This window comes from Aliagarivorans taiwanensis DSM 22990 (assembly GCF_000429505.1).
GTDB classification, from domain to species: domain Bacteria; phylum Pseudomonadota; class Gammaproteobacteria; order Enterobacterales; family Celerinatantimonadaceae; genus Aliagarivorans; species Aliagarivorans taiwanensis.
The window spans coordinates 1-57,671 of record NZ_AUBZ01000023.1 but is presented as its reverse complement, the minus strand read 5'-3'; the positions used below and the strand labels follow the sequence as shown (position 1 = coordinate 57,671).

46 protein-coding genes (1 of these 46 running past the window's edge) are annotated in these 57,671 nt (G+C 54.2%); 30 read left to right on the top strand and 16 right to left on the bottom strand.

The window, feature by feature from the left end; all coding sequences use genetic code 11:
- The 9 genes from G462_RS0112235 to lacZ all read left to right on the top strand — a co-directional run.
- Window positions 1-1,214 carry the 3' portion of an NADH:ubiquinone reductase (Na(+)-transporting) subunit B gene (locus G462_RS0112235; protein ID WP_026959245.1) on the top strand. 1 nt of this gene lie to the left of the window's left edge, so only the last 1,214 of its 1,215 coding nucleotides appear in the window; only part of the start codon is in view: it crosses the left edge, with 2 bases visible at window positions 1-2; it ends in the stop codon at window positions 1,212-1,214.
- Window positions 1,204-1,983, top strand: coding sequence for a Na(+)-translocating NADH-quinone reductase subunit C (locus G462_RS0112230; RefSeq protein WP_026959244.1), 780 nt, complete (start codon window positions 1,204-1,206; stop codon window positions 1,981-1,983). The genes G462_RS0112235 and G462_RS0112230 overlap by 11 nt, the downstream gene beginning before the upstream one ends.
- The gene (locus tag G462_RS0112225; protein WP_026959243.1) at window positions 1,983-2,615 is read left to right on the top strand and encodes an NADH:ubiquinone reductase (Na(+)-transporting) subunit D; all 633 of its coding nucleotides are present in this window, start codon (window positions 1,983-1,985) and stop codon (window positions 2,613-2,615) included. The genes G462_RS0112230 and G462_RS0112225 overlap by 1 nt, the downstream gene beginning before the upstream one ends.
- Before the next feature lie 4 nt (window positions 2,616-2,619).
- Window positions 2,620-3,228: an NADH:ubiquinone reductase (Na(+)-transporting) subunit E gene (gene nqrE, locus G462_RS0112220; RefSeq protein ID WP_026959242.1), complete on the top strand. Its 609-nt coding sequence runs from the start codon at window positions 2,620-2,622 to the stop codon at window positions 3,226-3,228.
- 29 nt (window positions 3,229-3,257) lie between these two features.
- Entirely contained in the window at window positions 3,258-4,481 is a 1,224-nt protein-coding gene (nqrF, locus tag G462_RS0112215) for an NADH:ubiquinone reductase (Na(+)-transporting) subunit F (protein WP_026959241.1), read from the top strand.
- A 3-nt stretch (window positions 4,482-4,484) separates the two neighbouring features.
- Window positions 4,485-5,513 (top strand): FAD:protein FMN transferase, encoded by a 1,029-nt coding sequence (locus G462_RS0112210; protein ID WP_026959240.1) that lies wholly within the window; start codon window positions 4,485-4,487, stop codon window positions 5,511-5,513.
- A 42-nt stretch (window positions 5,514-5,555) separates the two neighbouring features.
- A complete protein-coding gene (nqrM, locus tag G462_RS0112205; RefSeq protein ID WP_026959239.1) occupies window positions 5,556-5,792 on the top strand; it encodes a (Na+)-NQR maturation NqrM in 237 nt (78 codons plus the stop codon).
- Between the two features lie 418 nt (window positions 5,793-6,210).
- A complete protein-coding gene (gene melB, locus G462_RS0112200; RefSeq protein ID WP_026959238.1) occupies window positions 6,211-7,578 on the top strand; it encodes a melibiose:sodium transporter MelB in 1,368 nt (455 codons plus the stop codon).
- A gap of 45 nt (window positions 7,579-7,623) precedes the next feature.
- Entirely contained in the window at window positions 7,624-10,698 is a 3,075-nt protein-coding gene (gene lacZ / locus G462_RS0112195) for a beta-galactosidase, LacZ type (protein WP_026959237.1), read from the top strand.
- A gap of 75 nt (window positions 10,699-10,773) precedes the next feature.
- Here the strand turns inward: lacZ and G462_RS0112190 are convergent, their stop codons facing one another.
- Complete coding sequence (locus G462_RS0112190; RefSeq protein ID WP_026959236.1) at window positions 10,774-11,778, bottom strand: substrate-binding domain-containing protein; 1,005 nt, start codon at window positions 11,776-11,778, stop codon at window positions 10,774-10,776.
- Between the two features lie 358 nt (window positions 11,779-12,136).
- On the opposite strand from G462_RS0112190, the gene G462_RS0112185 reads away from it, so the two are divergent.
- Complete coding sequence (locus G462_RS0112185) at window positions 12,137-14,254, top strand: alpha-galactosidase (RefSeq protein ID WP_026959235.1); 2,118 nt, start codon at window positions 12,137-12,139, stop codon at window positions 14,252-14,254.
- Between the two features lie 210 nt (window positions 14,255-14,464).
- Window positions 14,465-15,712, top strand: coding sequence for a carbohydrate porin (locus tag G462_RS0112180; RefSeq protein ID WP_026959234.1), 1,248 nt, complete (start codon window positions 14,465-14,467; stop codon window positions 15,710-15,712).
- Window positions 15,713-15,814: 102 nt separating this feature from the next.
- On the opposite strand, the gene G462_RS0112175 is transcribed toward G462_RS0112180, so the two are convergent.
- The 5 genes from G462_RS0112175 to cysK form a co-directional block, all read right to left on the bottom strand.
- Window positions 15,815-16,300 (bottom strand): GNAT family N-acetyltransferase, encoded by a 486-nt coding sequence (locus G462_RS0112175; RefSeq protein ID WP_026959233.1) that lies wholly within the window; start codon window positions 16,298-16,300, stop codon window positions 15,815-15,817.
- A gap of 129 nt (window positions 16,301-16,429) precedes the next feature.
- The gene (crr, locus tag G462_RS0112170) at window positions 16,430-16,939 is read right to left on the bottom strand and encodes a PTS glucose transporter subunit IIA (RefSeq protein ID WP_026959232.1); all 510 of its coding nucleotides are present in this window, start codon (window positions 16,937-16,939) and stop codon (window positions 16,430-16,432) included.
- Window positions 16,940-16,984: 45 nt separating this feature from the next.
- Window positions 16,985-18,712, bottom strand: a complete 1,728-nt coding sequence (gene ptsI / locus G462_RS0112165; protein ID WP_026959231.1) for a phosphoenolpyruvate-protein phosphotransferase PtsI — start codon at window positions 18,710-18,712, stop codon at window positions 16,985-16,987.
- Between the two features lie 49 nt (window positions 18,713-18,761).
- Window positions 18,762-19,019: an HPr family phosphocarrier protein gene (locus G462_RS0112160; protein ID WP_026959230.1), complete on the bottom strand. Its 258-nt coding sequence runs from the start codon at window positions 19,017-19,019 to the stop codon at window positions 18,762-18,764.
- Window positions 19,020-19,417: 398 nt separating this feature from the next.
- The gene (gene cysK, locus G462_RS0112155; RefSeq protein ID WP_026959229.1) at window positions 19,418-20,386 is read right to left on the bottom strand and encodes a cysteine synthase A; all 969 of its coding nucleotides are present in this window, start codon (window positions 20,384-20,386) and stop codon (window positions 19,418-19,420) included.
- 267 nt (window positions 20,387-20,653) lie between these two features.
- Here cysK and G462_RS0112150 point away from each other — a divergent pair, with 267 nt between their 5' ends.
- Window positions 20,654-22,111 (top strand): HD-GYP domain-containing protein, encoded by a 1,458-nt coding sequence (locus G462_RS0112150; RefSeq protein WP_026959228.1) that lies wholly within the window; start codon window positions 20,654-20,656, stop codon window positions 22,109-22,111.
- A 19-nt stretch (window positions 22,112-22,130) separates the two neighbouring features.
- Here the strand turns inward: G462_RS0112150 and G462_RS0112145 are convergent, their stop codons facing one another.
- Both G462_RS0112145 and cysZ read right to left on the bottom strand, forming a co-directional pair.
- Window positions 22,131-22,442: a hypothetical protein gene (locus tag G462_RS0112145; RefSeq protein ID WP_157378612.1), complete on the bottom strand. Its 312-nt coding sequence runs from the start codon at window positions 22,440-22,442 to the stop codon at window positions 22,131-22,133.
- A gap of 25 nt (window positions 22,443-22,467) precedes the next feature.
- Window positions 22,468-23,250 carry a sulfate transporter CysZ gene (gene cysZ, locus G462_RS0112140; RefSeq protein WP_026959226.1) on the bottom strand — a complete coding sequence of 261 codons (783 nt, stop codon included), beginning with the start codon at window positions 23,248-23,250 and terminating at the stop codon, window positions 22,468-22,470.
- Window positions 23,251-23,345: 95 nt separating this feature from the next.
- On the opposite strand from cysZ, the gene smc reads away from it, so the two are divergent.
- The 4 genes from smc (at window position 23,346) to G462_RS0112120 (ending at window position 30,668) form a co-directional block, all read left to right on the top strand.
- Window positions 23,346-26,771, top strand: a complete 3,426-nt coding sequence (smc, locus tag G462_RS0112135; protein WP_026959225.1) for a chromosome segregation protein SMC — start codon at window positions 23,346-23,348, stop codon at window positions 26,769-26,771.
- Window positions 26,772-26,791: 20 nt separating this feature from the next.
- Window positions 26,792-28,030: a cell division protein ZipA gene (gene zipA, locus G462_RS0112130; RefSeq protein ID WP_026959224.1), complete on the top strand. Its 1,239-nt coding sequence runs from the start codon at window positions 26,792-26,794 to the stop codon at window positions 28,028-28,030.
- Between the two features lie 63 nt (window positions 28,031-28,093).
- Window positions 28,094-30,109 carry an NAD-dependent DNA ligase LigA gene (ligA, locus tag G462_RS0112125; RefSeq protein ID WP_026959223.1) on the top strand — a complete coding sequence of 672 codons (2,016 nt, stop codon included), beginning with the start codon at window positions 28,094-28,096 and terminating at the stop codon, window positions 30,107-30,109.
- A 169-nt stretch (window positions 30,110-30,278) separates the two neighbouring features.
- The gene (locus tag G462_RS0112120) at window positions 30,279-30,668 is read left to right on the top strand and encodes a hypothetical protein (protein WP_035477617.1); all 390 of its coding nucleotides are present in this window, start codon (window positions 30,279-30,281) and stop codon (window positions 30,666-30,668) included.
- A gap of 142 nt (window positions 30,669-30,810) precedes the next feature.
- Here the strand turns inward: G462_RS0112120 and G462_RS22685 are convergent, their stop codons facing one another.
- Both G462_RS22685 and G462_RS22680 read right to left on the bottom strand, forming a co-directional pair.
- Complete coding sequence (locus G462_RS22685; RefSeq protein ID WP_051326720.1) at window positions 30,811-32,259, bottom strand: class-II fumarase/aspartase family protein; 1,449 nt, start codon at window positions 32,257-32,259, stop codon at window positions 30,811-30,813.
- Between the two features lie 106 nt (window positions 32,260-32,365).
- A complete protein-coding gene (locus G462_RS22680) occupies window positions 32,366-33,847 on the bottom strand; it encodes a DASS family sodium-coupled anion symporter (protein WP_051326719.1) in 1,482 nt (493 codons plus the stop codon).
- 140 nt (window positions 33,848-33,987) lie between these two features.
- On the opposite strand from G462_RS22680, the gene G462_RS0112090 reads away from it, so the two are divergent.
- Together G462_RS0112090 and G462_RS0112085 are read left to right on the top strand one after the other, a co-directional pair.
- Entirely contained in the window at window positions 33,988-34,920 is a 933-nt protein-coding gene (locus G462_RS0112090; protein ID WP_084405049.1) for a LysR family transcriptional regulator, read from the top strand.
- Between the two features lie 184 nt (window positions 34,921-35,104).
- On the top strand, window positions 35,105-35,812 hold the full coding sequence (locus G462_RS0112085; RefSeq protein WP_026959217.1) for a lipopolysaccharide kinase InaA family protein: 708 nt from the start codon (window positions 35,105-35,107) through the stop codon (window positions 35,810-35,812).
- 103 nt (window positions 35,813-35,915) lie between these two features.
- On the opposite strand, the gene G462_RS22675 is transcribed toward G462_RS0112085, so the two are convergent.
- From G462_RS22675 to G462_RS0112070, 3 genes are read right to left on the bottom strand one after another with little or no spacing between them, the layout of a single operon-like run.
- The gene (locus G462_RS22675) at window positions 35,916-37,997 is read right to left on the bottom strand and encodes a 2Fe-2S iron-sulfur cluster-binding protein (RefSeq protein WP_035477615.1); all 2,082 of its coding nucleotides are present in this window, start codon (window positions 37,995-37,997) and stop codon (window positions 35,916-35,918) included.
- Window positions 37,998-38,012: 15 nt separating this feature from the next.
- On the bottom strand, window positions 38,013-38,666 hold the full coding sequence (locus tag G462_RS0112075; protein ID WP_026959216.1) for a glutathione S-transferase family protein: 654 nt from the start codon (window positions 38,664-38,666) through the stop codon (window positions 38,013-38,015).
- Between the two features lie 32 nt (window positions 38,667-38,698).
- Window positions 38,699-39,163, bottom strand: coding sequence for a nuclear transport factor 2 family protein (locus tag G462_RS0112070; protein WP_026959215.1), 465 nt, complete (start codon window positions 39,161-39,163; stop codon window positions 38,699-38,701).
- Window positions 39,164-39,331: 168 nt separating this feature from the next.
- Here G462_RS0112070 and G462_RS0112065 point away from each other — a divergent pair, with 168 nt between their 5' ends.
- The 3 genes from G462_RS0112065 (at window position 39,332) to gatZ (ending at window position 44,803) form a co-directional block, all read left to right on the top strand.
- Window positions 39,332-40,240: a LysR family transcriptional regulator gene (locus tag G462_RS0112065; protein ID WP_026959214.1), complete on the top strand. Its 909-nt coding sequence runs from the start codon at window positions 39,332-39,334 to the stop codon at window positions 40,238-40,240.
- Between the two features lie 296 nt (window positions 40,241-40,536).
- A complete protein-coding gene (locus G462_RS22670) occupies window positions 40,537-43,089 on the top strand; it encodes an ExeM/NucH family extracellular endonuclease (protein WP_051326718.1) in 2,553 nt (850 codons plus the stop codon).
- Between the two features lie 421 nt (window positions 43,090-43,510).
- Window positions 43,511-44,803, top strand: a complete 1,293-nt coding sequence (gene gatZ, locus G462_RS0112050) for a tagatose-bisphosphate aldolase subunit GatZ (RefSeq protein ID WP_026959212.1) — start codon at window positions 43,511-43,513, stop codon at window positions 44,801-44,803.
- A 106-nt stretch (window positions 44,804-44,909) separates the two neighbouring features.
- Here gatZ and xylB read toward each other — a convergent pair whose 3' ends face one another.
- Window positions 44,910-46,397: a xylulokinase gene (xylB, locus tag G462_RS0112045; protein WP_026959211.1), complete on the bottom strand. Its 1,488-nt coding sequence runs from the start codon at window positions 46,395-46,397 to the stop codon at window positions 44,910-44,912.
- A 181-nt stretch (window positions 46,398-46,578) separates the two neighbouring features.
- Here xylB and G462_RS0112040 point away from each other — a divergent pair, with 181 nt between their 5' ends.
- The 9 genes from G462_RS0112040 to G462_RS0111995 all read left to right on the top strand — a co-directional run bounded on the left by G462_RS0112040 (window position 46,579) and on the right by G462_RS0111995 (window position 56,601).
- Complete coding sequence (locus G462_RS0112040; RefSeq protein WP_026959210.1) at window positions 46,579-47,622, top strand: alcohol dehydrogenase catalytic domain-containing protein; 1,044 nt, start codon at window positions 46,579-46,581, stop codon at window positions 47,620-47,622.
- On the top strand, window positions 47,619-48,473 hold the full coding sequence (gatY, locus tag G462_RS0112035) for a tagatose-bisphosphate aldolase subunit GatY (RefSeq protein ID WP_026959209.1): 855 nt from the start codon (window positions 47,619-47,621) through the stop codon (window positions 48,471-48,473). The genes G462_RS0112040 and gatY overlap by 4 nt, the downstream gene beginning before the upstream one ends.
- 8 nt (window positions 48,474-48,481) lie before the next feature.
- On the top strand, window positions 48,482-48,904 hold the full coding sequence (gene fucU / locus G462_RS0112030) for an L-fucose mutarotase (RefSeq protein WP_026959208.1): 423 nt from the start codon (window positions 48,482-48,484) through the stop codon (window positions 48,902-48,904).
- Window positions 48,905-48,929: 25 nt separating this feature from the next.
- The gene (locus tag G462_RS0112025; RefSeq protein WP_026959207.1) at window positions 48,930-50,453 is read left to right on the top strand and encodes a sugar ABC transporter ATP-binding protein; all 1,524 of its coding nucleotides are present in this window, start codon (window positions 48,930-48,932) and stop codon (window positions 50,451-50,453) included.
- Complete coding sequence (locus G462_RS24775) at window positions 50,453-52,441, top strand: substrate-binding domain-containing protein (protein WP_211234219.1); 1,989 nt, start codon at window positions 50,453-50,455, stop codon at window positions 52,439-52,441. Before G462_RS0112025 ends, G462_RS24775 begins: the two co-directional genes overlap by 1 nt.
- A 56-nt stretch (window positions 52,442-52,497) precedes the next feature.
- Window positions 52,498-53,517, top strand: coding sequence for an aldo/keto reductase (locus tag G462_RS0112010; RefSeq protein ID WP_211234218.1), 1,020 nt, complete (start codon window positions 52,498-52,500; stop codon window positions 53,515-53,517).
- Window positions 53,518-53,715: 198 nt separating this feature from the next.
- A complete protein-coding gene (locus G462_RS0112005; RefSeq protein WP_026959205.1) occupies window positions 53,716-54,489 on the top strand; it encodes a DeoR/GlpR family DNA-binding transcription regulator in 774 nt (257 codons plus the stop codon).
- Between the two features lie 13 nt (window positions 54,490-54,502).
- Window positions 54,503-55,429 carry an AEC family transporter gene (locus G462_RS0112000; RefSeq protein WP_026959204.1) on the top strand — a complete coding sequence of 309 codons (927 nt, stop codon included), beginning with the start codon at window positions 54,503-54,505 and terminating at the stop codon, window positions 55,427-55,429.
- Window positions 55,430-55,581: 152 nt separating this feature from the next.
- Window positions 55,582-56,601, top strand: coding sequence for a magnesium transporter MgtE N-terminal domain-containing protein (locus G462_RS0111995; protein WP_157378611.1), 1,020 nt, complete (start codon window positions 55,582-55,584; stop codon window positions 56,599-56,601).
- Window positions 56,602-56,743: 142 nt separating this feature from the next.
- On the opposite strand, the gene G462_RS0111990 is transcribed toward G462_RS0111995, so the two are convergent.
- Together G462_RS0111990 and G462_RS0111985 are read right to left on the bottom strand one after the other, a co-directional pair.
- On the bottom strand, window positions 56,744-57,085 hold the full coding sequence (locus G462_RS0111990; protein ID WP_026959202.1) for a YajD family HNH nuclease: 342 nt from the start codon (window positions 57,083-57,085) through the stop codon (window positions 56,744-56,746).
- A gap of 242 nt (window positions 57,086-57,327) precedes the next feature.
- A partial coding sequence (locus tag G462_RS0111985) for an integrase core domain-containing protein (RefSeq protein ID WP_026959201.1) occupies window positions 57,328-57,671 on the bottom strand: 344 nt, incomplete at its 5' end.

Below are 57,671 nucleotides of genomic sequence, written 5' to 3'. Positions count from 1 at the left end.
TGAGCTTTTTAAAAGACTACATCGAGAAAATCGAACCTAACTTCCACCCTGGTGGAAAGCACGAGAAGTGGTTTGCGCTTTACGAAGCAACTGCAACCTTCTTCTACACCCCTGGTTTGGTAACCAAGAAGAACACTCACGTTCGTGACGCTATCGACCTGAAGCGCATCATGATTTTCGTGTACGTTGCGCTGCTGCCAGCGGTGTTCTACGGCATGTTCAATACGGGTGTGCAAGCCAATGACGCGATTGTTGCCGGCTATGCGGCCCCTGAAGGCTGGCGTACTGCCATCCTGACCATGCTGGGCGTACCTATGGGCGCTGATGCAGGCTGGTTCGCCAGTATGATGTACGGTGCCATGTACTTCGTACCGGTTTACCTGGTGTCGTTCCTGGTAGGTGGTTTCTGGGAAGTACTGTTTGCCTCGGTACGTAAGCACGAAGTGAACGAAGGCTTCTTCGTATCATCGATGCTGTTCCCGCTGATTTTGCCTGCAACTATCCCGCTGTGGCAGGTTGCGCTGGGTATTACCTTTGGTGTGGTTATCGCCAAGGAAGTATTCGGTGGTACCGGTAAAAACTTCTTGAACCCAGCGTTGGCGGGCCGTGCGTTCCTGTTCTTCGCATATCCTACTGGCATCTCTGGTGATGCAGTGTGGACTGCGGTAGACGGTTACTCAGGTGCAACTGCCCTGAGCGTAGCGGCAGCTGACGGTATCCAAGGTCTGACTGAAGCCGGTATCAGCTGGTCTGATGCGTTCTTCGGTAGCATCGCAGGTTCGATGGGTGAAACCTCAACCCTGTTGCTGTTCTTGGGCGGTGCCTTCCTGATGTTCAACCGCATTGCGTCTTGGCGCATCGTCGGTGGCGTGATGATTGGTATGATCGCAACCAGCTTGCTGTTCAACATGATCGGTTCTGAAACCAACAACATGTTCCAGGTTCCACCACACTGGCACTTGGTACTGGGTGGTTTCGCTATCGGTATGTTCTTTATGGCAACTGATCCTGTGTCTGCTTCATTCACCAACAAAGGTCGTTGGTGGTACGGCGGTCTGATTGGTGTGATGGTAGTACTGGTTCGCGTAGTTAACCCAGCCTTCCCTGAAGGTATGATGCTGGCCATCTTGTTCGCAAACTTATTCGCGCCTATTTTCGACTACTTCGTCGTTCAGGCGAACATCAAACGGAGGATTGCTCGCGATGGCCAGTAATGATTCTCTGGGTAACACCCTTAAGGTAGTACTGGGTGTTAGCCTTGTTTGTTCCATCATCGTATCAGTAGCCGCTGTTGGCCTGCGCGACATTCAACAACGTAACATTGTTGAAGACGTGCAGCGCAACATTCTGGCGGTATCGGGCGTTGAGCTAGACGGCCGCAGTGTCGGTGACGTTTACGAAGAAGTGATTGAGCCGCGTTTGGTTGATCTGAACACCGGTGAGTTCGTAGATGCATCTGCTGAAGAAATCGCCGATTTTGATCAGCGCGCTGCAGCTAAAGAGCCAGAGACCAGCATCCGTCTGACCTCTGAGCAAGACGTAGCTGGCATCGTTCGCCGCGCAAACGTTGCAAAGGTTTACTTTGTACGTGGCGAAAGCGGTGACTTTGAACGTGTGATTCTGCCGATTCACGGTTACGGTCTGTGGTCGACCATGTACGCCTTCTTGGCGGTACAGCCTGACGGCCAAACTATTGACGCTATCGTTTACTACGACCAGGGTGAAACCCCGGGGCTAGGTGGCGAAGTGGCTAACCCGCTATGGCAAGCTAAGTTTGTTGGCAAGCAACTGTTCGACGAGCAGGGCAGCCCAGCAATCACGGTTGCTAAAGGTAGCGCAGATCCTAACTCCATCCACGAAGTTGACGGTCTGTCAGGTTCAACCCTGACCAGCAACGGTGTAACTAACACCTTTGACTTCTGGCTGAGTGACAATGGCTTTGGCAAGTTCCTGGGCCGCATTCAAGACGGAGGCCTGATCTAATGGCTAATGCTAAAGAAATGAAACAGGTTCTATCGAACCCTGTAGTTTCAAACAACCCTATCGCGCTTCAGGTACTAGGTATCTGTTCCGCACTGGCCGTAACCAGCAGCCTGCAAACTGCACTGGTTATGACCCTGGCGGTTGTTTTTGTATGCTCATTGTCGAACCTGTCGATTTCGCTTATTCGAAATCACATTCCTAGTAGTGTACGTATCATCGTGCAGATGGCGATCATCGCTTCACTAGTAATTGTTGTAGACCAAATCCTTAAGGCAGTGGTTTATGACATCTCTAAAGAGCTCTCGGTATTCGTTGGTCTGATTATTACCAACTGTATCGTGATGGGCCGCGCAGAAGCGTTCGCGATGAAAGAGCCACCGCTTAAGTCGTTCATCGACGGTATCGGTAACGGTTTGGGCTACGGTCTGATCCTGATGGTTGTAGGCGCGATTCGTGAGTTCTTCGGTGCTGGTTCGCTTTTCGGTATCGAAATCATGCCGCTGGTTAACAACGGTGGTTGGTATCAGCCAAACGGTCTGTTGCTACTGCCTGCGTCAGCCTTCTTCATTATCGGCCTGATTATCTGGGTAATCCGTACTTACGACCCAGCGCAAGTAGAGCCAAAGGAGTAAGCTAGTGGAACATTATATTAGTCTCTTCGTTCGCTCTGTTTTCATCGAAAACTTGGCGCTCGCTTTCCTGTTGGGTATGTGTACCTTCCTGGCAGTATCGAAAAAGATTAAAACCTCTTTCGGTCTGGGTGTAGCGGTAATCGTAGTACTGGGTATTGCGGTTCCGGTAAACCAAATCATTTACACCAGCCTGTTGGCGCCGGGTGCGCTGGCTTGGGCTGGTCTGCCTGAAGTTGACCTGAGCTTCCTGAACTTCATCGCGTTCATTGGTGTGATCGCTGCACTGGTACAGATCCTTGAGATGGTACTGGACAAGTTCTTCCCGGCTCTTTATCAGGCTCTGGGTATCTTCTTGCCACTGATCACCGTGAACTGTGCCATCTTTGGTGCCGTATCCTTCATGGTACAGCGTGAGTACAACCTGGCAGAATCTTTCGTTTACGCCGTAGGTAGCGGTGTGGGCTGGATGCTGGCGATTGTTGCTCTGGCAGGTCTTCGCGAGAAGATGAAGTACTCTGACGTGCCTCCGGGTCTACGTGGTTTGGGTATTACCTTTATCACCGTAGGTTTGATGGCGATGGCTTTCATGGCGTTTTCAGGCGTTTCGCTGTAAGCGGCCAATAACTACAAGGAAAATAGTCGATGGAAATTATTCTCGGCGTAATGATGTTTACCTTGCTCGTCTTGGCCTTGGTAGCAGTGATTTTGTTTGCTAAGTCTAAGCTCGTAGCTTCGGGTGAAATCAAGATCACCATTAACGGTGATCCAGAAAAGACCATTACTACCAGCGCCGGCAGCAAGCTGCTGAACGTGCTGGGTAGCAACGGTATCTTTATTTCTTCTGCTTGTGGTGGCGGTGGCTCGTGTGGCCAGTGTCATGCAACTGTTAAGTCTGGTGGAGGCGACATTCTGCCAACCGAGCTTGACCATATCTCTAAGGGCGAAGCCCGTGAAGGTTTGCGTTTGGCCTGTCAGGTTAACGTAAAAGAAGATATGGAAATCCAGCTTCCAGAAGAAATCTTCGGTGTGAAGAAGTGGGATTGTGAGGTTATCTCTAACGACAACCAAGCCACCTTCATTAAAGAATTGGTACTGCAGATCCCTGATGGTGAATCAGTACCGTTCCGCGCCGGTGGTTACATTCAGATTGAAGCACCTGCTCACCACGTTAAGTTCTCTGACTTCGATATCGAAGATCAGTACCGTGGCGACTGGGACCACTTCGACCTGTTCAAGCTGGAATCGAAAGTAGACGAAGAAACCATTCGTGCATACTCAATGGCCAACTACCCTGAGGAAGAAGGCCTGATTATGCTGAATGTGCGTATCGCTACTCCGCCGCCAAACGATATGACTCTGCCTCCGGGCAAGATGTCATCGTTCATCTTCAACCTGAAGAAGGGCGATAAAGTGACTATCTCTGGTCCATTCGGTGAGTTCTTCGCCAAAGAGACCGACAACGAGATGGTATTTATCGGTGGTGGTGCTGGTATGGCGCCAATGCGTTCACACATCTTCGATCAGCTTAAGCGTCTGAAGTCTAGCCGTAAGATGAGCTTCTGGTACGGTGCCCGTTCACGTCGTGAGATCTTCTACCAAGAAGACTTCGATGGTCTGGCAGCCGACAACGAGAACTTCCAGTGGCACGTAGCCCTGTCTGACCCGCAAGAGGGCGACAACTGGGATGGCTACACCGGCTTCATTCACAACGTTCTGTTCGAGAACTATCTGCGCGACCACGAAGCGCCGGAAGACTGTGAATACTACATGTGTGGTCCACCGGTGATGAACGCGGCTGTGATTAACATGCTCAAAGATCTGGGCGTTGAAGACGAAAACATCATGTTGGATGACTTTGGTGGTTAATTCGTGAAAACGACCTTAAAGCAATGGCTGGCCCTTATCGGGCTGGCCTTTTTTATTAGTGGCTGTGAGAAATCCAGCGATCTTTACACCCTGCAGATTACCGGCTCGACCATGGGCACCTACTATCAGGTGAAAGTGGTGGACACCAAGGCGCAACTGCCCGACGGTGAGGCGCTACAGGCATTGATTGATGCTGAACTGGAAGCGGTCAACGATGAGATGTCGACCTACCGCCCCAGCTCCGAGATCTCGCGCTTTAACCAGTCCGAGGGCAGTGAGCCGATGGCAATCTCATCGCACTTTGCCTATGTGATGGACGCATCTATTGCGCTCTCAGAGGCAACTGCTGGTGCGTTTGACCCAACCGTTGGCCCATTGGTCAACTTGTGGGGCTTCGGCCCTGAAGGTCGCCCGGAAACCATCCCTAGCGATGAGCAAGTGGCACAAGCGAGCGCGAAAGTGGGTTATCAGCACCTAAGCCTGCAAGATGGCATGCTGAGCAAGGCTGTTCCAGAGCTCTATCTGGACCTGTCGGCGATAGCTAAAGGCCATGGAGTGGACCGCGTTGCCGAGGTGTTGGAAGCGCAAGGCGTGGCCAACTACCTGGTCGACATCGGCGGTGAGCTGCGCCTGAAAGGGCACAACGACAAAGATGCGCCATGGCGTATTGCGGTTGAAAAACCGGTGGCGGGTGGCACGGGGGCTATCCAGAAGATCATCGCCCCGGGTGATGGAGGGCTGGCAACCTCCGGCGATTATCGAAATTATTTCGAGCATGATGGGGTCCGTTATTCACACACCATCAATCCCGCGACTGCTAAGCCAATTGCCAATAAGATCGTATCCGTGACAGTGGTAACCCAAAGCAGTATGATGGCCGACGCTTATGCAACCGCCTTCACCGTAATGGGTGTTGAAGCGAGTATGGCCATGGCAAAGGAGCGGGCACTGGCTGTGTATATTATCGAGAAACAGGGTGAAGAGTTTGCTGAACATATCAGCGACGCATTCGCTCCTTTGATTCAGCAGTAGCCAAAAGTCGGGCACCGCTGAGGGGCAAACTAGAGGTAATCAATGGCGTACTTTATCGCGACCTTCGTATTTTTCCTGGTGATCATTGCCGCCATGGCAATTGGTTACATTGTGCAGCAGAAAACCATCAGCGGCAGCTGTGGTGGACTGGCATCGGTGGGCATCGACAAAGAGTGTGACTGCCCCGAGCCTTGTGATCGTCGTAAGGCGAAAATGGCTAAGGAAGCGGCCAAAGAGAAGACTCGCCAGGCGATGCAAAAAGAGAATCGCATTATCTAGTGCAACCCAGCCCTGGATGACCATAAACGGCCCTATGTGGCCGTTTTTTTGTGGCTGCGATATGCTCTCAACACCTTGATTTTGTCTCCTTCACCTAAAACTTTTTGCCAAAGCCCAAAGCCCAAAGCCCAAAGCCCAAAGCCCAAAGCCCAAAGCCCAAAGCTGTTGTGTATACGGTTACATTGTGGTTAATAATCAAGTTACACGACAAGTCTGAAAAGTAATCAATCAGAACACTTATACGTTATATCTCCGCTGTATAAGGGACTTGCAGCGATCTTTTGTAACGATGATGCAAAGCAGATTATTCGAGAAAGCGGTGTAAACGTTTCCATTTATGTCTTTTCGATCACAGAAATGCCAGTGGGAATGTAGATAATGCGCACTGTAACTAATTCGTAAAACAAGGGCAGTACGAGTGTCTGACTCAACGATTTCATTTAAAACTAAACTCTCTTACGGTATCGGTGCCTTGGGCAAGGACTTCGGTTGTGCACCTATCTACCTGTTTCTAATGTTCTATTTCACTGATGTAGCGGGTATTTCAGCTGCATTCGTGGGTACTATCTTTCTAGCTGCGCGGGTTATTGACGCGATTACCGACCCAATGATGGGCATGGTGGTAGATAACACCCGTTCGCGCTTCGGTAAGTTCCGTCCATGGATTGTGATTGGCACCCTGATTAACTCGGTGGTGTTGATTGCACTGTTTAGCACTCACAACTTTGAAGGCACTGCGTTGCTGGTCTACGCAACCGTGGCTTACATCCTTTGGGGCCTGACTTACACCATTATGGATATCCCATACTGGTCAATGATCCCGGCACTGAGCAACGCCCGTGAAGAGCGTGAGAAGCTGGTTGTTTGGCCGCGTCTGTTCGCTAGCTTGGCGTGGTTCCTAATGGGTACCTATGGCCTGCATGTGGTGGGTGTACTGGGTGGCGAAGACCAAGGTCAAGGCTTTACCTATCTGGCAATGGGTGTTGCGGTATTCTTCGTATTCAGTGCCATCCTCACCGGCATCAACGTGAAGGAGCAGGCTAAGGTCTCTGCAGGCGTAGCCGAGCGCTTTAACGTACGTGACGTTATCCAAATCATCGATGGCAACGATCAGCTTAAAGCGCTAATCGGTACTGTATTGTCGTTCCAAGTAGCAAACATGCTGGTTAGCGGCTTTGCTATCTACTACTTCGCCTATGCACTGGGTAATGAAGCACTATTCCCAATCTACATGATGGTAGCGGGCGCGGCTGAGATTGCCGGTGTATTCCTGTTCCCTCGCTTGGCGGCATGGCTACCACGCAAGAACCTGTGGATTATCGCCTGTGGCGCTGCGATTGCGTCTTCAGTGATTCTACTGGCAATGAACCTTGTGATGCCGGGTAACGCAATTTTGATTGGTCTTGCTGGTGCAGCGATTAAATTCGGTGTAGGTATTACCAATGCATTGCAAACCGTAATGCTGGCAGACGTTGTGGATTACGGTGAGCACAAAACTGGCCGTCGCAGTGAGAGTGTTATCTTCTCAGTGCAAACCATGTTGGTGAAATTCGCCGGTGCACTGGGTGGTTTTATTGTAGGTGTGGGTCTGACCTTGGTGGGCTATCAGCCAAACGTGGTGCAAACCGACTCAACCATCTTTGGTATCCAGTTCATGATGCTAGGCATTCCAACCGTACTGATGTTACTGAGTGTTTGGATCTATAAACGCTTCTACCGCTTGCATGAAGGCTTTACGCCGGAGCAACAAGAAGTCAGCCCCAACGCGGCACCAGAACTCGCATAAGCATAAAACGGCCCCTCTAGGGGCCGTGACTCTTTGAGGTAACGAATGAGATCTTTCAACGATATCATCGCCAGCCAAGACTGGCAGAACCAGCAAGTGGTTAAGCTGAACACGGTGGTGCCTCATACCCCGATGCACAGCTACCGTAACAGCGAAGCCGCAAAAGCCGCGCAACAAAGCCAGCGCCAGTACTTAAATGGCCAGTGGAAGTTCAGTTTGTTTGAACGCCCAGAAGCGGTGGATACGGCCGTCATCGACAGTCAGTTCGACGATGCAGCATGGGATGCCATCAAGGTGCCCAGCAACTGGCAGATGCAAGGTTATGACAAGCCTATCTACTGCAATATCAAGTATCCATTTACTGACAACCCGCCTTATGTGCCGGAAGAGAATCCAACCGGGATCTACCGTCGCCACTTTGATGTCAGCGCTGAGCAGTTGCAAGAGCAAACGCGAATTGTCTTTGATGGGGTAAACTCAGCGATGCACCTATGGTGTAACGGCCGCTGGGTGGGCTACTCGCAAGATAGTCGCTTGCCAGCAGAGTTTGACCTTAGCCCTTACTTGGTAGAGGGCACTAACAGCCTGACCGTGATGGTGATCCGCTGGTGTGATGGCTCATACATCGAAGACCAAGATATGTGGTGGCTTAGCGGCATCTTCCGCGATGTTTACCTATACAGCAAACCCGCCTTGGCGATTAGCGATGTGTTCATCAACACCGAGTTAGACGATTGCTATCGTGATGCTGTGTTGGCGGTAAGCACCCAACTGAGTGCGAAAACCAATAGTCATCGCGTGAAGGTTGAACTGTTTGACGCTGAAGGCGCGCAGGTTCCGATGTTAGGTGATGCCCTGTGCGGCACAGCTCAGCGTGAAGTTGACGAAAAAGGTGCCTGGGACGATCGCATTGAGCACCGCCTAAGCGTGGCAAACCCACATAAGTGGAGCGCCGAGCAGCCCTACTTGTATCGCTGTGTGGTCAGCTTGCTCGATGAGCAAGGCGCACTGATCGAGAGCGAAGCCTATAACGTTGGCTTCCGCCGGGTAGAGATTATCGATGGCTTGCTAAAGCTTAACGGCAAAGCGCTGCTGATCCGCGGGGCTAACCGTCACGAGCACGACCCAGAAACTGGCCATGCGGTTGACGAAGCCTCGATGCTGCAAGATATCAAGCTGCTTAAACAGTACAACTTCAACGCTGTGCGCACCTCTCACTACCCCAATCATCCACGTTGGTACGAGCTGTGTGATGAGTACGGCTTGTATGTGGTGGACGAGGCCAACCTCGAGACCCATGGGCAGTTCCCAATGTCGCGTCTATCCAACGACCCGACCTGGATCAGCGCCTACATGCAGCGCATGACAGCATTGGTTGAGCGCGACAAGAACCACCCGTCGATTATTATCTGGTCGCTCGGTAATGAGTCGGGCATTGGGCCTAACTTACATGCGATGTACCAGTGGACCAAGCAGCGTGACCCGTCGCGCCCAGTCCAATACGAGGGCGGCGGCGCCAATACTGCTGCAACCGACATCATCTGCCCGATGTACTCGCGCGTCGATCAAATGCAAGACCATGAGTCGGTACCCAAGTACCCCATCAAACAGTGGGTTAGCATGCCCGGTGAGCAACGCCCGCTGATCTTGTGCGAGTATGCTCATGCCATGGGCAACAGCCTGGGTAGCTTTAACAAGTACTGGGATGCCTTCCGTGAGTATCCGCGCCTGCAGGGTGGTTTTATCTGGGACTGGGTGGATCAGGGCCTGTCGAAGACTGACGACAATGGCCGCCACTACTGGGGCTATGGCGGCGACTTTGGCGATGAAATCAATGACCGCCAGTTCTGCATCAATGGTGTGCTGTTCCCCGACCGTACCCCACATCCGGCGCTGTTTGAGGCAAAACGCGCCCAGCAGTTCCACCAGTTTAGTCTCGAAGGCGGTACGCTGAGCGTCACCAGTGAGCTGCTATTTAGCGCACCCGAGCTAGAGCTGCGCTGGTCACTGAAAAAAGACGGTGAAACCATTGCCAGCAACGCACAGCGGGTAACGATAGCGGCGGAGCAAACCGAGCAGTTTGAGCTGCTGGAGTCATTCCCTGAGTTCGACCCGGCCTGCGAGTATCACCTCAATGTCGAGCTAGTTAGTGCAGAGCCTTGCGCATGGGCCGCCGCTGGCCACAGCATCTCAGCGCAACAGTTTGTACTGCAAGCTGCGACTCGTTCGCTAGATAGCAGCGATGTTGAATCAGAGGCGCCAGTTATCACCGAGCAAAATGGTGAGCTGCAGGTGCGCGCGGGTGACAATCAGTTTGTCTTCGATACCAGCAGCGGCTATCTGTGCCAGTGGCTGAACAAAGACGTGCCAGTGATTGCCAGTCCTCTGCGCGATAACTTCTATCGTGCACTGCTGGACAACGACATCGGTACCAGCGAAGCCGATACCCTCGACCCGAACTCGTGGATTGCGCGTTGGAGCGATGCTGGCTTGAACGCCTTGGAGCCAACGCTGCAGCACTTTAAGGTGAATAAGTTGGCAAATGAGCTGGAGCTTGAAGCCATCTTCCAACATCGAGCCAATGGCAAGCGGGTGCTCGATAGCCACTGGCGCTACCGTATCAACGCAACAGGGCAGATCGATCTAACGGTTGAGGTGGCTGCGCAGACAAGCCTGCCTCCATTGCCTCGTGTGGGGATCGAGTTAGCACTGCCGGCCAGCGACAACGACGTTGAGTGGTTTGGCCGTGGTCCCCACGAAAACTACCCCGATCGTATCTTGTCGGCCGATGTCGGTCGCTATGCACTGCCGTTAAGCGCGATGCATACCGACTACATCTTCCCGAGCGAGAACGGCCTACGTAGCGATGTGCGGGAAGCCAAGGTGGGCAAACTGCGGGTTCAAGGTGATTTCCTGTTTGGCTGTAGCGAGTACCCACAAGCGATGCTTGAGCAAGCCAAGCACAGCTGTGACCTGCATGCCGATGGCAATACCTACCTACGTCTGGATGGCTTCCATATGGGCGTCGGTGGTGATGACTCTTGGAGCCCAAGCGTGCATCAGGAGTTCTTGCTGGAGCAGACGCATTACCGTTACCGCTTGCAGCTAAGCGCGAGTTAACCGCGCTCAATCACTGTCGGTCAAACAAACATCCCTCGCCTCGGCGGGGGATGTTTGCTTATTAAGACAGGGAAATTACTGAGTAAGGGGTTTAACCGAGTTACGCTTGACCAAGGTGGGCACAAACACGTGCGGGCTAGATTCTGGGGAGCTGCCTTGGGCCAACTGTAGGGCCAATCTGGCCGCTTGCTCGGCCATCGGCTGAATGGGGTAGCGAATGGTGGTCAGGCGTGGCTTCATGTACCGCGAAATCAAGCCATCATCGAAGCCAATCACCGACACTTGCTCGGGAACGGCGATGTCACTCTCTTCCAGACAGGCCATTGCTCCGGCTGCCATGTAGTCGTTGTACGCCGCGACGGCGGTGACACTCACGCCTCGTGAGAGCAGATCTCGCATCGCCTTCTCGCCGCCTTGCTCATCGGGATAACCATAGGCAATGGTATGCTCTTGTGGGCTGACGCCATGAGCCGCCAGTGCGTCGCGGTAGCCTTGTTTGCGGCTATCGGCATCTTCGATGTCGTGCTCGGAGCAGATATAGGCAATATCGCGGTGGCCTTGATTGAGCAGATACTCGGTGGCCAGATAAGAGCCTTTGTAGTTATCCAGCGAGATACAGCGTTCAGGCACTTCATCGAGCTGGCGGTTGATCACCACCAAGCCAGGCACTTCCTTGCAAAACTTGGTTAAGTCCTCATCGCTGAGGCCTTTAGAGTGGATGACTAAGGACTCACAGCGGCTGTTGATCAGTATTTCAATGGCCTCTCGCTCGCTATCCGCTTCATGATAGCCGTTGCCAATTAACAGGTGCTTGCCCTGATCGCGGCAGACCAAATCGATAGACTTGAGCATTGCGCCAAAGAAGGGGTTAGACACATCCCCCACCAACACGCCCATGGTTTGGGTGGTTTGGCTAACTAATGCGCGCGCATTCGCATTGGGACGATAGCTGAGCGCTTCCATCGCCTCTGTTACCGCCTTAATGGCTTTCTCACTGGTTCGAGGGGAGCGGTTTACCACCCGTGATACGGTGGCAACTGATACGCCTGCCAGCTTTGCTACATCCTTTATCGTTGACATATATCTTGTATTTGCTTGCTAATTATTGGTCTTGACCGGTGGTTGCATTCCATTACTTGAAGCGGTGCACTATCTGTACTGCACAAGTGCAAGAGCGGTACATGTTAACGTTTGCCAATTATACGCACGTGATACGGGTCAAGCGAAGTGGCCGCTAGCATAAATTATGCGCAGCCACTTGTGTTATATCGCAGTTAACTCAGTAAGTTAATAGGGAAGGGCTAATTGTCGCTGGTCACTGAAACTGGGCGTTGCTAGTCAAACATGCTGTGTAAACGTTTACTTTTGTGCCTTGTGTCACAGTATGCTCTGGCATAAACCAGTAAATTAGCCGCAAATTCGAAATAGGGTAAACATAATGGCGCAAAGCTTAGTCCACATGCGTGGTTGCCACACAGAGGTGATACTGGAGATCGGCGACTATGCCGAGATCTTGTATTGGGGAAAACGTTTAAACCATCCGCCAGAGCAGCTGGCATTGGCACTAAAGCGTCCTGTTCCCTATGGCCGCTTGGATAAGGATGTATCGTTAAGCCTGCATCCCGAGCTCGCACGTGGCGTGTTTTCAAGCCCCGGGCTTGAGGGACACCGCGATGGTCTGGACTGGGCGCCGGCGTTTACCATTGAGCAGGTTCAGCAGCAGCCCCACTATGTGGTACTGGTGTCAGTGGACAAGCGCGCTGGTTTGCGCCTGCGCACGGAGTTGGTGCTGGAAGAAGATGACGTGCTAAAGGTTCGTCACCAGCTATTCAACGACGCTAAGGGCGACTATCAGGTCACCCGTTTGGCCTCTACCTTGCCAGTACCTGAGCGGGCCGAGGAGCTAATGAGCTACTACGGGCGCTGGGTGCACGAGTTCCAACAGCAGCGCCACAGCCTGCAGCATGGCGGCTACATTCAGGAGAACCGACGCGGTCGCACTTCTCATGAGCACTATCCTGCGTTTGTTACCGGCTCGCGTCATTTTGGCGAAACCAGTGGCGAGGTGTGGGGCTTCCACCTGGCATGGAGCGGCAACCACCGGATGCGCGCCGACGTTAAAACCGATGGCCGCCGCATGGTGCAAGGCGAAGCCTTGTACTTACCCGGGGAAATTAGCCTGAGTGAGGGCGAAAGCCTGACTACGCCGTGGCTGTACGCAAGCTACAGCGACCAGGGGTTAAACGGCATGAGCGCGCACTTCCATCAGCATGTGCGCGAGCAGATCTTGGCAAAACGCTTAAGCCACAAGGCGCGGCCTATTCATCTCAATACCTGGGAAGGGATCTACTTTGATCATGACCCAAGCTACATCATGAAGATGGCCAGTGAGTCTGCCGAGATGGGCGTTGAACGTTTCATTATCGACGACGGTTGGTTTAAAGGTCGCAATGGCGATAAGGCTGCCTTGGGTGATTGGTTCCTCGATGAGCAGAAATACCCTGAGGGCTTGGGTAAGATCGTAGAGCATGTCAACAAGCTCGGTATGGAGTTCGGTCTCTGGTTTGAGCCGGAGATGATCAACAAGGACTCGGATCTCTACCGCAGTCACCCAGAGTGGCTACTCGGGGTAGAAGGCTACGAGCAGCCAACCGGGCGTAATCAGTATGCCATCAACCTGCAGATCAAAGAGGCGTTTGATTATCTATTCGAGCGGCTTGATCACTTCCTGAGTCACTACAACATCGCTTATATCAAGTGGGATATGAACCGTGAGATCGTGCAGCCCGGCCACCATGGCCGTGCGGCTGGGCAAGGACAGGTGGAAGCTTATTATCGCTTGGTCGATAAGCTGGCCGCCAAGCATCCGCAGGTTGAGATCGAGTCCTGCGCCGCTGGCGGTGGCCGTATCGATTTTGAGGTGCTCAAACGGACCCACCGCTTCTGGACATCAGATAATAACGACGCGCTTGAGCGGCAAACCATTCAGCGTGGCATGAGCTACTTCTTCCCACCCGAGGTGATGGGCAGCCACATCGGAGCCAGCCACTGTCACAGCACCCGCCGTCGCCACACGATTAACTTCCGAGGCCTCACCGCACTGTTCGGTCACATGGGTATCGAGCTGGACCCGGTCCGCGAAAGCGCCGAGGAGAAGCAGGGCTTTGTAAAATACATCGAGTTGCACAAACGCTTCCGCCCGCTGCTGCACAGCGGTAAGAGCTTTCGGATCCCGGTCGACGACGAACTGGCGCAGATGGCCCATGGCGTGGTTTGCTGTGACCGCACTGAAGCGCTGGTGATGGTGGCGCAAACTCAGATGCCTACCCATTCGCTAAGCTCTACGCTGCGGATCCCAGGCTTGAACCCACTGGCGCGCTACAAGGTCCGCTTGATCGACCATCCCGAAAATCTGTTCGAAGGTCTGGTGGCTTGCCAACCGGCGTGGACTGAGCAAGGGGTCGAGCTAACCGGCGAATGGTTAGAACGCGCCGGCTTGGCCATGCCAATTATGGACTCAGAGAGTGCTGTGCTAGTGCATATTCAGCAACTGTAAACCCCTTAGGCCAATAACACCTACGATTCGAAAACAGGCTCCGGCAGTTATGCTGGGGCCTGCTTGCGTGCGCCTATAAGCCATTGAATGTAAAAGAAAAAATAATAAGATCTTGCTCACGCTTCTCGCGAAAGCCTCTGTAAACGTTTACATGTGTCATTAGAATTCGCTCCACAAATTAAGAACAACTAGTGTTTGTTGGAGACATTAATGAAACATCATCGTTTGGCTAAATCGGTTGCGCTAGCAATCTCTATGGGGGCTGCGGCCACTTCTGCGAGTGCAAAGCCAGTGGTAGAAAACCTAACTTACATGGGCTACGCCAAGTGGGGAAACATTTACACCGATAACGATCTTCACAACGATGGCAAAGGCGAGCGCAACGATGTGATTCGTGCCACCGGAGGCTATGGTAACTACCGATTGGGCAACGAGCTGAACTGGTGGGAAGCGGGTGTTAAAGCCGATGTATGGCGTGATGGTGAGCAGTACTGGGACACCACGTTGATGCTGGGAAGCGGCGAAGACTGGGGAGATGTGAGCATTATTCAGATGTGGGGCGCCGGCCATGGCCTGTTCTCAGGCCAAGAGCAAGCATCAATTTGGGCGGGTGAGCGTTTCTACCGTCGCCACGAAGTCCACATGATCGACATCAAGTACTGGGACACCTCAAGTACCGGTGTCGGTATCGAAAACTGGGATCTGGGCTTTGGTAAAGGCCACATCGCTTGGATGGCACCGAACTCAAGTGCCGACGAGCGCTCTTTGCACCATCTGGATGCCCGCGTAAGCGATATTCGTTTGTCTGACTCTGCCAACCTGACCGTGGGTCTAAACTACCTGTTTGCTCAAAACAGCAGCTACGACGAAGATGACATTACCACCTCAGGTATGATGTTGTCGATGCTCTACAACCAAGGCTGGAACTATGGTCACAACACCTTGGCATTCCAGTTTGGTACCGATGCATTGGCCGGTGGCCTGATGAGCGCTGAAGGTGGTTCAAACCGTAAGTACAACACCGGTGTTGAGCATGATGGCCACAGCTGGCGTATCTTCAACCACGGCGACCTAAACATCAACGATGACTTCGCTGTGATGTACTCGATTGCTTATCAAGACAAGAACTTGGATAACAACGATGGCGAGAAATGGTTCAGCGTAGGTGCGCGTCCTCAGTACCAGTGGAACCACTTTATGGCAACCGCGATGGAAATGGGTTACGAGAGCGTAGAAGCGCAAAACGGCGCGGGTACCAACGACATGTTCAAGGTTACCGTGGCGCAGATCTTCCAAGCTGGCCAAGGCCCATGGGGACGTCCAAGCATTCGTTTGTTTGCCACCTACTCGGAAACCAACGACGAGTGGATGCGTGATGGCGTATACGGCGAAGCGACCGCCATCAAAGACAGCGTGGATGAGTGGACCTTCGGTTTCAACCTGGAAACTTGGTGGTAAGCACGCCACACACAACATCCTAAGTTGACGAAAGCCGGCATGAAGCCGGTTTTTGTGTCTCTGCGCTAGGGCGTAGTCGGCTGTTAAAGGCGTAGTCGGGTATTAAAGGCTTAGCTGCCAATAACCCACATCCATCCACTTGCCAAACTTAAAGCCAACATCCTTAAAGTGGCCGACTTTCTCCATCCCTAACTTGTCGTGAAAGCGGCTGCTGGCGGGGTTGGGCAGGGTAATCACCGCTATCAACTGCTTGATCTGCTGGGCGCGTAGCCGCTCAAACAAGGCTTGGTACAGTGGGGTAGCGAGGCCAGCACCAGTATGCTGATGGGCCAGATACACCGTTGGCTCGGCGGTAAAGCGGTAGGCGCTGCGCACATGCCAGGCCTTGGCGTAGGCATAGCCCACGAGCTCGCCATCTTGCTCCATCACCAGCCAAGGAAAGCCGCTGGCTTCAACGTCTTTAATGCGTCTGGCCATTTCGCCAGTTGAGATGGTGTCTTCTTCGAAGGTACTGGTGTCGTGTTCAATATAGTGGTTGTAGATGGTGGTGATGGCGTCGTAGTCGCCGGGGGTAACGTCCCTTATCACAGAGGTATCCTTGTTCTGATGCTATGGGCTGAGCGTGCCATAACTCGCGGCGAAGGGTCAACTCAGCCGCCTTGCGGGCACAAAAAAGGCCACGCATTGCGTGGCCTGATAAGCATTAAGTCGCGTGACTTACTTGGTGATGCGTAGTACCGCAGTTTCACCAACAGTTACCGCGCCAGACAGCTTGTTCATCTCTTTGATTTCGTCCATGTTGGAAATCACAACAGGAGTCAGAGTTGATTTTGCTTTCTCTTCCAGCACAGCCAGATCGAATTCGATGATGGTGTCGCCCATCTTCACTTCTTGGCCTTCTTCAGCGATGCGGGTGAAGCCTTCGTCTTTCAGCTCAACGGTGTCGATACCGAAGTGAACGAACAGCTCGATGCCATCGCTAGACTCTAGTGAGAATGCGTGGTTAGTTTCGAAGATTTTGCCGATGGTGCCATCGCAAGGTGCAACCATTTTGTTGCCAGCAGGGCGGATCGCAATACCGTCACCAACGATTTTCTCGGCAAATACAACATCAGGCACTTCTTCAATTGCCACAATCTCGCCAGACAGTGGAGCGATAATTTCGATGCCAGCTGCGTTTGCGCCGTCGTCAGAAATCATTTTTTTGAATTTATCGAAAAGACCCATTTTTGAGCTCCTAATACTCTTAGTTCTTGTCGCTGCTAGCTTAGTTTAGTTAGCGGCCTGTTGTTGAATAAAGTTATCTACCAATGCTTCTACTTCTTGTGCTGTCGGTGCAGCCAGGGCTTGTTCGGCCATGCGCTGTACGTCGGCAAAGTTTGCATTGCGGATCAGTTTCTTCACGCGAGGAATCGAGATTGCGCTCATCGAGAATTCATCTAATCCCATACCCAGTAGCAACAGTGTTGCACGTTCGTCGCCAGCCAGCTCACCACACATGCCAGTCCACTTGCCTGCGGCGTGCGAGGCATCGATAACTTGCTTGATTAGAGTAAGAACTGCTGGAGACAGCGGGTTGTATAACTTAGAGATTAACTCATTACCACGGTCTACGGCTAGTGTGTATTGGGTTAAATCGTTGGTACCAATACTAAAGAACTCCACTTCTTTGATTAAGTGGTGGGCAATTGCCGCTGCAGCTGGTGTTTCAACCATGATGCCTACTTCAACGTTCTCATCGAAGGCAACGCCTTCATCACGCAGTTGTTGCTTCAGTGTTTCCAGTACGTCTTTAAGCTGACGGATCTCTTCAACAGAGATAATCATTGGGAACATGATGCGAACTTTACCGAAGGCAGAGGCGCGTAGCAGGGCACGTAGCTGGGTGTTCATGATCTCTTCGCGGTCGAAGAAGATACGCACTGCACGCCAACCCAGGAATGGGTTCATCTCTTTTGGCAGGTCCAGGTAAGGCAGGTCTTTGTCACCACCGATATCCATGGTACGGATAATCACTGGCTGGCCTTGCATGGCTTCAACAACGTCTTTATAGGCGTTGAACTGCTCGTCTTCGGTTGGCAGCGAGTCACGGTCCATAAACAGGAACTCGGTGCGGTATAGACCTACGCCTTCTGCGCCGTTGCGGTGTGCGCCGTCAACATCTTTGAGGGTACCGATGTTTGAGCATACTTCAGCGTGGTGGCCGTCCAGGGTTACGGCTGGTAGGTCTTTAAGCTTCGCCAGCTCAGCCTTTTCATTGTTATAGGCTTGTTGGCGCTGCTTGTAAGTATTCAGTTGGTCTTCGCTTGGGTTAATCACAACTTCGTTGTTGATGGCATCCAAAACGATGATGTCGCCGCTTTTCACTTGTTGAGTGATGTCGTTGGTACCTACGATGGCTGGAAGCTCCAAAGAGCGCGCCATAATCGAGGTGTGCGAGGTGCGGCCGCCGATGTCGGTGATAAAGCCCAGTACTTTGTCCAGGTTGATTTGCGCGGTCTCTGACGGGGTCAGGTCGTTGGCAATCAGGATCACTTCTTCGGTGATGGTGCTCAGAGATACGATCTCCAGGCCCAGGATGTTTTTAACCAGACGCGAGCCGATGTCACGGAAGTCGGTGGCACGTTCACGCAGGTAAGGGTCGTCCAGTTCAGACAGCATTTGCGCGTTCTGCTCAATCACGGTGTTCACCGCGTTGTCGGCAGACAGCAGCTGTTCTTTGATACAGGCTACGATTTCTTCTTCGAGCTCTTCATCTTCCAAAAGCATGATGTGGCCTTCGAAGATGGCTTCTTTCTCTTCACCGAAGGTTTTGCCGGCCATTACCTTGATCTCTTCAAGTTGGCTAGCGGTGGTGCTGCGACCATCGAGGAAGCGTTGGATCTCGCTGTCGATTTGCTCAGCAGAGATGTTCGCTTGGTTGATTACTACTTCTTGCTCTGCAAGCAGCAGGGCTTTACCAAACGAGATGCCTGGCGATGCCAGAATACCTGAAATCATAACCTGTACCTATCTGTTAATTCGTTTAAAGACTGTGGGGGAGAGGGGCTTATTCCAACTCGTCCATCAGAGCAACCAGGGTTTCAACCGCTTTTTGCTCGTCTTCGCCTTCAGCGCGAATAACAACAGTGGTGCCTTTGGTCAGGCCTAGAGTCTGCAGCTTGAACAGGCTCTTAGCGCTGGCTGATTTGCCGTTGCTTTCAACGGTGATGTTTGCAGAGAAGGCTTTAGCTTCTTTAACAAACTGAGCAGCTGGGCGGGTGTGCAGACCATTTTCTGCAGTAATGACAACACTCTTCTCGAACATGTGTGCATTCCTTATTAGTGAATTAGCTATAAGCTTAGACGCTTAAAGTTAGTACGTTCGACCGGGACCTTAGCTCAAATCTTGTCATCAAAATTTAACCTAAATCAACAAATCTCGGCCGTACGCCAATGATACATTGGTGAAAACTTGCGTGTTTCGCCAAAAATCTCTTTATTAACAGCGCTTTAAAGATATTTCACGATAAAAACTATGTCTCAGGAATGATACATAATGTTACATTGAGAAACATTTCACAGCGCCCTTTTGACGGGGTGGAGTATAGGTATTTCTCAACTCCTGCTCAATACTTTCGATGTTATTTATAGTAAAAAATTAAGTTTTGCACGCATAAAAAAGCAGCACTGGGTGCTGCTTTTGTGTTCGTTGCTGTGCGGTGATTACTGAACGGTTTCTTGGTCAGTAAAGATGTTAGCGAACAGCGCACTACTTAGGTAACGCTCACCCGAGCTAGGTAGAATCACTACGATGTTCTTATCGGCGTACTCTGGCTTAGCAGCGATACGGTTAGCCGCTACCACAGCGGCACCTGAAGAGATACCGGCCAGGATGCCTTCTTCTTCCATCAGGCGCTGGGCCATCTCGATGGCGTCGTCGTTGCTAACTTGCTCAACCGCGTCAACCATTTCAAGGTCCAGGTTGCCCGGGATGAAGCCGGCACCGATACCTTGGATCTTATGTGGACCCGGGGTGAGGTCTTCACCGGCTTTCGCCTGAGTGATTACTGGCGAGTCGGTAGGCTCTACCGCAACACTGGTGATCGCTTTGCCTTTTTCCAGTTTGATGTAGCGGCTCACACCGGTGATGGTACCGCCGGTACCTACGCCGGCTACAAACACGTCGATCTCGCCGTCAGTGTCTTCCCAGATCTCTGGGCCAGTGGTTTGCACGTGGATCTCTGGGTTAGCAGGGTTTTCGAACTGCTGCAGCAACACGTACTTGTCTGGGTCGCTGGCTTGGATCTCTTCAGCTTTCTGAATCGCGCCTTTCATGCCCTTGGCGCCTTCGGTCAGTACCAGGTTTGCGCCCAGTGCCTTAAGCAGCTTACGGCGCTCAAGGCTCATGGTGTTAGGCATGGTCAGGGTGATGGGGTAGCCACGAGACGCTGCAACAAAGGCCAGCGCAATACCGGTATTACCACTGGTTGGCTCGATCAGCTCTTTGCCTTCGCTTAGCAGGCCCTTTCTCTCAGCATCCCAAACCATGTTGGCGCCAATACGGCATTTTACGCTAAAGCTTGGGTTACGCGCTTCGACCTTAGCCAGTACCTTACCGTTGCTTACTCGGTTCAGGCGTACCAGTGGCGTGCGGCCAATGGTCAGTGAATTGTCTTCGTAGATTTTTCCCATGACGTATCCTTTATTCCTTTACTTGAGGAAGGTTCAATAAGACCAGCGGGTCTGTTTACAGTACCTAGCTTAACTATCTGATTTCTAGGTTGAAGTAACGAATTTTTATAGCTTATGTGATTAGGTGATATGACCTTGAATTTGCCGCTTTTGTTGTGACTCAATGCGCAAATTCTTTGCTGAGCAAACTAATATTAGCCAAAAGCTCTGGAAAAGAAGAACTTAGTCGGTTGAGATCGACAAGCAGTATTTACCCAGGGAGGGGTTATGAGTTTTAACATCCATCTGTTGCTCGCGATGGCGCTTTTTTCGATCTACGGCGTGCAGGTATGCCCGTTCTTAGAGACCCAGACCGTTAGCCAGTTACTGTCGCCGATTGTGATTGCCTTTGCACTGATTGCGCTGTGCCGGGCTCGTTTTCAGCGTTGGGTTGAGCAAGCTCGCGTGGAGCGTCGCCTGCAACGCAGTTTTGTTCTGTATATCGGGCTGTTTGCTGGCGCTGGTGTGCTGATCGCAACGGTAAATGGCGTGGGCTATGGTGCGCCATGGCACTCTAACGCCAAGGTGATTCTCGGCATGCTCTGTCTTGGCTATTTTATTGGGTGTGACCAGGTGCTCGGCTTTCAGTTGCAGCAAGCCAGAATGCTTAAGCAGCAACAGCATCTACCATTGATCCCACCGCTGGGCTCGTTTGTGCAGCAGTTTATCGGCTTCTCGCTATGTTCGTCGCTGGTGATGGCCTCGCTGGTGTTTTTGGTGGTGAACAAGGACCTCGAATGGCTAGTAATGGTGGGTAGCGAGCGATACCCATTGGCACAGGCTCAGCGTTACATCGTCACCGAGATTGGCTTTGTGACCGCGGTTATTCTGGGTTACGTGATGCGGGTGATCTACAGCTATTCGCGGGTGCTTAAACAGCTACTGCAAGAGCAGCAGCAGGTGATGAGTGCGGTGGGAAATGGCCATTTAAACGATCAAGTGACCGTGAGTCGCAGTGACGAGTTTGGCGTGATCGCCGAGCAAACCAATCAGATGATTGCCAGTTTGGCCACCAGCCGCCAAGCGCTGACTCAAACCCGCGATATTGCCATCCTCAGCCTGGCCTCGTTGGCTGAGACCCGTGACAACGAAACCGGCGCGCACATTCTGCGCACCCAGCACTATGTCAAAACGCTGGCTACCCATCTCAGTCAATTGCCGCAGTACCAGCAGGAGTTAACGCCTGACAACATCGAGCTTATCTATAAATCGGCACCGCTGCACGATGTGGGCAAGGTCGGGATACCCGATGCGGTGCTGCTCAAGCCCGGCAAACTCGATGACGAGGAGTGGGCCATCATGCGTCAGCACCCACAGATTGGCGCCGATGCCCTCGAGCAAGCCGAGTTGCAGTTCAGCGAGCAAGACACCGCCTTTTTGCGCTACGCCAAAGAGATCTCGCTCTATCACCATGAACGTTGGGACGGCAAAGGTTATCCCCAAGGCTTAATCGCTGAAGCCATTCCCTTGAGCGCCCGGTTGATGGCGTTGGCCGATGTCTACGATGCGCTGATCTCCAAGCGGGTTTACAAGCCAGCGTTCTCCCACGATAAGGCCAAGGCCATTATCTTAGAGGGGGAGGGGAATCACTTTGATCCCGCTATCGTGCAAGCCTTTGTGGCCTGCGAACAGCAGTTTATAGATATCGCCAAACGCTACCAAGACGGCGCCCACGTTGCCGCGTGAGCGCCAGAGTCTGTGCGAGTTATTGGGTGTAGGCTACCGCTGACACTCGGTAGATATCCCGTTTGCGATTAAGGGTGGTGATGTGAAGCGTGTAATGACTGGCTTGCTGCTCAGTCACCCACTGCCGGGCACTGTGCTTGGCCCCTTCTAGGCTAACCGTGTCTCGGAACTGCTTCTTGGCGATACGGTTTAGCTCCAGGCTCTTGGCTTGTTGGTAGGAGATCTGCTCGGCGGCAGAAGCCATCGTTGCTGGCAGGCTCAGTCCAGTGACCAAAAGCGCCAGTAGCGCGGTGTGTTTCCAATCGATTGTTGCTGATAATCCCCGAATCATGTGTGGCCTCCCCGGGGATATCCCCTTAGCTGGCTGTGTCGTCGTGCGATAAGCTGGTCGCGACATGTTGTGGGCGGTAGTGCTCAACCCAGATGGCGGTGGCGGCCGCAACTGCAATGGGCATCACCAGTATGTTCACCAAGGGTACGGCGCTTAGTAGCACCACCACGGCACCAAAACCTAGGTTACGTAGCCGGTCCTGCTTGAGTTCATCGCGCATGTTGGCAAAGGCCACCTTGTGGTTGTCGAAGGGATAATCGATGTACTGAATCGCCATCATCCAGGCGGTGAACAAAAACCACAGCAGCGGCGCGATGGTTTGGCCCACCGCTGGTATTAAAAACAGCAGCTGTAGCCCCAGCGCCTTGGGTAACCAGTACCATAGCTTCTGCCATTCGCGCTTTAGAATACGTGGCAGGTCTTTCATCACGGCCCAGATGGTGGTGTCGCCGAGGTTCTCGCCGCTGAGGCTGGCTTCCACTTTTTCTGCCAACAGGCCGTTAAAGGGCGCGGCGATCCAGTTGGCGAGTATTCCAAAGCTAAAGCCGGTTAACAGCAGTACTGTTGCGGTAATTAGCGGCCATAACAACCACTTAAGCCAAGACAGCCACGACGGCAGCTCTGCCAAGATCTGGTCAATCCAGGCTCCTAGGTTGTAGAAGATATAGATATACAGCCCGAAAAACAGCAGCAGGTTAACCAGCAAGGGCAGCACTACGAAGGGGCGGATCCCCGGCTGCTTGATGATGTTTAGTCCTTGAAAAAAATAGCTAATTCCGCTTTTTGAGGCAATTTGTTTGTGGTTCATCGCTCATTCCTTGTGCCTTTATAGTGCGTCATATTACAAAGCGTCGTGAGCTTTGGTAAAGTGCTGTGCCAGCAAGAACTGATCAACAAGGCCCGATGCGACTTAAACAAATCCGTTTATCAGGATTTAAGTCTTTTGTAGAGACCACCAAAATCCCTTTCCCCACCGATATGACGGCGATTGTCGGGCCGAACGGCTGTGGCAAGTCGAACGTGATTGATGCGGTGCGTTGGGTATTGGGGGAGAGCAGCGCCCGCAACCTGCGCGGCGATGCCATGACCGACGTGATCTTTAACGGCTCCACCCGCCGCGCACCAGTGTTTAAGGCGTCGGTAGAGCTGGTGTTTGATAACCAGCAGCAGCGCCTCGGCGGCGAGTACGCCAGCTATAGCGAGATTGCGGTACGCCGCGAGGTCACCCGTGAGGCTCAGAATACCTACTTCTTAAACGGTGCCAAGTGCCGCAAGAAAGACATCACCGACCTGTTCTTGGGCACCGGCCTCGGGCCGCGTAGCTACGCGATTATCGAACAGGGGATGATCTCCCGACTCATCGAATCCAAGCCCCATGAGCTTAGGGTGTTTATCGAAGAGGCCGCTGGAGTCTCCAAATACAAAGAGCGCCGCCGCGAAACCGAAAACCGCATCAAGCACACCGAAGAGAACCTGTCGCGTCTTAAAGACATCGAGTACGAACTGCAGCAGCAGGTCAATAAGCTGAAGACTCAGGCCTCGGCCGCGCGCCGCTATCGTGAGTACCGCGAGCGCCACCGCCAACTAAAAGCGCTGATCGCCCAGCAAGAGCTGCAGCGCCTCGATTACCAGTTGGATAACTTCGACAGCCTTATCGAGCAGCAGCAGGACCGCCAGCAGGCTCTGCAAACCGAGATTACCCAGCTGGAAAACCAACTGGCCTTGGCGGCGAATCAGATTGCCGACTCGCAGGCTCAGGCCCAGCAGAACCAGCAGCAATTGTTCGAGCTGAAAACCCAACTGGCCAAGCTGGAGCAACAGCAACGCTTCCACGCCCAGCAGCAGAGCCAGGCGGAAGAGCAGCGCGCTCAACTCGCCCAGCAACAGCAGCAAATCAGCGAACAGTTGACTGAGCTCAACGAGCAAGCTGAACAGCTGGCTATAGAGAGCGAACAGGCCGAAGAAGCGATGCTGGTCGCCGAAGCAGCCATCGAAGAGCAGCAGCAGGCACTTGAGCAGCAACATGGCGCGTCGCAAAGCGATAGCAGCCAGCTTTCGCAAACCCAACAGCAGTGGCAGCAGCTACAAAGCCAGCAGCAGCAACTGGCGGCCAAGCGCCAACACTTCGCCCAGCTACAAGGGCGACATAGCCAGCAAGTAGCGCAGGTTGAACAGCAGTTGGCCCAACTGCCCGCCGAGCAGCAGCACCGCCTCGAAGAGCTATTGCTGCAACAAGAAGAATCCCAGGCCCAGTTGCTGGAGCTCGAAGACCTTAAGTTGGCCGAGCAGCAAACCCTGCAGCAGCAGCAAGCGCAAAGCGAGCAGGCCAAGCAAGCGCTGGAGCTGCAGCGTCAAGCCCACCTAACCATCAGCTTAAAGCTGGAGAATGTTGAACAGCTGCTGGCCAATGTGCCCTCGGCCGCCGACCAGCCACTGCGTGATGCCTTGTCCATCGATCCTAACTGGGCTAAGGCCTGTGATGCCATGTTAGGCCAGTGGCTGGAGGCGGAGTATGCCGATGAGCTGGCCGCTGAGCATGCGCTGGCGCTGCGCAGCGCCCACGCCGAGCCCTTGCCGCGCGCCGGGCAGCTAGCAGGCTTGCCAACGCTGGCGGCACAAATCGATGGGGCTGACCTAAGTTACCTGTGCGGCGAGGTGATGCTGGTTGAGCAGCTCGAGCAGGCTTTTGCACTGCGCCAGCATTTGCTGCCTCAGCAGTCCTTACTCACGCCACAAGGCGAGTGGCTAGGCCGTGATTGGCAGTGCCTGAACGTGGGGCAGGGCAGACCTGCGGTGATGAGTCTGCGCGCCGAGCAGCAACAGCTACAGGCTGAGGTTGATGAAAACGCAGCGTCGCTGACGGAGGCAGAGCAGCACTATCAGCAGCAACAGCAAGCACTGGAGCCGATTCAGCAGCAGTTGGGTGCACTCACCAGCAATATCGGCGGCCTGAATCAGCAGCTTAACCAGCTAAAGCTGGATGTCTCTTTAGAGCAGCAACAGCAACAGCAAGGTGCGCAGCGCGCCGAACAACTGAACCAGCAGCTGGCGCAGCTTCACCTGCAACAGGCGGAAGACGAAGAACAGCTACTACAGTTAGAGGCCAGTGAGGAAGAGCTGCAGATCCAACTCTTGGAGCTAGAGCCGCAGCTGGCAGAGCTGCAGTCGCGCAGTGAGCGCGCCCACAGTGCTCTGCGCCAAGCCGAGCAACAGGCTCAGGCACTGCAGCAGCAGTACCATCAAGCCCAGCTCAACGCTCAGCAGCTGGCCAGCCGCCAGCAACACCAGCAGCAAAGCCGTGCCCAGCTCGAGCAGCAGCTTGGCCAGTTCAACCAACAGCTAGAGCGCCTCGCTACCCATCAACAGATCGAAGACCCCGCCGAGCTGCAAGCTCAGATCGAAGAGATACTGGTGCAGTTGGTGGAAAGCGAAGAACAGCAACAACAGATCCAGGCTGAGCTGCTGAGCCATACCGAGGAGCAGCAACAGCAACAAGCACGCCTCAAAACCGCCCAGCAGCAGTTGGCTGAGGTCAACCAGCTCAATCAAGACCATCAGCTGCAGCAGCAAAGCCTGCTGACCCGCCGTGGGGTTATTCTCGAGCAACTGGCCGAACAGGGCCAAGACTTAAAAAACCTCACCATGGACTTGCCTGAGGCCAGCCTTGAGCAGGACTACCACAAAGAGCTGGAGCAAGTAGACCAGCGCTTGCGCCGTTTGGGCGCGGTTAACCTGGCCGCCGAAGAAGAGTTTGAGACGCAGAATCAGCGCTATCAGGAACTGGTGGGGCAGATCGCCGATCTGGAAGCTGCGCTGGAAGTGCTGGCCCAAGCCATCACCAAAATCGACAAGCAAACCCGGGCACGCTTCAGAGAAACCTTCGATAAGGTGGATGCTGATTTGCGTCAACTGTTCCCGAAGGTATTCGGCGGCGGTACCGCGTGGCTGGAGCTGAGCTCAGAAGATCTGCTGGAGACCGGGGTGACCATTATGGCCCGGCCTCCGGGTAAGAAAAACGCCAGTATCAGCTTACTATCTGGCGGAGAAAAAGCCCTTACCGCACTGGCGCTGGTATTTGCTATATTCCGTCTTAATCCCGCACCATTTTGTATGCTCGACGAAGTCGATGCTCCGCTTGACGAAGTTAATGTAGGACGATTTGCTGATTTGGTGCATAGTATGTCTGATACGGTTCAGTTTATTTTCATCAGTCACAATAAGGTGACGATGGAGAAGGCCTCGCAGCTTGCTGGTGTTACCATGCAAGAGCCCGGGGTTTCACGATTGGTCGCTGTGGATATCGCGGAAGCGTTCGCCATGGTGGAATAGGATACAAAGAGAAGAATTACATGCAGGAACTACGCATCGTACTGATCATCGTTGGCATTATCTTGATCATTGCCTTGTTGGCCCATGGATTTTGGAGCAGCCGTAAGCAACGCCCAGAAAAATTGGTAAGTGCCAAATCGAGTAAGTCGAAAAAAGGCAATGCATCACGTGATGATCAAGGCTTTGACGAGTTAGGTTTGGGCGAAGCGCGCGTGATAGGCGGCGACCCCATCGATCAGGCGGTGGAACACGCGCAAGCTAAAGAGGCCGCTGATTTCCAAAAACAGTTCCAGCAAGCCCAGCAGGCTGAGCAAGCCGCTCAAACTGAACAAGAGCCCGCGCGCGTTGAGCCGCAAATTAGTGATTCAGTTGCTGCCAGCGCCGCAGAGAAAAGTACCGGCCGCGAAGAGCCGCAATTCCACTTCAGTGCGGTTGATGATATTAAATCGGAACCCGAAGCCAAGCCAGCCGAGGTCAAACCTGCTGCCGAGCCCGCGCAACCTGCCAGCCTAAGTCAGCAGGTTAAACAGCGTATTCAACGTGGCGAAACCGCTGCGCCGGTTGCCCAAGCTCCAGCCAAAGAGCCGGCAGTACCGCCAACGCTTGAAAGCAGCCTGTCTGATGACGCGCCGCAAATCGAAGGGGTGAACAGCGAGCCTGCGGTCGAAGCTGCGCCAGAGAGCTCTCCGTCTGTGGCCGACGCGCCAGCGCCGAGCAAGCCCAGCGCCGATATCGAGCCGCCTTCGTTTATGGAAACCACCAATCCACTGCCCGAGGGTATGGACAGCGCTGAGCCCGAGCCGGTGGTCGAAGAGAAAGACCCGAATCAGCCCGACGATGTGTTTGTGCTAAATATCTCAGCGCCACGCGGTAAGCCGTTCAAAGGCGAGGTATTGCTGGAGTGTCTGGCCTCGCAGGGCATGCAGTTTGGCGAGATGGATATCTTCCATCGCCACCTCGATCGCAATAGCGACAGCCCGGTGATCTACAGCCTGGCCAACTCGGTGAACCCCGGCACCTTCGATATCGACAATATGGATGATTTTGAAACCACCGGCATCACCCTGTTTATGACCGTGCCCTGTGCCGGCATGCCAACCAAGAACTTTTCGCTGATGTTCAATACCGCCAGCAGCCTGGCGAAGAACCTTGGCGCGGTGCTGCTTGATGACCAACGTAATCCGTTGACCAAGCAGACCGTTAACCATTACGAGCAGCGGGTACGCGAGTACGAACGTAAGCAACTGGTTACCCATTAGTTTTACCTAAATATGATTCAGGGCCTTTCCTTGGAAAGGCCCTTTGTGTTTCAGAGAGCAGCAATGACCGATATTCAGCAGCAGATGGCGACCCTGCGCCAACAGATTGAAGACTATAACTATCAGTACTACGTGCTGGATGACCCCTCGGTGCCCGATGCCGAGTATGACCGGGTATTCCGCGAGCTGAAGGCCTTGGAGCAGCAGCATCCTGAGTTGGTGGGGAATCATTCGCCGACCCAGCGGGTCGGAGGTCAGGCGCTTGAGGCCTTCTCGCAGATCCAACACGAGATGCCGATGTTGTCGCTGGACAACGTATTCAGCGAAGAAGAGCTGCAGGCCTTTGAAAAGCGCATCCAAGATCGCCTCTCCAGCACCGAGACACTGCGCTACTGTGTCGAGCCCAAGCTCGATGGTCTGGCGATCAGCCTGATGTATGAGAACGGTGAGCTGCAGCGCGCCGCCACCCGTGGCGATGGTACTACTGGCGAAGACGTTAGCGAGAATATCCGCACTATTCGCGCCATTCCGCTTAAGCTGCGCGGCGAAGGCTGGCCGGAGCGCTTAGAAGTGCGCGGCGAGGTGTTCATGCCAAAGGCTGGTTTTGACAAGCTCAACCAACAAGCCCGCGAACGTGGCGATAAAACCTTTGCCAATCCGCGTAATGCGGCCGCCGGTAGCCTGCGCCAGCTCGACCCAAGGATTACCGCCACACGCCCCTTAGCGTTTTATGCCTATTCCATCGGTGTTGTCAGCGAGGCGCTGACCGATAGCCACTACCAGAATCTGATGCAGCTTAAAGAGTGGGGGCTGCCAGTGTGCCCTGAAGTACGCACCGTGGAAGCGGCCAGCGCCTGTCAAAGCTACTACCAAGAAATTGGCGAGCGCCGCAACAGCTTGGCCTACGAGATTGATGGGGTGGTTTACAAGGTCGACAGCCTGCCCTTACAACAACAGCTCGGCTTTGTTGCGCGCGCGCCGCGCTGGGCCACCGCCCACAAGTATCCGGCTCAAGAAGAGATCACCATCCTGCGCGATGTGGAGTTTCAGGTGGGCCGCACCGGCGCGATTACCCCGGTTGCGCGGCTGGAGCCGGTATTTGTAGGTGGTGTAACGGTTAGCAATGCCACCCTACACAACGCCGATGAGATTGAGCGCTTAGGCGTGAAGATTGGTGATGCCGTTGTGGTGCGCCGCGCGGGCGATGTGATCCCGCAGGTCGCTCAGGTGGTGCTAACTCGCCGCCCTGATGATGCCGCCGATATCGTCTTCCCCGAGCGCTGCCCGGTGTGTGACAGCCATGTCGAGCGTATCGAAGGTGAGGCGGTGGCGCGCTGTGTGGCCGGTTTGCAGTGTGGCGCTCAGCGCAAAGAAGCGCTTAAGCACTTTGTCTCGCGCAAGGCGCTGGATATCGATGGCATCGGCGATAAGTTGGTGGAGCAGCTGGTGGACGCCGAGCTGCTATTGCGCCCCAGCGATCTATTCCACCTCGATGAGCAGCGCACTAAGCTGCTGCAGCTTGAGCGAATGGGCAAGAAGTCAGTGGACAAGCTGCTGGCAGGCGTAGAAGCGGCGCGCGAGACCACCTTGGCCCGCTTTATCTACTCACTGGGCGTACGCGAAGTGGGCGAAGCCACCGCAGCTAACTTAGCGCAGCACTACAAGAGCCTGGAGGCGATTATTGCTGCCTCGGTGGAAAGCCTGCAAGAGGTGAGCGATGTCGGCGAGATTGTCGCCAAGCATGTGCACTTCTACTTCAAAGACGAAACCAATCTTGAGCTGGTGTCCCAGCTGGCCGAAGAGCTGCGCTGGCCCGTTATCGAAGAGCCCAATGACGATCAGCCCCAGCCGCTAGCGGGTAAAACTGTGGTACTCACCGGCACCTTAAGCCAACTCGGCCGCAGCGAAGCTAAGCAAGCGCTGCAGGATATGGGCGCCAAGGTGACCGGCTCAGTATCCAAGAAAACCGATCTGCTGGTGGCTGGCGAAGCTGCTGGCTCTAAACTTGCCAAAGCCCAAGACTTAGGTATCGAAGTGTGGGATGAGCAGCAACTGCTGAGCATGCTCGGGCGCAGTTAAGTTCGTTTTTTAATCCCAAGAACAGCCGCTAGCTAGCGGCTGTTCTTGTTGTTGCCTGTTCTCAGTTAGCGAGTATCCGGCGTTTGCCAATCTAGCTTGAGGTGGCCCTTGCTCGGCTTGGTTTGCCTTTACACGATCGACTCTGTGTTAAAGAAAATGCGGTATTAACATGACGAGAAGAATCAACATCATCTTGGGTGATATCTGGGTAATCTGCTTGTTCGGCTATTTGCTGATTGGCTTACCCATCACTCTTATCGCTTACAGCCTAACTGTATTAGGTGAAAGCTATCTGTCAGGAGTAACGCTTTTTGTATCGGTAGTCAGCGTTCATCTGTTGCTGGTCTTTGGGGCTCCCGAGGTTCTTCATCGGCTACCCATTGAGTATCGGACCTACTCTAAGATCAAATCGTCTGTTGAGCATTTACTGAGTTTGATTGAGTGCCCGTTTTATAAGTCCGAAAAACCAGGCTTCCTAATCTTGGCCTACCTAATGTTGGGCTGGATCCCACTTATTCTCGCTTTTGTTATCTACTCCGCTGCCTACCTGTTTATCTAAGTGTGTTTGAGTGGTTTTTGTAGCTGCGAAGTCACAAACAGGACGCTTTAGCGGCATGAAAAAGGCCACTTAAACAAGTGGCCTCGCTGCGCTAACTCTTAGTCAGCAGCACTGTTACTTGAGTAACCGCGCTATCGTTCGATCAACCGCGCTTGGCACGCAAACGGCTAACTGCTCGCTCCACGGTTTGCTCTGCCACACCCAGGTAGTTGGCTGGGTTTAGTGCGGCAGCAATCTCTTGCTCGTTCATCACATCGGTGATCGCTGGCGTTTGGCGCACTACATCATTGAAGTGGGTGCCCGGCGCTGCATCGGCAATGGCATCTTTTACCACGTCGTAGGCTTGGGCGCGGCCGATCTTCTCAGCCAAGTCATTCATCACCGACTCCGACATCACATAGTTCTGTGAGGCCTCGAAGTTCTCCAGCATACGGTCTTGGTTGACGATCAGTTGGTCGAACAGGCGCTGGGCGCGGTGGATGTTTTGGTCGGTCACCATAAATGAGTCGGGGATTACTGACCACTCCAGGATCCACGGTGAGCCTTGGCGGGTATCGCTGTGGCTAAGCATATCCATAGCCGCGCTGTTGTACATGCTGGCCATACGAGTCAGGCCGCCCATAAACTCGGAGGCGCGTGGGTTGCGTTTTTGCGGCATGGTGGAGCTGGCACCGCCTTCGCCTTCTTGAATCTCTAGGATTTGAGTGCGGCTTAGGTTGTTTACATCGATGGCGATACGGCCAAAGGTGCCATTCACCAGCGCCAGGGTTTGCACTACCTCAGCGAAGGTATCACGGCTTGGGTTCCACGGCGCTTCAGGCACCTTAAAGCCAAGCTCTTTGGCAACACCGGCTTGCAGCTCCAAGCCTTGCTCATCGTAAGCGGACAGAGTGCCCACGGTACCGCCGATTTGCACGGTCAGGCGCGCGGCAACCTCGTCTAAGCGGTCAATATGGCGGTCCAGTTCGCTCAAGTAGGTAAGCAGGTGCAGGCCAAAGGTTGTTGGAATAGCATCTTGGCCATTGGTGCGAGACAGCATCACCGTGGCCTTGTGTTGCTCAGCCAGATCCGCCAAGTGCAAGGCCAGCTGTTGCAGCTCGTGACGCACCTGTTTAATGCCTTTGTCGATTTGCATCACGGTGGCAGTGTCCATGATATCTTGAGTGGTGCTGCCAAAGTGCAGGTAGGTTGCCACGTTCTCGTCGCCAGCTTTGCGTAGTTGGCCAAGCAGCGGGTTAATGCCTCGACCTACCCGGTTGGTGTTTTGGCGCATCACATCAAAGTCGATCTCTACCTCGTCGGCAGCTTGCTTGATGGAACGATAGGCCGCCTGAGGGATCATTCCCATCTCAGCTTGAGCCTTAGCCAGCGCCACTTCAACCTCTATCCAATGCTGCACTAGCGCTTGGTCACTGAAGATATCGCGCATCGCCTGCGTGCCGAACAGGTCGCGGTAGACCCGTGAGTCGAACACGCTAACGGCGGTGTGCTCAGCGTGCGCCTCCGCCAACGCGGGAGCGCTGCTGATTAAGGTGGCGGGTAGGGTGCTTAGTGCCAGCGCACTGGCAATCACAAGCTTGTTAAGTTTCATGGTTTATCTCTTGTTGTTAGCGGTTGCCCGAGGGCAACCCGTAAAGGAGGCGAGCAGCAGCTAAGGGCACGCTACTGCTCGCAAGATAGCTATAAGTTGTAAAGCTCTATAAGCCCAGAGCACGCCACCACAGCAGGCCGCTGCTCATAAAGATCGCCATCGCAGCGACGGCGATAACCAGCCCGAGCTTCATCCACTCGCTGTCACTGTGATAGCCATAGCCCATCAGCAAAGGGTTACGCGCATGGCTATAGGTGGTGAGGTTGCAGCCAAGATTGGTTACCCCCGCCACGCACAGGGTGGCCAGTAGTGGGTCGACGTGTAGGCCGATGAGTGCGCCCAGTAGAACGGGGGCCAGCGCGACGACTTTGGCGGTGGCAGAGGCAAAGAAGTAGGCGGTAAACAGATAGAAGCACATCATCGCCAGCAGCAAGAGCATTGGCGAGGAGGCGCCCAGAAGAGCAGACAAACCCTCTGATACGCCATCTCCGACCCAGCTGGTAAAGCCCAGATTGCGCAGATGCTCAGCCATGCCCATCAGTACCGAAAACCACACCAAGGTATCCCAGGCACCTTTCTCTGATTTGACGTCATCCCAGCTAAGCACGCCCAACAGCAGCAAGGCAGACAGGCCGATAAACGCTGCGCCGGTGGCATGGATACCGAGTGCATTGCCTCCGACCCACATGACGATAAGTGCAATGAACACGCCGATGAGTACCCATTCATTGCGCGTGGTAGCCCCCATCTTGGCCAGTTCACGCTTGGCGAATGCAGGGGCCTGAGGCGTTTGCTGGGTTTGTGGGCGGATAACCCGATACAACACCAGCGGCAGCAGCATCAGCAAGGCCAGTGCAGGTACCAGCAAATAGCCCAGCCACTGAGTAAAGCTCAGGCTGACGCCGGCAACTGTAGTGGCAATGCCCACCAGTGCCAAGTTGCCGGCAAAGCCGGTCTGGAATGCCACTGCGGAAGCATCGTTCATGGCGCTGGAGCTAGACATTAAGAATTGCCCAAGCTTGCGGTCTTTCGCGTTAATGGTCTGGGCTAAGGAGTGAGAGATCGGTGAGATAATCGCTGCACGTGCAGTGTTACTCGGGGTAGCCGGAGCAATCAGAAAATCCGCCAAACCCAAGCAGTAGGCCACCCGCAGACTCGACTGACCTAAGCGGCTGAGCAGCAACAGCGCAATACGCCGCCCCAGTCCGGTTTTGCTAAATGCGTGGGCAATCATAAAGGCGATCACAATCAGCCAGATCAGCGCGTTATTGAAGTTGACCAAGGCATTGTTTACCGCCAGTGCGGCACTGGCCTCCCCGGCAGGGCGGAGAATGCAATATGCGGCCATAGCGACAATCGCAATCGCGCCAGTACTCATCACATTGGCCACAATGGCAGCAATCGTGGCAATAAACACGATCGCAGTGTGGAAGGCGGCTTGGCTCAGCGCGCCCGGAGCAGGTAGCTGCCAGGCGATAGCGGCGACCAATAATATGATGGCCAGAGGTAGCGGCCGTGCTGCCAGTTGGCGGCTCGGAGCGAAGCCCGTGTCGGCTACGGGCGAGGATAGTGTGGCGGAATCTGACATGAAAGTAATTAACGTATTAAGGATGTGCGTACGTTAATCCTGAGGATAACTTTGAACAATCGCATAGATCGCAGTAGTATTTGCAATAAATGCAAGTAATCAGCCGTTGCGCATTTAAGCGCGCTGTTTAGCGAGTGCCTATGTCCCTTAATCCCAGTCTAAAATCATTGCAAATTTTCACTTCTATCATGGACTTAGGTTCGCTCTCCAGGGCGGCAGACAAGCATCATCTGAGCGAGTCTGCGGCGAGTCGGCAGTTGGCATCGCTAGAGGGGCAGTTGGGATTTGCCTTGTTCTTTCGTGACAAGCGTCAGCTTATTCCCACCCAGCAGGGTAAGCAGTTCTACCGCGAAGCCCAGCGGCTGCTCTACGCCTTGCAGGAACTTCCCGATATTGTTGAAGATATTAAGCAAAGCCAATATCAGCAGCTACGTTTGGTCAGTGTTCCGCGTTTGGTCAGGCAGATCGTCTCGCCGGCGTTGGCGTGCTTATCACAGCGCTCGACGGAACTGAAAATCCACTTCGATGTGCAGCCAATGCGCTACATCCAACGTTGGTTGGCGGGCTTTCAGTTTCATATCGGTCTTGGGCGCTTGCCCGCTCAGCATTCCGACATCGTGACCGAACGCTTTGCCAGTTTGCCTGCGGTGGTTATCCTGCCAAAAGGCCACCGCTTGGCCAAACGCAGTGAATTAAGCCTGGACTCCTTGCAAGACGAAGCGCTGATAAGCTGCTTTACCCAGCAAACCTTGCTAGGGCGCAATCTGGTTAGCATCTTCAACCAAGCTGGATTGCAGCCCAAGCCGACCATCGAAACGGCCAGCTCGCAACAGGCCTGTAGCATCGTCGCCAGCGGCTTTGGCTATACCATTTCTGACCCTCTCAGCGGCCACGACATTGGCGATGATGTGGTGATGGTGCCACTGGCCAGCGACTTCGTGTTTGATTTTGCCTTCTTCTTACCGCAAAGCAGCCAATCTCCACCGATGGTGCGCGAGTTTGCAGATGAGGTTCGAGGAGTGTCAGAGGATTACCTTGAGCGATTGAAAGTTGAAGGCTTAGTGGCAGGTTAAATCGTCGACCATAATCGCTAGTCTCCCCTCTTTTTAAAGGTCCTTGCTTAAAGCGACAGCCCGACAGAGTTCCTTGTAAAATATAGCTAATTAGACATAAGTGTTGAGTTTCTAAGGCTAGATCGTTTAAAGTTCGCCCCGATTGCCAACGGACGGTGTTTTTCTCTGAATACTAAGGTGGGCAATGAAACTCGTACGTGTAAACACTCCAGAAAAAAGCTTCTTCGTTCTATGGTTTGGCAAAGTCCCTGAGTCATTGGCGTCTGACTTTACGTTAACCAGACCTGCGTTGGCCTCATCCTTACAAGGTAATTCCGACACCAGCTTTCTGTTTTCTCGAGACTCTAGCGTACTGGTTAAGCTTCATCGTAGCCCTCCTACTTACGTGGGCAAGCCTTACAAGTGGATCAAAAAAGAGCTGCTTCAGAGTCGCATACTGTTCCGCAACCTGACCTTCAAAGAGTTTAAGAGTCAGAAGAAGCTGGAACGACTTGGCTTCGATATCCCTAAAACTTATGGTTGGGGAGTGGTATTGAATCCATTTTCCAAGATACAAGCCATAATGAGTTCTGAGTTTCTGGCTGGCTCTGTTGATTCCCGAGAAGTGATAGCGAAGGGTGATGACGAAGTCACTCGTGGAATGGTCGCAAAATGGTCTCAAGAGCTTGGGAAACTGTATGCGAAAGGTTACTACCACACTGATCCGCACATCGGTAACTTCCTTTTCCATGAGCGCCGCTCAGTATGGATTGATTCGCGAATCAAGCCGGTTGAGATTGGTAAAAAAGGCGAGCAGTCTGTGTTCGACTATTACAAAAAGTATGTCTCTAAATATGGCGAGGAAGTGTTTCAACACTTTGCTGTCGGTTTCTATCAAGGAGCTTGTAGCTAGCCATTTCTTATAGCGGCTCGTACAGACAAGTCCTGAATCGACAAAAGCCACTCAATAGAGTGGCTTTTGGGTTTTCAATGCCCGCCATAGTCTGCCTGATGGATCAAATTTCAATCACGATCTTTGTGCTGCCCAACGCAGGCCGTGCACTGCAGATCAATACCTCGCCATCAGCAGGGCTAAACCCCAGGCGTGATGGGTAGACCACCTTTCCCGCTGTCAGCTTGCAGGCGCAGGCGCCACAGTTGCCGTTGCGGCAGCTGTGCTCGGGGCTAAGGCCTTGTTGCTCGGCAAAATCGAGCAGGCTGCCGTGCTTGGGTTGCCAGCTTGCACTTATGTCGCTTTTGGCAAATTCGACTTCAGCGTGCTCGGCGGTTTGAACGGGGACCTGTTCTTCTAGCGAGCCCTCAGAAAACAACTCGTAGTGGATGCGCTGGCGGGCTATGCCTCGCTTGAGCAGGTCTTGGTATAGGCTGCGCATAAACGCCAGCGAGCCACATAGGTAGTAGTCCTGCTCGCCTCTCGGTAGCAGGGGCTTAAGGGTGTCCGCGCTTAGGCGGCCTTGGCTGTCGAAGTCTATCCCGAGCCTGTCTTGGGGAAGCGGGCGCGAGAGCGCGATATGCAAATTAAGCCAAGCGTGCTGTTGGCTAAGCTCGCGCAGGGGCTTAGCGAAGGGGAGCTCGCTGCTATCGCGTGAGGCATGGATAAACCACAGTGGCGCCACCGATAAGCCAGCGGCGGCATCAAGGGCGCGCTGCTCTAGCATGGCCATCATCGGGGTTACGCCCACTCCACCGGAAATTAATACCGCTGGCCTGTTTGAGTCGGCCAAGTAAAACTGTCCACTTGGCCGAGCAAGTTGCACGCTATCGCCAAGGCAGAGCTGATCGTGCAAGGCTTGAGACACTGCGCCGCTGTCCTCGCGCTTTACGCTGATTCGGTAGTATTCGCCATTGGCGGGCTGCGACAGGCTATAGTTGCGCACCAGCGCTTGAGCATGTCCGGCAACCTTAAGCTTAAGGGCTATCGACTGACCGGGTTTGAAGGGCTCAAGGCGGCTGAGCTTGTCTTGCGGAGCTAGATAGAACGAGCTGATATGGCGGCTCTCAATTTGTTTATCGATCAGCGTAAATGGTGTGAAGGCTTGCTCAGCGGTAGGTTGCCCGCTCCCCGTTTCGTGTAGGGCAGGAGAGAGCTCATCGAGCTTACCGCGCAGTGGCAGATAATCGCGCAGTAACAGTTGGCGCTCGATACTCACTTCGACGATCCGCTCTGCGCCAGCAAACGCCGCGATGGCCTGCTTGTCCCAATTGATATGAGCGCGGCCCGAGAGCAGCAGCATATCGCCGCTGATAAAGTCGGGAAACAGCAGGCCAACCCGCCCGTCTGCCTCGATATTGCCAAGGGTGTTGAAGAAGCGGTTACCACTGAAATCGGGAAACGACAGGGTGCAGCCCTCAACCTTAACAAAGCCGGGCTTGCCGCCGCGGTGGGAGGCATCGATACCGTTTTGGGGGAGTTCGTGGGATGAATCATCAAGTTGCGCACTGCGCGAGGCGATATAGAAGCTATCCGCTGCCTCGATATGCTGGACAAGCTCGGCGCTGAGCTTGTCCTTTACTACCATCGGTATCGCATCGAGGGATGCTGGCGTGGCCTTCACCCAGCGAAGCGCGCGGGTTTGAATGTACTGGGGGCAGTTACCAAAGCTTTGCTCGACCGTGATGCTAAAACCCTTGGTGTTTGCAGCCTGGATCCGGCCGTTCATACGATTGCGCCGCCGTGTGGACAGCTCGATACCCAGTAGCCCCACTTTGGCGTTGGGGCGGGTATCTAGCGCGAGCTGCTGGACCAGCGGAAGCGCACCTGCCAGCTGTAAGGAGGTGGCGCTGGGCGATTCGATAAACGGCGCTTGGCCAAGGCTGGGCTGAGCACTGGGTGATTGGCCCGCGTGTTGACCCACAAATTCACCCAGGTTTTGAGCAAAGTGCGGCAGCGCCCAAGGGTAGCCCTGCCGGTCGGCAAGGCCGAGGATGACAAACGGCAAGCTTTCAAAGAACTGGCGGTGCTGCTCGGGCATTGCCGGGCGGATAAAACTGGCCCGGCGCTCAGCATCGGCCTCGCTAAGCCCATCGCGCTGCTGAATGGCAATCTCTGCGGCATGAAAGCGTTGCTGTCTTATCATCACAGGGCCTCTTGGCTAGCTGGCTGTCGCTTCGGGAAGCGGTGAGCGCTGCATTCCCACAAAGCGCGGCTGCGCTTCGATACGCGCCAGCCAGGCGCGAATGGCCGGGTAGGGCTCCAGGCTTACTCCGCCTTCGGGGGCGTGGGCGATATAGCTATAGCCCGCCACATCGGCAAGGGTGATGGCATTGCCCACTAAATAGTCTTGCTGTGCTAGCAGCGGTTCGAGAATCGCAAACAGCGCGTGGGCTTTTTTGATGGCGAGTGGGTGGTCGAGCCCAGCGCCAAATACTGTAACCAAACGTGCCGCGCAGGGGCCACTAGCTATCTCTCCGGCCGCCACTGATAGCCAACGTTGCACCTCGGCGGCGTATTTCGGCGCGCTCGGCATCCACGGATGGCCATCGCCATATTGCGCCGCCAAATAGCAGATAATCGCGTTGGAGTCGGCAAGGATGGTGCCGTTATCATCAATCGCGGGCACCTGACCAAAGGGGTTTTTGCGCAGGTACTCGCTGCCCTTGTGTTCGCCATTGGCCATATCCAAATCAACGCTTTGATAGGGCAGATCCAGCAGCGCCAGCATTAGCTCGACCCGGTGGCAGTGGCCGGAGAGTGGGTTGCGATACAGCACGATCGGTGTGTGGTGTGTGGGAAAATGTGGATTCATGGTGGTCTCCTTACTCAGTACACAGGGTGGGTTTACAGGTTTAGCTCGCTGAGCCCAGGATGCTCATCGGGGCGACGGCCCAGAGGCCAGTGGAACTTGCGTTCGCTTTCGCTAATCGGGTGCTCGTTAATGCTGGCGATGCGGCGTTGCATCAGCCCATCGGTGGCAAACTCCCAGTTCTCGTTACCGTAGGCACGAAACCACTGGCCGGAATCGTCGCGAAACTCATAGGCAAAGCGCACCGCAATGCGATTGTCGGTGTATGCCCACAGCTCCTTAATCAGTCGATACTCCAGTTCGCGGGTCCACTTGCGCTTAAGCAGGGCTTTGATCTGGGCACGGCCTGTAACGAACTCGGCGCGGTTACGCCATGGGCAATCCTCGGTGTAAGCCTGGGCAACCCTCTGTGGATCGCGGCTGTTCCAGGCATCTTCGGCGAGGCGGATCTTGGCTCTTGCTGAGGCCTTATCAAAGGGCGGGAGCGGTGGTCTGGACATCGTTGTAGTTCCTTAATTGAAAGTCTGAGGAAACTATAGCGAGCCGTTTTGTTGAAATAATTGGCTATTATTGAAAGATATAATTTCACTATCTGCAATAAAGAGCTTGTAACAAAGAGCTTGTAGTAAAGCGGCTGTAACAAACGCAGCGACTCAAGGAGGAGTCCTATGGACAAGTTGGAAACCATGCGGGTATTTGTGGAAGTCGCTCGGCAGCAAAGCTTCGTTAATGCCGCGCACCAGCTAAGTATGACCTCACCGAAGGTCACCCGTTGTATCGCCGATCTTGAATCGCGCCTTGGTGTGAAGCTGTTTAACCGCACCACCCGGTTGGTGCGGCTAACCGAGCCGGGTACGCGCTTTTTGCAAGACAGCAAGCAGATCTTGGAGGCGCTGGAAGAGGCCGAAGCCGCGGTCTCTGGGGTGTACAGCCAGCCAAAAGGCAAGCTCACCGTCACAGCCCCTGTACTGTTTGGCCAAAAGTATGTGACGCCGCTAGTCAGCGAATATCTGGAGCAGCACCAAGAGGTCAGGGTAGAAGCGCTGTTCTACGACCGCCTGACCAGCATGCTGGAGGAGCAGATCGATGTGGCGGTGCGCATCGGCCACCTCAAAGACTCCGGCCTGTATGCCAGCCAGGTGGGGCAGGTGCGGCGGATGATCTGTGGCTCACCTGACTACTTTGCCAAGTATGGGGTGCCGACCAGCCCGGAGCAGCTGGCAGCGCATCGGATAATCTTTCCGATTAACTCTGAGACCAGCAATGTTTGGCAGTTCGCGGGCAAAGGGAAGAAGCAAGCGATTACCCTCAAGCCACAGCTACGTTGCAACCAAAATGCCGTGGCCTTAAATGCCGCGGTGCAGGGGTTTGGGATCACCCGTCTTATGTCCTATCAAGTTGCTGAGGAGCTGGCAAAGGGCAGCCTGATAAGCGTGTTAAGCGAGTACGAAGAAGCCGTACTGCCGATCCATGTGATTCATCTTGAAGGGCGCAAAACTAGCGCCAAGATCCGCGCCTTTATCGACTTGGCGGTTGAGCGATTGCGCGCTAATCCTTTTCTGAACCCCAGTTTTTAGGCGGGGAGCGGGTGCAGGCCAAGCGAGTGCTCACTTGTCCCTGTGACACAAAAGTTCCGGTATACACTGAGTTTATTGTCAACTATATTGGCGACCGAAAAGCTAAGGCGTTGATGTTAAAGCAGTTCACTAGGGCTAACAGCGAGTGGCTTACACTAGCTCCCTCGGCCCTTTGTCTACGGCTGCCTTTGACCTCTGTCGTCTCGTCGTTTTCACCTCATATACTTCACGGCAGTCATCCCCCGCTGTCGGGTGGTTAATCGGGTTTTGGTAGATAGATATTTCAATGGAGCTGTATGAAAAATAAAATCTTATCTTCGCTCATTCTTTTTCAGTTATCGCTTCCGGGCGTTGCTGACGTTGTTTCTTCAGACGCTATTTTAGAGCCGCGCTCCGCTGGCGCGACTGCTCAACACGAGCTGGTTTCCGTCGATGCGCTAGGCATTCCGGATGATGCAATCAGCGCTACGATCATGCAGCTACAAGGTGAGGGGCGCTTCTCTCCTTTCACCAATCCTCCGGCTAAGCAGTTTGAATCGGATGAGCGTTTTGTGGTGAAGGGCGTGGTGACCGCTATTCAGCAAAGTAGCCTAGGGCGCGATCTGCTGGTTGGCTTTTTTATGCAAGATGAGTTGGGCGATGGTAACCCACTAACCTCGGAGGGGATCTTTGTACCCGGGTTTACCGAAGGTCTGACCGTTGGCGACGAGGTTCTCGCCTATGGCCCGGTCTACGAGCACTACTACTGGACCCAGCTTAAGGCGTCTATTGTTGCGCCAACCGGGCGTAAAAATGTTCAGATCCCCCCTATTGAAGTCGTTGCGCATGAGCAGGACGCCAATTTCAGCGCCACCTTAGAGCGCCATGAAAACATGCTGGTGCAGTTTGCCGCAGAGTCCGACATGCATGTGACCCGCACCTATGGCTTTGACCACAGTGCTAAACGCAGCAATATGGTGATTGCGCATGGCGCCGTTAACGTTCATCCCAATCAAGAGTTTGCCCCCGGCAGTGAGCAAGCGCACCAGCGCCACCAGGATAACGCTGACCGCCGGGTGGTGGTTGAGAGCTTTAGCAAAGCGCCAAAAGGCGTGCTGCCATGGTATCCGGACTTTGGCCTGAATAATGGTGAAGGCCAGACCGATGATTATGTTCGGGTAGGCGCCACGCTTGATGGGGAAGGGTTAATTGGCCCGTTAAATCGCTCCTTTAACGAGTACCGCATTTTTGTGATGAACCAAGCCCAGCAGGCAACCTTTAATCACGATAACGCCGCGCGCAGCGCCAAACCGAAGCTACGTGAAGATGGCGAACTAACCATTGCCAGCTTTAACGTGCTCAACTACTTCAACTCGGATTTTGGCGGCAACCCCAACCCCTTTGGCGACAGCCGAGGAGCTGCCAGCGAGCAAGAGTTCGCCCAGCAAAGCGCCAAGATCGTGAATGCTTTGCTGGCCATCGATGCCGATATCGTTGGCTTGATTGAAGTGGAGAACAACGGCTTTGACGAGGGCTCGGCCATCTTCGACTTAGTCTCCAAGCTCAATCAGCAGTTGCCGCCCGCCAAGCACTACCAAATCCTAAGCAAGCCGGGTGTTGATTACATCGGTCGGGATGTGATCACCAACCACGCCATCTACCGCCCTTCGGTGGTGGCATTGGAGGGCTTTGACACCATCGAGTTGCCCCAGCAGCATGTCGACTTGGGTAACGGTAAGTTTAAACGCGCCAAGCAGCGCGACACGGTAGTGGCAAGCTTTCGTCTGCCTAGCAGCGAGCAAACCATTATCATTGCGGTGAATCACTTCAAATCGAAGGGCTCAAGCTGTTGGGAGGATGATCAGCAAAATGGTGACCCAGATCTGCAAGGATCTTGTGAGAACTTTCGGGTGTCGGCGGCCTACCAGCTTGGCGAGCAGATGGCGCAGTTTGATGGCTATAAGATCCTGATGGGCGATCTCAACTCCTATGCTGGCGAAGACGCCATCATGGTGCTCACCAACCGCGAGCATGCGCCCGCGGACTACTCTATCCATGCCGCCCGCGATACCTATATCGGAGGCGATCAATCCTCGGGTGCGCCACTACACGGCGAGCATGGCGCTTTGATTGAGCAGTCCTATGGCTATGTGAACGTTATCCAGAGTATGCATCCGGGCTCTTTCAGTTATGCCTTCAACGACATTGTCGGCTCCCTCGATTACTTCTTGGCCGAGCCCGCGCTGATGCCCTACATCATCGATGGCACCGACTGGGCGATTAACTCGGTGGAGTCCACCTGGTTTGAGTACGAGCGCAGAAACACCAAAGCCTTTGAGAAGTTTGATGACCCTTATCGCTCCTCCGATCACGATCCTGCGATAGTGGTGTTACGTTTCAGCCAAGCACCAGGCGAGTGGGTGCAGCTTCCCGAGCAGCCCATCGCGCTCCCCGACATCGCACTCCCCGACATCGCAAGGCCACAGCCGGAACAGCCGGCGCAGCTGTTGTTTGATTTGACATCTTTGGCGCAGCAGCAGATTCAGGTCGGCAGCGAGATCCGGGTGCATATCGTGGTCGATGACAATGCGCCAGCGTGGCTGCGTAACTATGCGGTGAATGTGGCGAGGCTACTCACCCAAGAGGAAATTGAGCAGGGCTGGGCGATCTTGGAGCTTGGCGAACTCGCGGCGGGCGACTATCAGCAAAGCCGCTTTCTAGCAGGCGAACTGCTTGATACACAAACATTGCGCGTTAGTCGTGGCGGCATTTTCGCGGCCTTCAACAACGGTGCTTCATCACTGCTGTTGATGGCAATCGGGCTGTTGCTGGTTATCGGTCTGCGCTTGCGGATCCGCGCTAGCCGTTAACCCTCTACACCCGAACACCTTGTGGTTGTTCGGGTATATGTCGCATGGTCGCTTCGAATGCTGAAGCGGCCTGATACCTTCCCTGCTTTACTTCTCTCCTCCTTTCTACAAACCGCTAATACCAATCTGGATAAGTTAATGATCAGATATTGCGCAGGGAAAATCATTGAGGACAAGGAGGCGCTTGCCGTAACTAGTGGACTAATTACAAAAGCGTTGACGCTGTCATCGATGATTTTAACCAGCAAGAATGATCAGTTACTTATGTAGATTGGTATAACAGCATCCATTGCCAAACCCCCAGTATGTTGGGCAACACCCACAAACCTTCATCTTTGTTATTGTCGAATGTTTACTTTTTGCGCGAATGGGTCAAAAATAAACGAAAGATAACGAAAGTTGCATTAGGAAGAGGTAAGGCATGAAGGATATCGTGGCAAGACATAAAGCGGGCTTGGGTGGGGGGATCTGCTCCATCTGTTCGGCGCATCCCAATGTGATCCGGGCGGTACTGCGTTTCGAGAAGTATAGCGATGCGGTCGCGTTGATTGAGGCGACCTCCAATCAGGTCAATCAATTCGGTGGCTACACCGGTATGGTGCCGCGCGATTTTGTGGACTTTGTCCATCAGATCGCGGAAGAAGAGGGCTTTCCGCTGGAGCGCTTAGTGCTCGGTGGCGACCATCTGGGGCCAAATTGCTGGCAAAAAGAATCTGCCGAGCAGGCCATGCTCAAATCTGAGCGCTTGATTGAAGATTACGTGCGCGCTGGCTTTTCCAAGATCCACCTCGATGCATCGATGTCCTGTGCCGACGACCCGGTGCCCCTGCCGCCCATGGAGGTGGCACGGCGGGCAGCACGGCTGGCCTATATTGTCGAGCGCACCGCCACCGAGGAGCAAAAGCGCCAGCTGTGTTATGTGATTGGCACCGAGGTACCGGTACCCGGTGGCGAAAAAGAGGCAATTGAGAGCGTGCATGTCACAGAGGTGTGTGATGCTCGCTCCACCATCGAAACCCACAAGCAGGCCTTTGAAGAGGCGGGCATCTACTCGGCGCTAGAGCGGGTAGTGGGAGTTGTAGTGCAGCCTGCGGTGGAGTTCGACCACTCCAATGTGATCCACTATCGGCGTGAGAATGCTCAGGCCCTGTCGCGCTTTATCGAAGAGACCCCGTATCTGTACGAGGCTCACTCCACCGACTATCAAACCCGTGAGCATCTGCAGGAGATGGTTGAGGACCACTTCGCCATCCTCAAAGTCGGGCCGTGGCTGACCTTTGCCATGCGCGAAGCTATTTTTGCGCTGGCCGAAATCGAGAAACAGATCGTCGACCCGGCCAAGCAGAGCCACCTTAAAGAGGTGATCAACCAAGTGCTGCTGGATAACCGCCAGTACTGGCAAGACTACTACAGCCAAACCTATTCCCACGCCTTGGTGCAGCTTGGCTACAGCCTGTCCGATAGGATCCGCTACTACTGGACCGACGATAAGATAGAGTCGGCCATCGCCCGAATGAACGACAACCTCAGCGCCTGCAGTATTCCATTGGGGCTACTCAGCCAATACCTGCCGAGCCAGTACAAGTTGGTGCTCACCGGCCAGCTGGAGGCAACGCCGCAGGAGATTATCTTGTCCAAGATTGAAGAAGTGCTGGCGGAGTACCGCTTTGCCTGTGAAGGGCAGCAAGTTCCAGTCTTGTCCGAAAGTGCTTAAGGGCTTTATCAGAGAGTGCTTAAAGCACTGAGTGTTTAGGGCTCGCTAATAGAAAAGCCGTGCAGCGATAGCACGGCTTTTTCGTTTTGTACGTTTGGGTCAAGCGCTAAACAAACTGGTGCTGGTAGTGCCCGACATAGTCATCCAGCAACTGGTGATATTGCTGGTAGTGCTGCTGGTAGTCCTGATTGGACTGTGGCGCGACCTGGCTGTTGGGCTGCTCTTGAATATAGTGTTGGCAAAGCTCGCTGATGGTTAGCCCACGGCGATGCAGGTTGCTACGAGCCCAGCAGGCTTGCAGGGCTGCGCCCAAGGCGCCCGCTTCGCCCACCGCCAAGCCCGATACTGGAAGGCCGGAGATATCCGCCAGCATCTGTCGCCATAGCGGGCTCTTGGCGCCGCCGCCAATCAGGCGGATGGCGTTGAACGTCAGCCCAGCTTGCTTGAGCACCTCCACCCCTTTCACCAGGTTGTAGCTGACCGCCTCGACGCCGGCGCGCAGCAGGTTGGCTTGGCTTAGGTTATTGGCGCGCATGCCCAATAGTGCGCCGCTGGCATCGGGCAGGTTGGGCAGGCGCGAGCCGTTAAAGAACGGCAGGCAGCGCAGCCCTTCGGCGCCGATGGGGGCCTGAGCCAGTAGTTGGTCAAAGTCATTGACTGAATGGTTGGTCAGCGCCAGCAGTTGGTTGTTGGCGGTGGTTACGTTCATGGTGCTGGCCAGCGGCAGGTAGCCACCGCTGGAGGAGCAGAAGGTATTTAGATCGGGAAGGGTTGAGGCATCCAGCTGATGCTCGCTGTAGCCATAGACGGTGCCGGAAGTGCCAAGGCTCATGGTCAGCAGGCCGGGGGCGACGTTCCCGGTGCCGATCGCTGCCATCATGTTATCGCCCCCGCCACTGGAGACGATCACCTCCGGCCCACAGCCCAGCAGCGCCTGCACCTCTTTGGTCACCCGGCCACAGCTTTGCTCTGAGTCGATAAGCTCTGGTAGACGAAAGCCTGCCGGCAGATCCAACAGCCCGAGAATGTCGCGCTGGTATTCGCGGAGCTGGGTATCGAAAAAGCCGGTCCCCGAGGCATCACCCGGCTCCGCGGTATAGTTGCCGGTTAGCCGGAAGTTGAGGTAGTCGTGGGGCAGCATCAAGTAGGCGATGCGCTGAAACAGCGCAGGCTGGTGGTGCTTAACCCATAACAGCTTGCCCAAGGTAAAGGCTACCGGCACCGGGATCCCCAGTTGTGCGGGAAAATTTAAGCCATAACGACTTTCGAAATCTTTCAAGGCTTGCTCGGGGCGGGTGTCACACCACAATATTGCATCACGCAGTGGCTGTTGCCGCTCATCGAGGATCACCAGGCCATGTTGCTGACCGGAGACGCCAATGCCTTTAAGTTGCTTGGCGGGGAAGCCACTCTCATTAATGGCTTGTTGTGCTGCTTGGATTAGCGCCTCAAACCACTGCGCAGGCGCCTGCTCACGGGTGCCATCGTCTTTACTTACTAGTTGGTGAGGCTGGTAGGCTTCGCCAATTACCTGTCCTTTATGCCACAGCAGCGCTTTGGTGCCCTGTGTTCCACAGTCTATTCCCAGATACATGTTTCCGTCCGTGTTGATTCAGTCTGTCGCTTACTAGTGTGAACAAAAAAGCGACGATAAATGTGATCAAACAACAGTTTTCGAAAGATAAAGATAGAAAACGAAAGTCATTGGATCTAATTTACAAGGTATCGAAAGTTTTTATCTTGTCAATGAAAGAGTCTTCGAAAAGGAATCATCAATGCTCAGTATTGCCGTGAAAGCAAATAAAAAACTAGAGCTGACCCACATAGCCAAACCAGAGCCCGCTGCTGATGCAGTAATTGTGAAGGTGCACTACTCGGGTCTGTGTGGCTCGGATCTGCCCCGCATTTTCCACAACGGTGCGCATTTCTATCCCATCGTGTTAGGGCATGAATTCTCAGGTGAAGTGGTTGAGCTTGGCGCCGAGGTAGAAGGGCTGGCACTGGGCGATCGCATCGCCTGTGCTCCTTTAGTTCCCTGCGGCGAGTGCAGCGAGTGTCGCGCCGGGCGCTACAGCCTGTGTAAGGATTACAGCTTTGTCGGCTCGCGGGTACAGGGGGCGAACGCTGAGTACGTGCAAGTGCCCGCCAAGTGTTGCTTCAAACTCGACGGCAGCGTTAGCTCGCTGGAAGGGGCCTTCTTTGAGCCACTTACCGTGAGCCTGCACGCCATGCTGATGAACGGCGGCTGCGAGGGCAAGCAAGTGGTGGTAGTTGGGGTGGGCACCATCGGCCTGTTGGCGGTGCAAGCAGCCAAAGCCTTGGGCGCGGCCAGTGTGGTCGCCATCGACATCGACGATGCCAAGCTAGATAAGGCGGCGACCTTAGGCGCTGATCAGTGCATTAACTCGCGCACCGAACAGAGCGCCGACAGCATCGCTAACCCAGAGCAATCACCGCAGTTGCTGCTGGAGACCGCCGGTCATCCGGACACCGTTAAGCTATGTCTAGCAATAGCCGGGCCTCGCGCCACCATCGCGCTGATTGGCACCCTGCACCAAGACCTGCAGATGAGCCATCAAGAGTTCGGCCAAATTCTCCGTAAAGAGCTCAACCTTAGCGGCTCGTGGATGAACTACTCTGCGCCGTATCCCGGCATGGAATGGCAGATCGCCAAAGAGCTGTTTGCCAACAATCAAATCAACACCGAGCTGCTGGTGGATCAGGTATTAGCACCGGATAACTACAGCCAGCAGGTTCTGGCACTGGATGGCCGTAACCCGGCCGGAAAAATTTTACTCAAATGGGGAGAGCAAGCATGAGCTTGACGCATACCAAATACTTGTTGGAGCAGGCGCGCAAGGGAGGGTATGCCGTTCCCGCCTTTAATATCCATAACCTGGAGTCGGTGCACTGCGTACTGGATACCGCCCGGGAAATGGAGTCGCCAGTGATTCTGGCAGGCACGCCTTCCACCTATCAATATGCCGGCACCAGCGAGCTGATCGCCTTGGTCAATGCCGCCGCCAACGAGCGTGGCATGCAGGTAGCACTGCACCTCGATCATCACACCGATATCGAAGACATTGCGACCAAAGTTCAAGGCGGGATCCGCTCGGCGATGATAGACGGCTCTCATTTTAGCTTCGAGGAAAACGTTAACCTCACACAACGCGTGGTGGCACTTTGTCACAGCTATGGATGTAGTGTAGAAGCGGAGCTAGGCCAGCTTGTCGGCCAAGAAGACGACCTGATTGTCGACCATGTTGCAGAGCCTTATACCGACCCGCAGCAAGCCGCCGAGTTTGTCGATCGCACCGGCATCGATGCGCTGGCAGTCGCGATTGGTACGGCCCACGGGCTGTATAAGGAAGAGCCGCGTTTGGACTTTGTACGGCTGCAAGCGATTGCTGAATTGGTGTCGATTCCGCTAGTGCTACACGGCGCTTCTGGAGTGTCGGCCGAAGATGTGCGGCGCTGCGTGAGTATGGGGATTGCCAAGGTAAACGTTGCTACTGAGCTGAAGATTGCCTACGCCGACACCCTCAAGCAAGTGTTCCAGGATGACCCCTCGGTGAACGACCCACGGGTCTACAACGTGGAAGCCAAGCTGGCGATGGCCAACGTCATCAAACAGAAAATCGATATCTGCGGCAGCGCCGGACGCTTATAGGAGCCGACATGTTAAAAGGAATCAGCCCACTTATTCCCCCTGAGTTGCTCTATCAACTGGCCCGCATGGGCCACGGCGATGAGTTGGTACTCAGCGACATCCACTTCCCAGCGCATAGCTGTAACCAGACGGTGATTCAGGCGCGTGGCTGCGAGGTCTCGGAGCTGGCGGCCGCCATCTGTGAGCTTATCGAGCTTGACCAATATGTGCCTGACAAGGCGGTGGTAATGAAGACCGTGGGTGATGACCGCTACCCAGAAGGGCTGCTCGATGAGTACCAGCGGGCGCTACCCAAAGGCACCGAGCTCTACTCAGTAGAACGCTTCGAGTTCTACGACCGCACCCAAAGTGCCAGCTGTGTGGTGGTCACTGGCACTACCCGTAAGTACGGAAATTTATTACTAAAAAAAGGCGTTACGCCAACTAACTAAACGCGCTGCAAGTTAAGGAATGACCATGAGTAGTCCAATACTGACCATGAGCGGAGTCTCCAAGGCCTTTACCGGGGTTCAGGCGCTCGACAATGTGCACATTCAGTTGCGCGCTGGCGAGGTTCACGCGCTGATGGGCGAGAACGGGGCCGGCAAATCCACCCTGATGAAGGTGCTGATTGGCGTGCACCAGGCCGACCAAGGCTGTATTACCTACAAGGGTGAGGAGCGGGCCTTTAGCTCGGTGCTGGAGGCGCAGCAGGCGGGGATCTCGATGATCTTCCAAGAGCTGAATCTGATCCCGCATCTGTCGGTGGCTGAGAACATCTTCTTTGCTCGCGAGCCGCTCAAGAACGGACTGATTGACTACCCCACCATGCAGCGCAAAGCCGCCGAACTACTCAAGATGTTCGACATCGATGTGCTGCCCACCGACATCGTGAACACCCTGTCGGTGGCCAAGCAGCAGATGGTGGAGATCGCCAAGTCGCTGAGCTTCGATGTGGAAATCCTGATTATGGATGAGCCCACCTCGGCGCTCACTGACCGCGAGATCGACGCGCTATTCGAGCTGGTGGACAAACTGCGCGCCAAGGGCGTGGCGATTGTCTACATCTCCCATCGGATGAACGAGCTGAAGCGGATCTGCGACCATATCACCATCTTCCGTGATGGCCAGTATGTCTCGAACCACCGCTTCGACGAAATTAGCATGGACGAGATCATCGCCAAGATGGTCGGCCGTACCCTCGATAACCACTTCCCGGCCAAGCAAGCAAAGATCTGCGACGACCTGATCTTCTCGGCCATGAACGTGGCCCGCGCCGGGGTATTCGCGCCGCTGAACTTTGACCTGCGCAAGGGCGAGATCCTAGCGATTACCGGGCTGGTCGGTGCCAAGCGTACCGAGCTAGCCCGGGCTTTGTTCGGCGCCGACAAGTTAACCCAAGGCGATATCTTGGTGCATGGGGTGAAGCAGATGATTCGCAAGCCCTCCGATGCCATTAAAGCCGGGGTCGCCTACCTCTCGGAAGACCGCAAGCTTAACGGTGTGGCGGTCAAGATGAGTATCCGCGAGAACACCACCATGGCCTCCATGGACAAGGTGAGCAACAGCATGGGCGTGATATCGCACAAGGCGGAAGTAGAGGCTGCCAACACCTTTATCGACAAGATGGCCATCAAAACCCCCACGGTGGAGCAGCTGGTGAACAACCTCTCCGGCGGCAACCAGCAGAAGGTGGTGATTGGCAAATGGCTGTTCCGCGATGCCAAGGTGATGATCTTCGATGAGCCGACTCGCGGTATCGACGTCGGCGCAAAATACGCGATCTACCAATTACTGGATGAACTGGCCAGCGAAGGAGTTGGGGTAATCATGATTTCCTCCGAGTTGCCAGAGGTGCTCGGCATGTCTGACCGGGTCGTTGTGATGAAGGAGGGGCAGATGACAGCGATGTTGAACACCCCGGAAACCAATCAGGAAGAGATTATGCAATACGCAACAGGGGTGAAGAACATGTTTCCCGAGCTAGAGGAGGCGATCTAATGAGTGAAAAACAAAAAGCCATGCTGCAAAAGCTTGCCTCGCTGGGCGGCCTGTTCGCACTGTTGGTGGTGTTCTCGCTAACCAGCCAACACTTTATGACCATGAGCAACATCATGACCGTGGGGCTGCAAACCTCCACCATTACCATCATCGGTATCGGCGTGATGCTGACCATTATCACCGGCGGTATCGACCTGTCGATTGGCTCGGTGATGGCCCTCTCCGGCGTGACTGCCGCGATGGCGGTAAACGCGGGTCTGCCGGTGCCACTGGGCATGCTGGTGGGCGTGTTAACTGGCGGCTGCTGTGGCCTGATTAGCGGCCTGTTTGTGGCCAAGCTGCGCCTGCCACCGTTTATCGCCACCCTTGGCATGATGATGATGGCGCGCGGTGTGGCGCTGTATATCACCAACGCCGCGCCCGTATCTGGCATGCCCGAGTCCTTCTCTTATCTGGGCAACGGCGCGCTATTTCGCATGGTAGAGATCGGCGAGAACGGCTTCCCGCTGGTCAAGTTCGCCGGCATTCCCTATCCGGTGATCGTGATGCTGATTGTGGTGGCGCTGTTTGCCTTCGTGCTCAAGCGTACCCGCATCGGCCGCTACCTCTATGCCATTGGCTCCAACGAAGAAGCAGCCCGCCTCTCGGGTATCGATACCGACAAGGTGAAGATGGTCGCGTATACCGCCTCCGGCGCCTTAGCAGGCCTGGCAGGCATCATTATCGCCAGCCGTCTGGTTACCGCTCAGCCCAACGGCAGCGTGATGGCCGAGCTGGATGCGATTGCCTCGGCTGTGGTTGGCGGCACCTCGCTGATGGGCGGCGTGGGCACCGTGGCAGGGGCCGTGATTGGCTCGTTCATCATCGGTGTGCTGCGTAATGGCCTAAATATGAACGGCGTCAGCTTCTTTGTTCAACAGATTGTTATTGGTGGCGTGATTGTCGCTACCGTCGCGTACGACCAGTATCGGACGCACTCTGGTAATAAACCGAAAAACCCTACAGAAAAAACCAAAAAGGATATAAAAGGCATGAAAGTCAATAAAATAGCTACGATAGCAACGCTTGCTTTGTGTATGAGTACCTTTGGCTGGAGTACCTCCGCCATGGCTGCCGCCAAGGAAATCGCAGTAGTGGTGAAAACCGAGAATTCCAACTTCTGGCAGAACGTACGCGGTGGTTCCACCGATGCAGGTAACGAGTTAAGTGAGTACAACGTCACCTTCCAGGGCCCGGCTGCCGAGACCGCCGTGGACGAGCAGGTGAACATGATTCAAAACGCGCTGAACCGTGGTGTCGCCGGTTTGGTGGTCGCCCCAACTGACCCGAACGCGCTAGTGCCAGCTCTGAAAGCGGCCTGGGAGCGCGGCGTGCCAGTAGCGCTGATTGACTCCGGCCTGAACGACGACGGCAAATACCATCAGTCCTTCCTGTCTACCGATAATCGCGCTGCCGGTAAACTAGCTGCCGAGCAGATGATTGCCGCGCTGGATGGCCGCAAGGGTAAGATTGCCATGATGAGCTTTACTGCCGGCTCAGGCTCGGCCATGGACCGCGATGGCGGCTTCCAGGAGGCCATCGAAGCGGCGGGTTACGAAGTGATTGGTCCGTTCTACTCCAACGCCGATATGGCCACCGCGCTTAACCAAACCGTGGACGTACTGGCCTCGAACAGCGACCTAGTGGGTATCTTCGGGTCTAACGAACCTACCGCAGTGGGCATGGCGCGCGCCATCGAGCAGCGTGGTTATGCTGGCAAGATTGTGGCGGTTGCCTTTGACGGTAACTCCGACATCCAACAGTTTGTTCGCGATGGCGTGCTGCACGGCGCGGTAGTGCAATCTTCCTACGGCATGGGTAACGAGGGCGTGAAAGCCGTCGCTAAAATCCTGCAAGGTGAGAAGATCGCCGATTACATCGACACCGGTGTGGTGTACGTGACTAAAGACAATATTGATAGCCCAGAAGCGGTTGCAGTTCTCTACTAAGCCTAACTTGCAGTGGTCATGACTCCCCCGGCACTGCCGGGGGCTGAGGAGGAAAGATGACAATAACAACAGATATGGTGGTCGCTCAATCGCTTATTCCCACCAAACAACTTCGCACTGGCGCAGCGATGCCGGCCATCGGTATGGGCACCTTCGGCTCGGACCGCTTTGGCCCCGAGGAAGTCTCTGAGGCGGTATACGGCGCGCTTCGCTCCGGCTACCGGCTGATCGACTGCGCCTCTATCTATGGCAACGAGCAGCAGATTGGCGAGGTATTGGTGCGGGCTCAGCAAGATTTTGCGATTCCCCGTGAAGAGCTATTCATCACCTCCAAGGTATGGAACGACCAGCACGACAACGTGATTGCCTCTTGCAAGCAATCGCTGCAGGACCTGCAGTTGGACTATCTGGACCTGTACTTGGTGCACTGGCCATTCCCTAACTTCCACCCGATTGGCTGTGATGGTGACTCCCGTAGCCCCGATGCCACGCCCTACATCCACGAGGCCTTTATGAAGACCTGGCGGCAGATGGAGCAACTGGTGGAGATGGGGCTGGTGAAAGCCATTGGCACCTCCAATATGACCATTCCCAAGCTGGAATTGGTGCTGCGCGATGCCGCGATAAAGCCTGCGGTGAGCGAGATGGAGTGTCATCCACTGTTCCAACAGCAAGCAATGTTCGACTACCTTACCACTAACGATATCGTGCCCATCGGCTTTTGCCCGATTGGCTCACCAACTCGCCCGGATCGCGATAAGACCGCCGAGGACTTGGTGGATATCGAGCATCCGGTGGTGCAGGCTGCGGCCAAGCGCTTGGGCGTGCATCCGGCAATTATCTGTATCAAGTGGGCGGTGCAGCGCGGCCACGTACCTATTCCTTTCTCCGTGAGAGAGAACGAGTACTATTCCAATTTGCGCAGCGTGACCGAGCACCCGCTCACCGATCAGGAGATGCAGGATTTGGCCAAGATCGACGCTAATAACCGTTTGATCAAAGGCCAGGTATTCCTGTGGGAAGGCTCTAAAGGCTGGGAAGACCTGTGGGATTTAGATGGCACTATCGCCTCGTGAACCTGCCTCGTAAATCCGCCTAGTCTTGTCATTGATACTTTCATTAAATGGCAGTTTACTTCAATCACTTATCGGGTAAACTGCCTTTCAAGGAATTTGAAGGCAATCGAAAGAATCCGGCGGGAATGCCGAGGCTGCTCTTAAGATAAAGAGCAGACATAGATTGTACACAGTGAGTTGGTTGCAGAAGGTTAGTAGATGAACCCATTAAAGCGTAGAGAGAAGATCCTGGAGCTGTTAACCCAGCGTGAGCAGGTGGAAGTGAAAGAGCTCTCCAGCATGTTTGACACCTCCGAGGTGACCCTTCGCTCCGACCTTAAGCTACTGGAGCAGCAAGGTAAACTGAAACGCTTCTTCGGCGGTGCCCAAGCACTGCACTCGCTACCGCTCTCGCAAAAAGAGCAAGAACAGAACATCGAAAGTCGCTACGACATCAACAAAGACTCCAAACAGCGCATCGCCATGGCCGCCGCCGAACTGGTCACCAAGGGCGATTCAATCATTATCGATAGCGGCAGCACCACCCACTTAGTGGCGGCAGAGCTGGCCAAAAGTGGCGGCTATACCGTGGTCACTAATAATCTACCGGCCTCATCGGCGCTCATGGACGCTCCAGAGATGACGCTGGTAATTGTCGGCGGCACCTACCGTAGCAAAACCAAATCGCTGCATGGCTACCAGGCCGAGCAATGCCTGCAGAACGTACAGGCCGACGTGTTGTTTGTCGGCGCCGATGGCATCGACCCGGATAAGGGCATTACCACCTTCAACGAGGGCTATGCGATTACCGACGTGATGGCCAAGTGCGTACAGAAGGTCATCGCCGTGGTAGACTCCAGCAAGATGGGCCGGATTGGCTTTAACCGCGTGCTGGAAGCACAACGCATCGATACCCTAGTCACCGACAAGGCCATCGCGCCTGAGACCAAAGCCCAGTTCGAAGCCTTGGGGATCGACGTTATCACCGTGTAGTAAGGACCTCACAATGCCGATATTGGTAGTAGTGGTTATCGGTTTTATCTTGGGGCAGGGTAGCCAGCGTTGGCTGAGCGAGTCCCGCTGTAAGTCTATTGGTTTAATCCTCAGCCGCTTCTCCCTTGGCGTGCTGATCCCTTTTACCGTATTCAACGCCCTGTGGCAGCTCGAGCATATCGAGCGCAGCCTGCTGCTGTTGCCGCTATTTGGCGTTATGGCGGTGGTTGTGGGGGTATTGTTGGCCTTCGCGCTATCGCGCCATTATCAGCTCAGTCCCCAGCAAACCGGCGCGATGGTGCCGATTGCCGCCATCTACAACTGGGGCTCGCTCGGCAACTTGGTGGTGTTCTTACTGTTTGGCGAGAGTGGGGTGGCGCTACTGGCCATCTACAAGCTCTGTGAGGAGCTGATGTACTTTGGCTGGGTCTTCCCCTTCGCCCGGCGCAGCAGCCTGGCTGATGATATCCCAGCGCGCCGCTCAATATGGCGCGACCCGCTGTTCCTACTGATGCTCACCGTGATTTCCCTTGGCTTTGCTCTAAACCTTTCCGGCATTCCCCGGCCGGCATGGATTACCGAGGTGATCCCCTGGACCGTGCCCATGTCGGCTATCTTGATGATATTTGCGGTGGGGCTGACCTTTAACACCCGTGGTAATCAAGCCTGGGCACCGATTGCCCTGCGCTTGTCCGTGCTGCGCCCGCTACTGGTACTCAGCTTTGTGGCGGGGCTGCTAACGGTGTTTGACTTATGGGGCGCCTACGATGGACTGCTGGCGGGGGTGTGCTTGATGCTCAGCGCCATGCCGACCGGGTTTATGGCGACCGTGCCATCGCTGCTTTATCGGCTGGATCAGGATGTGGCGAATACCTGTTGGTTGTATAGCTTTTTGGTGGCGGGGCCGGTGATTTTAGGATTGGGGTATGTGTTGGGTTAGGTAATGGGTCTTGCTTGGGGTTTTCTTAGGTTCGCGCCCTTAATGTTGTGATGCTTAACTGATAAAAAGATGATTGGTAGTGGTTTCTGGTATTGTTAATAATCTCTCCTAGATATTTCATCTATTCACGAAACTCTCTTAGGAGCGAGTTGATGTCTGAAACAAATTCTTCCAATAATCGCTGGAAAGATTGGAGCGCGACAGATCGTTCTAATCTTCTAGCCAGCTTTGCGCCGCATCGTACTAGAAAGCTGCTTTCTCGAATGTCTCTTGCAGAACAGCAGGAGATATTTCTCTCTCGAGAGCCGGAAAGACAGCTTCGCTTCTTAGGGCGTTTACCTGGGCGCCAGCTCCTTCCTTTTTTGGAAAGCCTGACTGAGGAACAACGACAAAGTTTTGAAGAAAGCTTGGACGATGAGCAGCAAGCCAAACTCAAGTACCTGCTAGACTACAGCCCAATTTTTCTTTCCAATCTCGCTTTCAATAGCTTAGTGGCTGTACTCAGCTTGTTACTGCTAGCTGCTAACTATTTAGTGATAAGCAACCTCGATGTCGCTTATGTGCTCGCTGCCGTTGAGCTTGGCGTTCACAGCTTTTGGCTGTTTCCTGGCGTATTGTTGGTTGGCGTTCTGATCTTCTCCCGTTCAAGAAAGCCTATATGGAGTTTACTCGGTACGAGCTTGACCTCTGTTAGCGCCATCGCCATCTTACATTTAGCTTTTATCTTTACTTGGGGGGCGCTGGATGAGGTGCCAGCCTTACTTCGCTTTAGTGCTTCATTAATCATGCTGTTGTGGATGATCAGTGTGGTTAAGCCTCAGTGGTTTAAGGAGAAGCCCGACTGCGCATTCTTAGCACTTGTTGGCTTTTTTGTCATAGTGGCCATTAACATGGCTACGGGATGGTGGACAATGAGCTACGTAACGTGGTTCTTAGGGGCGTTATTTAGCTTGGTAACAGGGTATGCTTGGGGAACCAGAGAGTTTGGTTACAGCCCCAGCTCCAATCCTTTGCCCACCTATGACGACAGCCAACCTACTCTTGACCGCGCCGTGAGCTGCTGCGGCACGATATTTGCAGGTTGGTTTGCGGCCTTGTTGGGTTTGTTTTATCTCATCTTTCTACACTGGTTGGTACATATTCTGGTGTCTCCTTTTATGGGGAAGCGTTAAGTCAGTGAAGTTCACGCGATTTGCGGGGAAGGCCCTATACCGAAGGGGACGAAATGGCGGTCATCATCGGCCATCAGTAGTTGGTAGAAGGGATTAATCAAAAGGGGCGATGTTCGCCCCTTTGTTTTTCCTGGGTTTGGCGCTACTTACCTTTTGCCATCCGTGCTTTTAGGTCGGCGAAAGGATTGTGGGTGGCCTGCTCGCGCTCCAGATCCTCACCTGCTTTTACTGTAGAGCCATATTGCTTGGCCTCGGTGTACTTCGAGTGCTCATGATCATGACAATACAGGCACAGCAGCTCCCAGTTCGAGCCGTCGGCAGGGTTATTGCTGTGGTCATGGTCGATGTGATGCACGGTTAACTCGCGCAGGTTGGAGTAAACAAACTCGCGGGTGCAGCGACCGCATACCCAAGGAAAGAGTTTCAAAGCCTGCTCGCGATAGCCGCGCTCTAAGCTGGCGTATTGTTTAGGGATGTAAGCCATGTGTTGTTCAGAATGCAGTTAAACCAGCGGCCATGATAGCAGTTGGTCGGGGATTGTCATCGGTTAGGGCCTGCAAGTGTGAGAGCGTTCCTTTTCTACCGGTGGTATTAGGCTAGATTGATTGGCTGCTACGCTAACTTTTTCGGCCTAGCTGAATAGGGCGGCTATCGGCAAGACTTCCCCTCTTTTTCTACAGCGCAAAATGCTACACATCAGGAGAAAGAATGATCGATGTGTAGTGGTCAAGTTAAATTGGCCACGGTTTTGTATTCAAGCCAGTACCTTCGCTCTGACTCATTGGGTGTCAGCCCGCCGTTATATTGATGCGGCCTGAGCTGACTGTAATAGCCCGTTACGTATCGTGATATCTCACTCTGTGCCTCACTGATACTGCGATAGCCGGTCATCGGTATCCATTCTGTTTTTAAACTTCTGAAGAAGCGTTCCATCGGGCTATTATCCCAACAGTTACCGCGTCGACTCATGCTCTGTTTTATCTGGTAACGCCAGAGCTGTTGGCGAAAGCGTCGGCTGGTATAGTGGCTTCCTTGGTCACTATGGAACATCAAGTCTTTCGGTTTTCCAC

What these genes read in the sequence shown, in the direction of transcription:
- G462_RS0112000 (WP_026959204.1), top strand. Translation starts at nt 54,503, where the DNA reads ATGCCGATATTGGTAGTAGTGGTTATCGGTTTTATCTTGGGGCAGGGT.
- xylB (WP_026959211.1), bottom strand. Translation starts at nt 46,397, where the DNA reads ATGTATCTGGGAATAGACTGTGGAACACAGGGCACCAAAGCGCTGCTG.
- G462_RS22685 (WP_051326720.1), bottom strand. Translation starts at nt 32,259, where the DNA reads ATGAAACTTAACAAGCTTGTGATTGCCAGTGCGCTGGCACTAAGCACC.
- G462_RS0112005 (WP_026959205.1), top strand. Translation starts at nt 53,716, where the DNA reads ATGAACCCATTAAAGCGTAGAGAGAAGATCCTGGAGCTGTTAACCCAG.
- lacZ (WP_026959237.1), top strand. Translation starts at nt 7,624, where the DNA reads ATGAGATCTTTCAACGATATCATCGCCAGCCAAGACTGGCAGAACCAG.
- G462_RS0112230 (WP_026959244.1), top strand. Translation starts at nt 1,204, where the DNA reads ATGGCCAGTAATGATTCTCTGGGTAACACCCTTAAGGTAGTACTGGGT.
- ligA (WP_026959223.1), top strand. Translation starts at nt 28,094, where the DNA reads ATGACCGATATTCAGCAGCAGATGGCGACCCTGCGCCAACAGATTGAA.
- G462_RS22675 (WP_035477615.1), bottom strand. Translation starts at nt 37,997, where the DNA reads ATGATAAGACAGCAACGCTTTCATGCCGCAGAGATTGCCATTCAGCAG.
- G462_RS0112010 (WP_211234218.1), top strand. Translation starts at nt 52,498, where the DNA reads ATGACAATAACAACAGATATGGTGGTCGCTCAATCGCTTATTCCCACC.
- G462_RS0112150 (WP_026959228.1), top strand. Translation starts at nt 20,654, where the DNA reads ATGAGTTTTAACATCCATCTGTTGCTCGCGATGGCGCTTTTTTCGATC.
- G462_RS0112160 (WP_026959230.1), bottom strand. Translation starts at nt 19,019, where the DNA reads ATGTTCGAGAAGAGTGTTGTCATTACTGCAGAAAATGGTCTGCACACC.
- G462_RS0112180 (WP_026959234.1), top strand. Translation starts at nt 14,465, where the DNA reads ATGAAACATCATCGTTTGGCTAAATCGGTTGCGCTAGCAATCTCTATG.
- G462_RS22680 (WP_051326719.1), bottom strand. Translation starts at nt 33,847, where the DNA reads ATGTCAGATTCCGCCACACTATCCTCGCCCGTAGCCGACACGGGCTTC.
- G462_RS0112065 (WP_026959214.1), top strand. Translation starts at nt 39,332, where the DNA reads ATGGACAAGTTGGAAACCATGCGGGTATTTGTGGAAGTCGCTCGGCAG.
- smc (WP_026959225.1), top strand. Translation starts at nt 23,346, where the DNA reads ATGCGACTTAAACAAATCCGTTTATCAGGATTTAAGTCTTTTGTAGAG.
- G462_RS0112070 (WP_026959215.1), bottom strand. Translation starts at nt 39,163, where the DNA reads ATGTCCAGACCACCGCTCCCGCCCTTTGATAAGGCCTCAGCAAGAGCC.
- gatY (WP_026959209.1), top strand. Translation starts at nt 47,619, where the DNA reads ATGAGCTTGACGCATACCAAATACTTGTTGGAGCAGGCGCGCAAGGGA.
- G462_RS0112075 (WP_026959216.1), bottom strand. Translation starts at nt 38,666, where the DNA reads ATGAATCCACATTTTCCCACACACCACACACCGATCGTGCTGTATCGC.
- G462_RS0112145 (WP_157378612.1), bottom strand. Translation starts at nt 22,442, where the DNA reads ATGATTCGGGGATTATCAGCAACAATCGATTGGAAACACACCGCGCTA.
- G462_RS0112120 (WP_035477617.1), top strand. Translation starts at nt 30,279, where the DNA reads ATGACGAGAAGAATCAACATCATCTTGGGTGATATCTGGGTAATCTGC.
- G462_RS24775 (WP_211234219.1), top strand. Translation starts at nt 50,453, where the DNA reads ATGAGTGAAAAACAAAAAGCCATGCTGCAAAAGCTTGCCTCGCTGGGC.
- G462_RS22670 (WP_051326718.1), top strand. Translation starts at nt 40,537, where the DNA reads ATGAAAAATAAAATCTTATCTTCGCTCATTCTTTTTCAGTTATCGCTT.
- nqrF (WP_026959241.1), top strand. Translation starts at nt 3,258, where the DNA reads ATGGAAATTATTCTCGGCGTAATGATGTTTACCTTGCTCGTCTTGGCC.
- crr (WP_026959232.1), bottom strand. Translation starts at nt 16,939, where the DNA reads ATGGGTCTTTTCGATAAATTCAAAAAAATGATTTCTGACGACGGCGCA.
- G462_RS0112085 (WP_026959217.1), top strand. Translation starts at nt 35,105, where the DNA reads ATGAAACTCGTACGTGTAAACACTCCAGAAAAAAGCTTCTTCGTTCTA.
- G462_RS0112185 (WP_026959235.1), top strand. Translation starts at nt 12,137, where the DNA reads ATGGCGCAAAGCTTAGTCCACATGCGTGGTTGCCACACAGAGGTGATA.
- gatZ (WP_026959212.1), top strand. Translation starts at nt 43,511, where the DNA reads ATGAAGGATATCGTGGCAAGACATAAAGCGGGCTTGGGTGGGGGGATC.
- G462_RS0112090 (WP_084405049.1), top strand. Translation starts at nt 33,988, where the DNA reads ATGTCCCTTAATCCCAGTCTAAAATCATTGCAAATTTTCACTTCTATC.
- zipA (WP_026959224.1), top strand. Translation starts at nt 26,792, where the DNA reads ATGCAGGAACTACGCATCGTACTGATCATCGTTGGCATTATCTTGATC.
- G462_RS0111995 (WP_157378611.1), top strand. Translation starts at nt 55,582, where the DNA reads ATGTCTGAAACAAATTCTTCCAATAATCGCTGGAAAGATTGGAGCGCG.
- fucU (WP_026959208.1), top strand. Translation starts at nt 48,482, where the DNA reads ATGTTAAAAGGAATCAGCCCACTTATTCCCCCTGAGTTGCTCTATCAA.
- cysK (WP_026959229.1), bottom strand. Translation starts at nt 20,386, where the DNA reads ATGGGAAAAATCTACGAAGACAATTCACTGACCATTGGCCGCACGCCA.
- G462_RS0112025 (WP_026959207.1), top strand. Translation starts at nt 48,930, where the DNA reads ATGAGTAGTCCAATACTGACCATGAGCGGAGTCTCCAAGGCCTTTACC.
- cysZ (WP_026959226.1), bottom strand. Translation starts at nt 23,250, where the DNA reads ATGAACCACAAACAAATTGCCTCAAAAAGCGGAATTAGCTATTTTTTT.
- G462_RS0111990 (WP_026959202.1), bottom strand. Translation starts at nt 57,085, where the DNA reads ATGGCTTACATCCCTAAACAATACGCCAGCTTAGAGCGCGGCTATCGC.
- nqrM (WP_026959239.1), top strand. Translation starts at nt 5,556, where the DNA reads ATGGCGTACTTTATCGCGACCTTCGTATTTTTCCTGGTGATCATTGCC.
- G462_RS0112190 (WP_026959236.1), bottom strand. Translation starts at nt 11,778, where the DNA reads ATGTCAACGATAAAGGATGTAGCAAAGCTGGCAGGCGTATCAGTTGCC.
- G462_RS0112225 (WP_026959243.1), top strand. Translation starts at nt 1,983, where the DNA reads ATGGCTAATGCTAAAGAAATGAAACAGGTTCTATCGAACCCTGTAGTT.
- G462_RS0112040 (WP_026959210.1), top strand. Translation starts at nt 46,579, where the DNA reads ATGCTCAGTATTGCCGTGAAAGCAAATAAAAAACTAGAGCTGACCCAC.
- ptsI (WP_026959231.1), bottom strand. Translation starts at nt 18,712, where the DNA reads ATGATTTCAGGTATTCTGGCATCGCCAGGCATCTCGTTTGGTAAAGCC.